Consider the following 56,722-nt stretch of genomic DNA (forward strand, 5'->3'; position numbering starts at 1 on the left):
CCCCCCCCCCCCCCCACCCCCCCCCCCCCCCCCCCCCCCCCCCCCCCCCCCCCCCCCCCCCCCCCCCCCCCCCCCCCCCCCCCCCCCCCCCCCCCGGGGCGTGTTCAGGTGCTTTGCGCGCCTGTCTCCTTGATGAGGCGCCGGTCCAGGGCCAGGGAGAGTTCCGCTTCCACCACGCTGCGGGCCAGGGGGCGCAGGCGGGGGAGGTCCTCCTGCGGGGCGTGGCGGAGGATCAGGTCGGTGAAGAGTTCGGCCAGGGCGTCGGCGTGCTCGCGGACACGGGCGGCGGCCGTGAGTACCTCGCCGAGCGGGATGCCCTCGCGGACCAGCGCGGAGGAGACGTCCAGGAGCCGGCGGCTGATGTGCACGATCTCGTCGCCGTCCGTGCCGAGGTAGCCCAGCTCCAGAGCGGCGGCGAGGTTCTCGGCGGTGACCTCCCCCTCGAAGTAGGCGGCGAGTTCCTCGGGGGTGAGGCGGACCGGCTCCTCCTCGCTCGGGGTGTCGACGCCGAGGAGGTCGGCGACGTTCCGGCCCTGGTCGAGGGCCTCCGCGAGCTCCGCGATGCCGTTCAGTGTGTGGCCGCGCTCCAGCAGGGCCGCGATGGTGCGCAGGCGGGCCAGGTGGTGTTCGTCGTACCAGGCGATACGGCCCTCGCGGCGGGGTGGCCGGATCAGTTTGCGCTCGCGGTAGAAGCGCAGGGTGCGCACGGTGATGCCGGCCAGGCGCGCCAGCTCCTCCATCCGGTACTCGCGCGGTCCGGTGTCGTGCGCGCCGTGGTGCGCGCCGTCCTGTTCCTCGTGCCGGGCGCCCTGATCCGCCTTGCGTTCACCGTCGTCTGCCACGCCCGCAGCCTATGTTGTACCCCCGGTAACTTTCCCTCCGCGCCCCCTACCGCTCGGTACGGAGCTGCTCTACAGTCCCATTGCGCCAGTGTTCACTGGCGGAGTCCAAGGTGATGCGTGGAGGCTTCGGGATGGCCGAGCACGAGCATGTACGGGTGGCGGTGATCGGGTCCGGGTTCGGCGGGCTGGGGGCCGCAGTGCGGCTGCGCCGCGAAGGGATCACCGACTTCGCCGTCCTGGAGCGGGCGGACAGCGTCGGCGGCACCTGGCGGGACAACAGCTACCCCGGGTGCGCCTGTGACGTGCCCTCCCACCTGTACTCCTTCTCCTTCGCGCCCAACCCCGACTGGCCGCGCACCTTCTCCGGGCAGCGGCACATCCGCGCCTACCTGGAGCACGTCAGCGACCTCTTCGGACTGCGCCCGCACATCCGCTTCGACTCCGAAGTCAAGATGATGACCTGGGACGCCCAGAACCTGCGGTGGGAGATCGAGACCGCGCGTGGCACGCTCACCGCCGACGTCGTGGTCTCCGCCACCGGGCCGCTGTCCGACCCGAAGATCCCGGAGATCCCGGGCCTGGCCTCCTTCCCGGGCAAGGTGTTCCACTCCGCCCGCTGGGACCACGACTACGATCTGCGCGGCAAGCGCGTCGCCATGGTCGGCACCGGTGCTTCCGCCATCCAGATCGTGCCGTCCATCCAGCCACAGGTCGGCCGGCTCACCCTCTTCCAGCGCACCCCGCCCTGGATCGTGCCCCGGGTCGACCGGGCCATCAGCGGCGCCGAGCGCCGGCTGCACCGGTCGGTGCCCTTCACCACCCAGCTCAGGCGCGGCCTGCTGTGGGGCATCCGGGAACTGCAGGTCCAGGCGTTCACCAAGCACCCCGACGAACTCGGATTCCTTGAGCGGCTCGCCAAGCGCAACATGGCCCGCGCCATCAAGGACCCGGCCCTGCGCGCCAAGCTCACCCCCGACTACCGCATCGGCTGCAAGCGGATCCTGCTGTCCAGCACCTACTACCCGGCGCTGACCGAGCCGAATGTGGACGTCGTCGCCAGCGGTCTCGCGGAGATCCGCGGCTCGACCGTCGTCGCGGCCGACGGCACCGAGGCCGAGGTCGACGCGATCATCTTCGGTACGGGCTTCCACGTCACGGACATGCCGATCGCCGAGCGGGTGACCGGGGCCGAGGGCATCACGCTCGCGGAGTCCTGGAAGAACGGCATGCAGGCGCTGCGCGGCGCCGCCGCCGCCGGGTTCCCGAACTGGATGACGATCATCGGGCCCAACACCGGCCTCGGGAACTCCTCCATGATCCTCATGATCGAGTCCCAGCTGAACTACATGGCCGACTATCTGCGCCAACTGGACGTCCTCGGCGGCCGTACGGCCCTCGATGCCCGGCCCGCGGCCGTCGAGGACTGGAACCGCAAGGTCCAGGAACGCATGAAGCGCACCGTGTGGAGCACCGGCGGCTGCACCAGCTGGTACCTGGACGCGAGCGGCCGCAACACCACCGTCTGGCCCGGTACGACATCCGAGTTCCGGCGTGCGACCCGGCGGGTGGACCTCTCCGAGTACGAGGTCATCCGCAAGCCGGCAGCAGTGCCCGGGAAGCAGAGCGAGGCCGTTGCATGAGCCGCCACACCTCCGTCACTTCCGGCCCCTACGCCCCGCCTGTCCCCTCCCGTGAGCTCACCGTCGTCTCCGCCGACGGCGCGCGGTTGCACGTCGAGGTGCACGGGCCCGAGCACGCGCCCCCCGTCGTCCTCTCCCACGGCTGGACCTGTTCGACCGCCTTCTGGGCCGCGCAGATACGGGACCTGGCGGCCGACCACCGGGTGATCGCGTACGACCAGAGAGGGCACGGGCGCAGTCCCGCGAGCCCCGCGTGCACGACCCACGCGCTGGCGGACGACCTGGAGGCGGTCCTCGCGCAGACGCTCGCGCGCGGGGAGAAGGCGCTGATCGTCGGCCACTCCATGGGCGGGATGACGGTCATGGCCGCGGCCCCGCGCCCCCGGTTCCGTGAGCACGCCGCCGCCGTCCTGCTGTGCAGCACCGGCAGCTCGCGGCTGGTCGCGCAGGCGCGTGTGGTGCCGTTGCGCGCCGGGCGGGTGCGCACCTGGATCACCGGGCGCGTTCTCGGCTCGCGCGCCCCGCTCGGACCCGTCACGCCGGTTGCGAAGAGGATCCTCAAGTACGCCACCATGGGCGCCGGTTCCGCACCGCACATGGTGGAGGCGTGCGCGCGGATCGTGCACGCCTGCCCGCGCGCCGCGCGCCACGCATGGGCCGGCGTGCTCGAGGCGCTCGACCTCGACCACGGCGTACGGGAGTTGCACGCGCCCACCGCGGTGGTGCACGGCGCGTCCGACCGGCTCACGCCCCCCGTGCACGCCCGTGCCCTGGTCGCGACGCTGCCGCACTGCGTCGGCCTCACCGAACTGGCCGGCGTGGGCCACATGACCCCGATCGAGGCTCCCGGCCTGGTGATCGGCAGGATCCGGGAACTCGTCACCACGTACGTCACCGTCATCGGGGCCGACCCCGGCGACGCGCACGACGAGCACCGTTCCACCCCGGCGCAGACCAAGGAGGGCGCATGAGCAGGGTCAGCCTCGAAGGGCAGGTCGCGGTCGTCACCGGAGCGGCGCGCGGGGTCGGTGAGCTGCTGGCGCGCAAGCTCTCCGCGCGCGGCGCGAAGGTCGCGCTGGTCGGCCTGGAGGAGGAGGCGCTGAAAGAGGTCTCCTCGCGCCTGCACAGCGACAGCGCCTACTGGTACGCCGACGTCACCGACCACGAGACGATGAGCCGGGTCGCGCAGGAGGTGAAGGCGCGGTTCGGGAAGGTCGACATCGTGGTGGCCAACGCCGGTGTGGCGACGGGCGGTCCGTTCGCCGACTCCGATCCGCAGGCATGGCGGCGCGTGATCGAGGTCAACCTGATCGGTTCGGCGGTGACCGCGCGGGCGTTCCTGCCGGTGCTCGTGGAGAGCCGGGGCTACCTGCTCCAGATCGCCTCGCTCGCCGCGATCACCCCGGCGCCGATGATGACGGCGTACTGCGCGTCCAAGTCGGGTGTGGAGGCGTACGCGCACAGTCTGCGTGCCGAGGTCGGCTACCAGGGCGTGCGCGTCGGCGTCGGGTACCTGTCCTGGACCGACACCGACATGGTGCGCGGCGCCGACCAGGACGACGTGATGCGGGAGTTGCGGCAGCGTCTGGTGTGGCCGTCCAACAAGACGTACCCCCTGGGGCCGACGGTGGACCGGCTCGTCGCCGGGATCGAGCGGCGCTCGGCGCATGTGTACGGGCAGTGGTGGCTGCGCGGCATGCAGGGCGTGCGCGGGTATCTGCCGGCGCTCATCGGGGCGGTCGGGCAGCGCGAGATGAAGCGGTTCGCGCCCCGCCTGCAGGGAATGCGCTCCGGACTCGTCGGTGCAGGTGGGGCGGCGGACGAAGAAGCCCGCGCTACGCCCCGTGACTGATCCACATGCACACCGTGGTCGGCCGTGTGAATCTGGGTGAGGCCCCACCAAGGGGCCGATTCCCCCATCTCACCCACTACGGGAGTGAACCCACATGGGTATGAAGGACAAGGCCAACGAGTGGCAGGAACAGGGCAAGCAGAAGCTCGGTGAGGCCCGTGAGCGGGCCGGCCAGCGCGGTCAGCAGCAGCCCCAGCGCGGTCAGCAGCAGCAGCCCCAGCGTGGCCAGCAGCAGCCCGAGCGCGGCCAGCAGCAGTCGCAGCGCGGTCGCGAGAACATGCGTGACATCGAGGACACGGAAGCGGAGATGGAAGACCGCTTCGACCGGGACTACGACGCGTAGTCGCTGCGCTCGGCTTTGGCCGGTTCGGCGCGGGGCGCCCTTCTTCGTGGAGGGTGCCCCGCGTCTGCCTTTCGGGGTGGTGGTCGATCAGTTCCCCGGCGTCCCTCGTGGCGGGAGCTTCGGGCGGGAGCGGTCGGGGGTCTCGCTGTAGTCGGGGGGAACGGCCGCCGGGTTGGACTCCAGGAGTTCCAGGGCCAGCTGGACCGCGTCGTCCAGCTGGGCGTGGCGGCCTTCCGCCCAGTCCAGGGGGGTGCGCATGATCTCCAGGTCGGGGGCGACGCCGTGGTTCTCCACGGACCAGCCGTAGGCGTCGAACCAGGCCGCGTTCATCGGCACCGTGATGACCGTGCCGTCGCCCAGCCGGTGGCGGCCGGTCATGCCGACCACACCGCCCCAGGTGCGCTGCCCGACCACCGGGCCGAGTTTCAGCAGTTTGAAGGCCGCCGTGATCATGTCGCCGTCCGACGACGTCGCCTCGTCGGCGAGGGCCACCACGGGGCCCCGCGGGGCGTTCGAGGTGTACGACACCGGTTGCGCGTCCCTCGTCAGGTCCCAGCCCAGGATCGTCCGGGTCAGCTTCTCGATGACGAGTTCGCTGATGTGCCCGCCCGCGTTGCCGCGCACGTCCACGATCAGGGCCGGCCGGGAGACCTCCATGCGCAGGTCGCGGTTGAACTGGGCCCAGCCGGAGCCGCCCATGTCGGGAATGTGCAGGTAGCCGCACTTGCCGCCGCTCAACTCCCGGACGACGTCGCGGCGTTTCGCGACCCAGTCCTGGTAGCGCAGCGGCCGTTCGTCGACGAGGGGGACGACGGCGACCCGGCGGGCCCGGCCCGGCTGCCCTTGCGCCGGGGTGAACGTCAGCTCCACGGTCGTACCCCCGGAGCCGGCGAGGAGCGGATACGGTCCTGTCACCGGATCCACCGGGCGGCCGTCGACGTGGGTGAGGACGGCGCCCTCGCGGATGCCCGTGCCGGCCAGCGGGGAGCGGGCCTTGGAGTCGGAGGAGTCGCCGGGCAGGATGCGTTTGACGATCCAACCCTCCTCCCGGTGCGCGAAGTTGGCGCCGAGGAGGCCCTGCCAGCGCTGGTAGTGGGGCGGGCCCTCGTTGCGGCGGGCGGCGGTGACGTAGGCGTGCGAGGTGCCCAGTTCACCGAGGACCTCCCGCAGGAGATCGGCGAACTCGTCGGGGGAGGCGATCCGTTCGACGAGGGGACGGTACTGGTCGAGCACCGCGTCCCAGTCGACGCCGCTCATGCCCGGGTCCCAGAAGTAGGCGCGGATGATCCGTCCCGCCTCGTCGTAGGCCTGACGCCACTCGGCGGGCGGGTCGACCGCGTGCAGGAGGCGGCGCAGGTCGATCCAGACGGTCGTGTCGCTGTCGCCCAGCTCCGTGGAGGGGACCGCGCGCAGGTCGCCCTCGTCGACGACGACCAGCCGGGTGCCGTCGCCGCTGACCGCGAACCAGTCCAGGTGGTCGACCAGTTCGGACTTCTTCGCCTTGGTGATGTTGAAGTACTCCAGGGTCGGCCGGCCGCTGATGTCGGCCGGGTTGGCGAAGGTCTCGCCGAGCGCGCCGGAGATCGGCCAGCGCAGCCAGACGAGGCCGCCGCCGGCGACCGGGTGCAGCGCGGAGTACTTGGAGGCGATGACCGGGAACGGCGTGACCCGCATCGCCAGGCCCTCCACCTCCACGGTCACCGTGCCGGCCTCGCCCGTCTCCTCGTCCTCGACCGGGTCGAGCCCGCCGGCCGCCGGACGGCCCTCGGGGTTCAGGGCGAAGGGGGAGGGCGTCGCCGAGTTCAGCGGGACGAGGTACGGGCGGCAGCCGAGCGGGAAGGACAGGTCGCCGGTGTGGACGTCGTAGACCGGGTCGAAGCCGCGCCAGGAGAGGAAGGCGAGGTAGCGGCCGTCGCGGGTGAAGACGGGGTTCTCGTCCTCGAAACGGCCGTTGGTCACGTCCACGATCAGCCGGTCCTTGATGCGGGCCAGCTTGATCTGGCGCAGGGAGCGGCCGATGCCCGGGTGGGACCAGGTGAGCCAGGCGCCGTCCGGCGAGAAGGAGAGGTCGCGGACGGGGCCGTTGACGGAACGGATCAGCTCGGTGACCCGGCCTCCGGCGGCTTCCGCGGGTTCGGTGCCGTGTGCTCCGGTGGCTTCCGCGGGTTCGGTGCCGTGTGCTCCGGTGGCTTCCGCGGGTTCGGTGCCGTGTGCTCCGGTGGCTTCCGCGGGTTCGGTGCCCTGTGCTCCGGCGGCTGCCGCGGGTCCGGTCCCCCGTGCTCCGGCGGCTGCCGCGGTGACGGCGCCCTGTTCGCCGGTGCCGGCTTCGGGCCCGGTGGCCTGCTCATCAGCACTCGCCGCGGCTCCGGCGCCCTCGCCGCCGCTGCTCTCGGCAGCCCGACCGCCACCTTCGCCGCCGCTGCTCTCGGCGACCTGGCCGCCACCCTCGCCCTGCGCAGCGCCCTCGCCGTCCTCTGAACCGCCGCCGTCCTCAACCTCCCCCACCTGCCCGACCTCCTCACCGTCTCCGAACTGCTCACCGCCCCCGCCGTCCTCAGCGGCCCCGCCCTCCTCCCCCACGTCGATCAGCAGCAACCGCCCGTCATGCGAGGCGATCGCCAGCCGTTCGCCCAGCGGGTCCGAGACCATCTCCAGGACCCGGCCCAGTGCGCCGGAGGCGAGACGGCGGGGAGGGCGGTCGCCGGTCGCGCGGGGGAGCTGGGCGGTCTCGACGGCGTCCTCGCCCTCGGCGTCCGTCACATACGCCACCTGGCCGGTCGTGCCCAGCATCTCCGGCAGCCGTACCCGCACCCCGGGCGTGTCGGTGATCGTGCGGGCGGGGCCGTCGCGGTGGGTGAGCCAGTACAGGCTGCCGCGTACGACGACGGCGCTGGCCCGGCCGGTGTCGTCCACGGAGATGCCGTCGACGTTCTGCGCGGCCGGCACCTGGTACCGGCGGCGCCCGGTGGCCGGCCCGCTGAGGCGGATGTCCAGCTTGCGCGGTACGGCGTCCGGGGAGAAGTCGTCCACCAGCCACAGGTCGCCCGCGCACTGGTAGACCACGCGACTGCCGTCGCTGGAGGCGTGCCGGGCGTAGAAGGCGTCGTGGTCGGTGTGGCGGCGCAGGTCGGTGCCGTCGTGGGCGCAGGAGTACAGGTTGCCGACGCCCTCGTGGTCGGAGAGGAAGGCGATCCGGCCGGCGACGAACATGGGGCAGGCCAGATGGCCGCCGATGTCGGGCAGGAGGCGTTGCCCGTGCAGCCACAGGCGGCCCGTGGCGCCGCCGCGGTAGCGCTTCCAGGAGGCCGGTTCGTGCGGTGGGGTGCCGGTGAGCAGCAGGGTCTTGTGCTGGCCGTCGATGTCGGCGACCTGGATGTCGGAGACCGGGCCCCAGGGGAGTTTGCGGCCCGGGTCGCCGTCGGTGGTCACCTTGTAGGCCCAGGTGAAGTAGGAGAAGGGCTCGCCGTGGGAGGCGACGGCCAGGATGTCGGCGTTGCCTTCCTGGTCGGGGGGTGTCCATCCGCAGACCTGCGTGTCGGTGCTGCCCCAGTACGTCAGCTGCCGCGCGGGGCCGCCGTCGACGCTCACGAGGTGGATCTCGGGTACGAGGCTGCGCCAGGTCGTGTACGCGATGTGGCGGCCGTCGGGCGAGAAACGCGGGTGCCCGCCCTTCGTACGGTCCACCGTGAGCCGCCAGGCCCGGCCGGGGGTGTCGAGGGGGGCCAGCCACAGGTCGTCCTCGGCCACGAAGCACAGCAGGTCGCCGCTGAGGTGGGGGAAGCGCAGATAGCTCACCTCCCCATGCTTTTCCGCACACGGGGGCACAGCAACTTATGCGTCCTTCACGTTCGTGATCCAAGGCACGTACGAAACCGTTTCGTTTCGTAGGCTCGGGGGGTATCTTGAGGGTGGACGAACGAAGAAGGCCGCGGAGCGGAAGGTGAGTGGCATGAGCGAGGTCGCGGCACAGGGCGCGGCGTCCGCCGCTCCGGCGGAGCCGGTGCTCGCACCGGGGCGTCGCAGCCGGATCACGCCCGAGCGCGAGGCCGAGTTGTACGAGGCCGTGCTCGACCTCCTCCGGGAGGTCGGCTACGACGCCCTCACCATGGACGCCGTCGCCGCCCGCACCCGGTCCAGCAAGGCCACGCTCTACCGCCAGTGGGGCGGCAAGGCCGAGCTGGTGGCGAAGGCGGTGCGGCACAACAAGCCCGGTGCCGCCGCGGCGGCGGTCGACACCGGGTCGCTCAGAGGCGATCTGCACGCCCTCACGCTGGCTTCGGACGACTGCGAGATGGAGCAGAACGCCGCGCTGATGCGGGGTCTGGCCATGGCCGTCCACAGCAACCCGGACCTCCTGCGGGCGTTCCGGGACCATCTCATCGAGCCCGAGATGGCGGAGTTCCGCCGTGTGCTGCAGCGCGCGATCGACCGGGGCGAGGTCCGTGCGGACAACCCGGCGATCGACTACGTGATGCACATGATGCTCGGCGGGTTCGCCGCCCGCGCGATGCTCGACGAGCTGCCGCCGACGCAGGCCTTCCTCACTTCGTACATCGACGCCGTGGTCCTCCCCGCCCTCGGCGTTCCCACCAGCTGAGCCCTCTCCCCGGCAAGCCCACCACCTGACGTCACCGCTCACGTCGTCGGGCTGATCACCCCTGCCCTGATGAACCCCACGACCTGACCGGAGTACGCCTCAAGTGGCCACGTTCCTCTACAAACTCGGCCGGCTCGCCTTCCGGCGACGCCACTTCGTCGCCCTCATATGGGTCGCGCTGCTCACCCTCGCCGGGGTGGGCGCCGCCTCCGCGCCGGCCGCCGGCAACACGTCCTTCTCCATCCCCGGCACCGAGGCGCAAAAGGCCTTCGACCTGCTGGAACAGCGCTTCCCCGGCATGAGCGCCGACGGCGCCACCGCCCGGGTCGTCTTCAAGGCACCCGGCGGCGAGAAGATGACCGACCACGACAACAGGGCGACCGCCGAGAAGACGGTGAAGGAGCTGCAGCGCGGCTCCGAGGTCGCCTCCGTCGCCGACCCCTACACCGGGCACGCCGTCAGCAGGAACGGCACGATCGCCTACGCCTCGGTGAAGTACAAGGTCTCCGGCATGGAGCTGGAGGACTCCTCGAAGGACGCCCTCAAGGAGGCCGCGCGGCACGCGCGGGACGCCGGGCTGACCGTCGAGATCGGCGGTGACGCGCTGAGCGCGGCCCCCGAGACCGGCTCCAGCGAGGTCATCGGCATCGCGATCGCCGCCGTCGTCCTCGTGATCACCTTCGGTTCCCTGCTCGCGGCCGGATTCCCGTTGCTCACCGCCATCATCGGCGTCGGCATCGGCGTCTCCACGATCACCGCGCTCGCCAGCGCCCTGGATCTCGGCTCGACGACCTCCACCCTGGCGTCCATGATCGGCCTGGCCGTCGGCATCGACTACGCCCTGTTCATCGTCTCCCGCTACCGCGCCGAACTGGCCGAGGGCCGCGAGCGTGAGGAGGCGGCCGGACGGGCCGTCGGCACGGCGGGCTCCGCGGTGGTCTTCGCCGGCCTCACCGTCGTCATCGCCCTGGTCGGCCTGTCGGTCGTCGACATCCCGATGCTGACCAAGATGGGCATCGCGGCGGCGGGCACGGTCGCCGTCGCCGTCCTCATCGCGCTGACGATGATCCCGGCGCTGCTCGGCTACGCCGGCCGCAAGGTCAAGCCGGCGGGTGAGAAGAGCAAGCTGCTCGGCGGCGGCCGCACGCCGAGGAAGCCCGGCCGCCCCAACATGGGCACCCGCTGGGCCGGCTTCGTCGTCCGCCGCCCGGTCGCCGTTCTGCTGCTCGGCGTGATCGGCCTCGGCGCTGCGGCGATCCCGGCCGCATCCCTGGAACTGGGCCTGCCCGACGACGGCTCCCAGCCGGTCTCCACCACCCAGCGCCGCGCCTACGACCTGCTCTCCGAGGGCTTCGGGCCGGGCTTCAACGGCCCCCTGATGGTCGTGGTCGACGCCAAGGACAGCGCCCGTCCCAAGGCCGCCTTCACCGAGGTCGGTGACGAGATCAAGGGCCTGCGGGACGTCGTCACCGTCACCCCGGCCGTGGCCAACAAGGCCGGCGACACCGCGACGATCACCGTCGTACCCAAGTCGAAGCCGTCCTCGCGCACGACCGAGGACCTGGTGCACGCGATCCGCGACAAGGGTGCGGGCATCGCCGCGGAGACCGGCTCCAAGGTGCTGGTCACCGGCTCGACGGCGATGAACATCGACGTCTCGCAGAAGCTGAACGACGCGCTCCTGCCGTACCTCGCCCTGGTCGTCGGCCTGGCCTTCCTGCTGCTGATCGTGGTGTTCCGCTCGGTCCTCGTCCCGCTGAAGGCGGCGCTCGGCTTCCTGCTCAGCGTGCTCGCGGCGCTCGGCGCCGTGGTCGCGGTCTTCCAGTGGGGCTGGCTGTCGGGCCTGATGAACGTCGAGCAGACCGGACCGGTCATGTCGATGATGCCGATCTTCATGGTGGGCGTCGTCTTCGGTCTCGCGATGGACTACGAGGTCTTCCTCGTGACCCGGATGCGGGAGGCGTTCGTCCACGGCGAGACGCCCAGCCAGGCCGTGGTCACCGGGTTCAAGCACGGGGCGCGGGTCGTCACGGCCGCCGCCGTCATCATGATCGCCGTCTTCTCCGGCTTCATCGGCTCCACCGAGTCGATGGTCAAGATGATCGGTTTCGGGCTCGCGATCGCCGTCTTCTTCGACGCGTTCATCGTCCGCATGGCCATCGTCCCGGCGGTGCTCGCGCTGCTCGGCAAGGGCGCCTGGTGGCTGCCGAAGTGGCTCGACCGCGCGCTGCCCAACGTCGACGTCGAGGGCGAGGGCCTGCGCACGGCCGAGGAGCGCAAGGACGCCGACCCCGACGGGGAGAGGGAACTGGTACGCGTCTGACGTACCGCTTCCGGGCGACAGCGACCGGCCGGTGAGGGTTCCGTGGGGACGGGACCGCCCCTCACCGGCCGGTTTTCCTTGGTCGACGGCGATCGACGGCGATCGACGGCTCGTCGGGGCTGTCGCCGTTCAGGCCGGAGGCCGCCGTCGGCCTGCCGGGAGGACTCGGGGCACGGGGCTGCTTCTCCTTCGCTGGAACACGCCCAGACCCGCGCCGGACTCGCGCCGGTCGCCGCACTGTGAGAGTCCTCGATGATCGTCGGGGCCGCGATCGGCGCGGTGTTCTTCAAGGAGCGGTTCGGGGCACCCGGAATCGCGGCGGCCGGTCTGCTGGTGGTGGGCATCGGGTTGATGATGCATGCGGGGTAGCCGGGTAGTCCTGTACCGCGGGTAGCCCTGTACTGAGGAGCAGGGGGCAGCGACAGGAACGACAGGGAGCCGTCCATGACCGACAAGCCGACCGTCAGCGTGCTGGGTACCGGCATCATGGGGGCCGCCATGGCCCGGAACCTGTGCCGTGCGGGGCTGGAGGTGCGTGCGTGGAACCGCACGCGCGAGAAGGCCGAGCCGCTCGCCGCGAACGGCGCACGGATCGCCGGCACCCCCGCCGAGGCCGTCGAGGGCGCCGGCGTCGTCCTGACGATGCTGTACGACGGCCGCACCGTCCTCGACGTCATGCGCGAGGCCGCACCGGCCCTGCGCCCCGGCACGGCGTGGGCGCAGTGCACCACCGTCGGCACCGAGCTGATCACCGACCTGGCCGCCTTCGCCCGCGAGCACGGACTCGTCTTCTACGACGCTCCCGTCCTCGGCACCCGCCAGCCCGCCGAGGCCGGCCGGCTGACCGTGCTGGCCGCCGGGCCCGAGGAGGGACGGGCGGCGGTCGCGCCCGTCTTCGACGCGGTCGGCGCGAAAACCCTGTGGACGGGCGCCGACGGCGGCGCCGGCAGCGCCAGCCGGCTGAAGCTGGTCGCCAACAGCTGGGTGCTCGCCGCCACCGCCGCCACCGGTGAGGTCCTCGCCCTCTCCCACGCCCTCGGCGTGGATCCGCAGGGTTTCTTCGACCTCATCGAGGGCGGCCCGCTCGACATGGGCTACCTGCGGGCCAAGGCCGCACTGGTCCTCGACGGCAAGCTGTCCCCGGCGTCGTTCGCGGTGGCCACCGCCGAGAAGGACGCCCGTCTCATCGTCCAGGCCGGCGAGCGCGGCGGCGTACGGCTGGACGTCGCCGCCGCGACCGCGGAACGGTTCGCCCGTGCCGCCGCCCTGGGCCACGCGGACGAGGACATGGCCGCCGCGTACTTCGCCAGCTTCGACGAGTCCGGGCGGGAAGGTTCGACCGTCCCGCCGAGGTGACGTTCCCCGCACGCGGGAGCACCCTGGAAACAGCTGGAACGAGCTGTTCCCGGAGGTGATCCTCATGATGCGCACAGCTGTCGGATGGCACGTCGAGATGGAGTTCATGGAGGACGACCAGCACACCAAGGCGGTGGCCCTGGTGCGCTTGCCCGACGGTACGGAGGTACGGGCGCACGGCCACGCCACCCGGCACCGAGTCGACTCCAACCAGCCCAGGGTCGGCGAGGAGATAGCAGGCGCACGTGCCCTCAACGAACTCGCCATGCAACTGCTGACCAAGGCCCACGACGAGATCGACGCGGAGTCCGGACGGACCTCGCACACGATCAACGTGTGACACCGCCCTACAGGACACCGTGCGTACGGCGGCCCTGCGCGAGCGCCGTGCGTAGCGCCCGTACCAGTGCCTGCGCCCGCGGGTCCGCCGTCACGCTCTTCCTGAAGCCGTTGGTGACATAGCCGAAGGCGATGCCGGTCTCCGGGTCGGCGAAGGCCAGGGCGCCGCCCCGGCCCGGGTGGCCGAAGGAGCCGGGGGAGAGCAGCGGGGACGCCGCGCCGTGCAGCATGTAGCCGAGGCCGAACCGGGTGCCGACCACCAGGACCCGGTCCGGTCCGGAGGACTGCTCGGCGCGGGCCAGTTCTGCCGTCCGCGGGGTGAACAGCCGGGTGCCGCCGTCCACCTCGCCGATGAGCGCGGCGTAGCAGCGGGCCAGCCCGTCGGCGGTGGCGATGCCGTTGGACGCGGGCAGGGCGGCCGTGCGGTAGGCGGGATCGTTCTCGTCGGGGAGCGGGGTGATCGCGGCGAACGCGCGCCGGGTCAGCGAGTCCGGGTCGGCGTAGGCCTCGGCCACCGCGCGCTTGGGGCGGGTCTTCAGACCGCCCACGGCCTCGGGCGCCTCGACCGGGCCGACGCGCCCCACGCGCGCGTGCTCCGCCTCCGGCAGGCCCAGCCACAGGTCTGCGCCGACGGGCCGGGCGATCTCGTCCGCTATCCACGCGCCGACCGGGCGGCCGGTGATCCGCCGGACCAGTTCGCCGGTGAGCCAGCTGTAGGTCTGGGCGTGGTAACCGTGGTCCGTGCCCGGCTCCCACACCGGTGCCTGCGCGGCGACGGCCGCGGCGCCCACGTCGGGATCGGCGGCCTCGGCGGGGGTCAGCGGGCGGTCCAGCACGGGCACGCCGGCGCGGTGCGCGAGCAGATGCCGGACGAGCGTGCGCTCCTTGCCGGCCGCCTTGTACTCGGGCCAGTACGCGCCCACCGGGGCGTCCAGGTCGAGTTCGCCGCGCTGGTGCAGGAGCAGCAGCGCGGCGGCGACGACGCCCTTGGTGGCGGAGCGCACGACCTGCGCGGTGCCGGGCGCCCAGTCGGCGGTGCCGTCCACGTCCCTGGTGCCGGCCCACAGGTCCACGACCTTGTGCCCGTCGCGGTACACGGTGACGGCTGCGCCGCGTTCCCCGCGCAGCGCGAAGTTCGCTGCGAACGCCTCCCTGACCGGCTCGAAGCCCTCGGCCACTGTGCCGTTCACGTCCACGCCCGCCGTCCTCTCGATCACTGTCCCGTCGCCTGCGGCAGGGGGTGCAACGCGCGCTGTGTGCCTGTGATTCCTCGGTGGGATCAGCCCAGCAGGATCGTTACGTCGATGTTGCCGCGCGTCGCGTTGGAGTACGGGCACACCTCGTGCGCCGCGTCCACCAGCCGGGCCGCCAGGTCCGGGTCCAGGACCGGCAGGGAGACGCTGAGGGCGACCGCGAGGCCGTAGCCGCGGTGCCGGTTCGGGCCGATGCCGACCTTGGCGGCCACCGTGGAGCCGGTCAGGTCGTAGCCCGCGCGGTTGCCGACGAGGATCAGCGCGTTGTGGAAGCAGGAGCTGTAGCCGGCCGCGAAGAGCTGTTCCGGGTTGGTGCCGGTGCCGTCGCCGCCCAGCTCGGGAGGCATCGCGACCTTCAGCTCGAGCTGGCCGTCCTGGCTGGTGACGTAGCCGTCCCGGCCGCCGTGAGCGGTGGCCTCGGCGACGTACATGATCTTCGTCGGACGGGTGTCGACAGCGGTGTCGTCGGTCATGGCCGGCCTCCCCCGGAACAAGTGGCGCACAAATACATCGCGCACAAGGTACTGGCTGGTAGGTCAGCAGGCCGCACTCGGGGGTGGCAACCGCGGGTAACGCGAGACCAGCGCGCGATGCTCTACGGGATCAGCGCCGGCCGGCCGCCGCGTCGGCGCGCTCGGTGAGCTTCCACAACTCCTCGCGCAACCGCGCGATCTCCTGCGGGCCGAGGCCCGTCGTGGTGAGAAGTGCGCCGGGTACGCGCGCCGCGCGCTCCCTGAGTTCCTCTCCGCGCCCCGTGCACGCGACGAGCACCGAGCGCTCGTCGCCGGCCGCGCGCTCCCTGCGCACCAGACCCGCCCCCTCCAGCCGCTTGAGCAACGGCGAGACGGTCCCGTAGTCCAGACGCAGGGCGCGCGCCAGTTCCTTCACGCTGGTCTCGCCGCGCTCCCACAGCGCCAGCAGCACGAGGTATTGCGGATAGGTGAGGCCGAGGTCGTCCAGAAGTGGACGGTACGCGGCGGTCACGGCGCGCTGCGCGGCGTACAGCGCGAAGCACAGCTGGTCGTCGAGCAGCGGCGACCCGGCGGCCCCTTGGTCGTCTCGGTCCTCTTGACGCGTCACGCGCCCATTGTCACGGACCTCGGATCGAAGCCGAACGGCAGCTCCAGGCGGTGCGCTCGCATCAGCTCGTCGTCGGAGAGCAGCCCGGCGGTCGGGCCGTCGGCCGCGATCACGCCGTCGCTGAGGACGAGGGAGCGCGGGCACAGCTCCAGGGCGTAGGGGAGGTCGTGGGTCACCATGAGGACCGTGACGTCCAGGGAGCGCAGGATGTCCGCGAGTTCGCGGCGGGAGGCCGGGTCGAGGTTGGAGGACGGCTCGTCCAGGACGAGGATCTCCGGCTCCATGGCGAGCACGGTGGCCACGGCCACGCGCCGGCGCTGGCCGAAGGACAGGTGGTGCGGCGGACGGTCGGCGAAGTCCTGCATGCCGACCCGCTCCAGGGCCGTGCGCACCCGCTCCTGAAGCGCGGCCCCCTTGATCCCGGCGGCGGCCGGCCCGAACGCCACGTCCTCCCGCACGGTCGGCATGAACAGCTGGTCGTCAGGGTCCTGGAAGACGATGCCGACCTTCTGCCGGACGGCGGCCATGTGCTGCCTGCCGACGGGCAGCCCGGCCACCGTCACCGTGCCGGTGCCGCCGCCCAGGATGCCGTTGAGGTGGAGCACCAGGGTGGTCTTGCCGGCGCCGTTCGGGCCGAGCAGCGCGACCCGCTCCCCGCGCGCGATCGTGAAATCGACACCGAACAGGGCCTGGTGGCCGTCGGGGTAGGCGAAGGCGAGGCCGGAGACCTCCAGGGAAGCAGTGCTCACAGGATCCATCCCAGCAGACAGACGACAACGGCGGTGCAGGGGAGTGCGAGAGCGTGCCGCCACTGCGCGCCGGACGCGGTCACCTCGTCGATGACCGGCATGGAACCGGCGTAGCCGCGGCTCACCATGGCCAGGTGCACGCGCTCCCCGCGCTCGTAGGAGCGGATGAACAGCGCGCCGGCGGACTTGGCGAGCACGCCCCAGTGCCGTACGCCCCTGGCCTCGAAGCCGCGCGACTCACGGGCGATCCGCATCCGGCGCATCTCGTCGGTGATGACGTCGCCGTAGCGGATCATGAAGGAGGCGATCTGGACCAGCAGCGGCGGGAGCCTCAGCCGTTGCAGGCCCAGCAGCAGTTCACGCAGCTCGGTGGTGGCGGCCAGCAGTACGGATGCGGCGACGCCGAGCGTGCCCTTGGCGAGGACGTTCCAGGCGCCCCACAGGCCGTTCACGCTCAGCGAGAGGCCGAGCGCATGCACCCGCCCGCCCTCCGCCACGAACGGCATGAGCACCGCGAACGCCACGAACGGCACCTCGATCAGCAGCCGCTTGAGCAGGAAAACGGCCGGTACGCGCGCGTGGTACGCGACGCAGCCGAGCAGGACGGCGTACACCGCGAACGCCCACATCGCCTCGCGCGGGGTGGACACGACGACCACCACGAACAGGAAGGCGGCGGCGAGCTTGGTGTGCGGCGGCAGACCGTGCACGGGCGAGTGCCCGTGCCGGTACAGCCGGTGCGCGTGTCCGGCTCCCACGTCAGAGCCCGGTGCCGGCGGGGGAGACGTCCTCGGCCCGGCGCCGGCGCAGGGCCCAGAACACCGCGCTGCCCGCCACGACCGTGACACCGACGCCGATCACACCGGCGAGACCGCCGGACAGCCGGGCGTTCGAGACGTTCCTGACGCCGTAGTCGGCGAGCGGGGAGCCGGCGGCGGTGTGCTTCTCCTCCTTCTTGTCGATCCCCTTGTCGTGCGCGACCTTCTCCAGGCCGTCGGGGTTCGCGGAGGCGTAGAAGCTGACGAATCCGGCGAGGACGAGGGAGGTGACCAGGCCCGTCACCCACAGCGTGCGCCGGGAGGTGCGCGCCGCCACGGGCGCCGTGCGCGCCATGACGGGCGCCGGCGCGTCCACGAGCGCGCCGTCCACGCGCAGCTTGAGCCGCTGGCGCAGGCCGCGCGCGCCGTGCACGAGATCCGGGCGCACGGCGATCACCGCGCTCACCGTGAGCGCGGTGATGACGGCCTCGCCGACGCCGATCAGGACATGGACCCCGATCATCGCGGTCGCGACCTTGCCGAGGGAGACGTCGGTCGTCCCGCCGACCGCGTACAGGAGGGTGAAGACGACCGCGGCGGCCGGTACGGACACCAGCGCGGCGACGAAGGAGGCGACGGTCACCGAACGCCGTCTGCGGGGCAGGACGGCGAGCAGCGCGCGGAAGACGGCGTACGACACGACCGTAGTGGTGATCGCCATGTCGGTGATGTTCACGCCGAGCGCGGTGAGCCCGCCGTCCGCGAACAGCACGCCCTGCATGAGCAGCACCACGGACACGCACAGCACACCCGTGTACGGGCCGACCAGGATCGCGGCGAGCGCTCCGCCGAGCAGGTGGCCGCTTGTTCCGGCCGCGACGGGGAAGTTGAGCATCTGTACGGCGAAGATGAACGCCGCCACCAGGCCGGCCAGCGGGGCCGTCCGTTCGTCCAGTTCACGGCGGGCGCCGCGCAGGCTCACCGCGAGGGCGCCTGCGGCGGCCACTGCGGTGACGGCGGAGGTGGGAGCGTCGATGAATCCGTCAGGAACATGCACCGGACGATTTTAGGCCCTTGTTGCGAACCAGTTGCAAGAGCCCATCGCTCCCGCATCGTTCCGTGGGACGGCCCGCGTCGGCGGGCGGAAACCGGAAAATGTGCGACATTGGAGAGAAAGCGGATGCAAAGCTTTCGCATTGGTCACTCAGCGTGAGAGGGCGGTACGATGTCTGTGGTCGAGCAGTACGCGCGCGCCCATATCGTCACCGACGAGGAGGACCCGGGGGCCGTACCGGTGGTGCTGCGGTACGACCCCGACAGCGATCCGCGCTCGGTCCGGGTCGGCCTGCCGGGTCCGCACGAGTGGACCTTCTCCCGCTCACTGCTGGAACGGGGGCTGCGGGTACCGGCCGAGAGCGGCGCGGTGCGGGTGTGGCCGTGCGGGCGTGTCCAGGCCGTCGTCGAGTTCCACTCCGACCACGGTGTCGACGTGGTCCAGTTCGACTCGAAGGCCCTGCTCAGATTCCTGCGCCGCACCTACACCGCGGAGCCCGTACGGACCTGATCAGCCGCCCGCCTTCAGCAGCGCCGCCACGATCGGCCCGGCCGTGTCGCCGCCGTGGCCGCCCGCCTGGACCACGCCCGCGGCGGCGAGGTCGCCCCTGAAGGCGGTGAACCAGCCGTTCGGCTTCTTCTGCCCGTCGACCTCGGCGGAGCCCGTCTTCGCGCCGTAGTCCCCGCTCATGCCCGCCATCGCCTTGGCGGCCGTGCCGTAATCCGCCGTGAACCGCATGACGTCCTTCAGCTGGGACTGCGTGGCCGGCGACATGGTGCGCGCGGCCTTCGCCGTCGTGCGGTGGTCCACCTCGGGGGACACCAGGTACGGCTGACGGAAGACGCCCGACTCGACCGTCGCCGCCACGGACGCCATGTTCAGCGGGTTCATGCGCACGCCGCCCTGCCCGATCAGCGAGGCGCCCATCTGCGCGCCGCTCTGCACCGGCACGGAGCCGTCGAACGACGGGACGCCGATGGCCCAGTTGTTCATACCGAGGCCGTAGACCTGCTGGGCCTCCTTCGTCAGGTCGCTGTCCGACAGCTTCGGCGCGAAGTTGATGAAGGCGTTGTTGCAGGAGGCTCCGAAGCTCTGCTTGAACGTGCCCTTCTTGATCTCGGAGTCGCCGTCGTTGTGGAAGGTCCAGCCGGCCAGCTTGTACGTCTTGGGGCACGGGTGCGATGCGCCCGGGGTGACGAGCTTCTTCTCGAAGAGCATCGTCGACGTCACGATCTTCATCGTGGAGCCGGGCGCGAGAGAGCCCTGGAAGGCGACGTTGAAGCCGTGCTCGCTGTTGGCGACCGCGAGGATCTCCCCCGTCGAGGGCCGTACGACGACCACGGACGCCCGCGCCCGCTTGCCGACCTGCTGCTCGGCCGCCGCCTGCAGGGCCGGGCTCAGCGTCGTCTTCACCGTCCCCGGGGTGCCCTTGCTCAGCTCCGCGAGCGTCTTGTCGGACAGCTCGGCCTTCTGCGACGCCGTGCCGCGCACCACGCGCAGCTCGACGCCCGCCTTGCCGCCCGCCGTCTTGCCGTACTTCTCCCGCAGCCCGTCCAGCACCGTGCCCAGCGACGGGTACGTGGCGGCCGTCAGCTCACCGCCGTCACGGTCCAGCGCCTTGATCGGCGGTGTGCCGGACTCGCCGGTGACGAGGGTGTCGCCGTCCTTCAGGTCCGGGTGGACGACCGCGGAGTGCCAGTCGACCACCGGCTTGCCGTCGCTGGGCCGCCGCACCACGGTGAACGAGCTGTCGTACGCCAGCGGCTTGCTCAGGTTCTTGTACGACACCGTCGCCTTGACGGAGAACGGCACCTCGGCGCCCTTGGCCGCGCCCGGCGTCAGCGTGACGCCCTTCAGATGCGCGTCCTTGGCGTAGCCGGTGAGCAGCTTGGCGGCGGCGGAGGCGTCGTCGGTGGCGGCGGCCGCCTCGGTCGGCCTGCCCTGCTGCCACGCGGTGAGAAAGCGGGTGGAGGCCGCGCGGACCTCGGCGGCGCTGAGCGGGCCGGTCTTGACCGTTTTGTGGTCGGTCGTGGCGGACGTGCGCTCGTCGGCCGCGGCACCGCCGTCGTACAGCGCGTAGGCACCGAACCCGGCGCCGCCGACGACCAGGGCGATCATCCCGCCGAGCACGACGGGACTGGTCGTCTTCCGTCGCTCGGCGACGCGCCTTCTCTTGCCCACAGCCTCAGATCCTCCGTACGTTCCCCAGGCCCCCCGTAGCCCTCACACTCCCCAACGACGGCACTCACCTTAAAGTCCCCACCTCAGAGGGTGATGTCGGCGGCCGATCCGTAGCAGGGTTGCGACAATCCGACCGGACCGCGCCCCGCCGCCACCGCGGCTCACACCCAGGTGTCCAGCCACATCCGCGACCGCCACTGGTCGACCGGGATCGCCGTGCCCGTGTACAGCGGCCAGAAGTAGATGAAGTTCCACGCGATCAGCAGCACCAGGACGCCCGCCGCCGACGCGCCGATCACCCGGCGGGTGTCGGAGGAGCCCGGCGGGCCGACGACCGCGCCGATCAGCATCGCCACCGCCAGGCACAGGAACGGCACGAAGACGACCGCGTAGAACAGGAAGATCGTCCGCTCCTGGTACAGGAACCAGGGCAGATAGCCGGCCGCGATCCCGCACGCGATCGCACCGGCGCGCCAGTCGCGGCGGAACGCCCAGCGCCACAGCACGTACAGGATCGCGAAGCAGGCCACCCACCACAGCAGCGGTGTGCCGATCGCCAGCACCTCACGGGCGCACTTCTGGCCGGCGTCCGCCGGGCAGCCGTCCGCGCCGGGATTCGGCGACTCGTAGAAGTACGACACCGGGCGGCCCAGCACGATCCAGCTCCACGGGTTGGACTGGTAGGTGTGCGGGGACGTCAGGCCGACGTGGAACTCGTACACCTCGTGCTCGTAGTGCCACAGGCTGCGCAGCCAGTCCGGCAGGAACGTCCAGCTGCCGCCCTTGCCGTCGGTGGCCGCCCAGTTGCGGAAGTAGCCGCCGGTGCCGTTTGCCGGGGAGAGGACCCAGCCGGTCCAGGAGGCCAGGTAGACGACGATCGCCACCGGGACCGTCGCCAGGAAGGCGAGACCCGTGTCGTACTTCAGGGCCGCCGCGTACGGGTGCTGCGCGCCGGCGGTCTTGCGGGCGCCGACGTCCCACAGCACCGCCATGACGCAGAACGCGGCCAGGATGTACAGGCCGTTCCACTTCGTGCCGATGGCCAGGCCCAGCATCAGCCCGGCCGCCCAGCGCCAGGGGCGCAGACCGAAGCGGAACGTGTCGGCCACGCGCGCGTGCGGGCGGACCCGGCCGTCCGGGTCGGCCGGCAGCGCGGCGGCCAGCCTCTCCCGCGACCGGTCCCGGTCGAGGACCAGGCAGCCGAACGCGGCCAGCACGAAGAACATCAGCACGCCGTCGAGCAGCGAGGTCCGGCTCATCACGAAGTGCAGGCCGTCCACCGCCATCAGCGCGCCCGCGAGGCAGCCGAGGAACGTCGAGCGGAACATCCGGCGCCCGATCCGGCACAGCAGCAGGACGGAGAGGGTGCCCAGCAGCGCCGTCATGAACCGCCAGCCGAACGGGTCGAACCCGAACACCAGCTCGCCGAGCCCGATGACGTACTTGCCGACCGGGGGATGCACGACGTACGCCGCGTCCGTCGGGATCGCCAGGTGGCCGTGCGTCTGCAGCACCAGGTTGTTGGCGTTCTTGTCCCAGTTGACCTCGTAGCCGCGGTGGACGAGCGCCCAGGCGTCCTTGGCGTAGTACGTCTCGTCGAATATCACCGCGCGCGGACTGCCCAGGTTCCAGAACCGCATCAGGCCCGCCAGCAGCGTCACCAGCAGCGGACCGCCCCAGCCCGACCAGCGCGTGATCCGATCGGCGAGGACCGGCGGCACGCCGAGCACCTGCCACAGCCGGGGGCTCGGCTCGGCGTACGGGGGCACCAGTCGGTCGCGCACGTCGCCCGAGGGCGCGTTTTCCGCCGGTACGTACCCGAATCGGCGCAGCCGCTGCCGCCACGACGGCCGCTGGTCGTGCGGCGCCTGGCCCTGCCGGAGGTCCATGGAGGACGCGGTACTGGTCACCGCGCCATCGTAGGGAACGGTTCTGTGCGAGTCCCGTGCATGTGCGGTACCGGTCGGCTTCCGGGAGGGCTGTCAGTGGTTCCTGGGAGGATGGTCGTGTGACTGGAACCCTTGTCCTCGCAGGTACCCCCATCGGCGACGTCGCGGACGCGCCGCCCCGGCTCGCCGAGGAGCTGGCCGGTGCCGACGTCGTCGCCGCGGAGGACACCCGGCGGCTGCGCCGGCTCACCCAGGCCCTCGGCGTCACGCCCAAGGGCCGCGTGGTGTCGTACTTCGAGGGCAACGAGACCGCCCGTACGCCGGAGCTGGTCGAGGAGCTGCTCGGCGGCGCGCGCGTGCTGCTCGTGACCGACGCCGGGATGCCGTCGGTCTCCGACCCGGGCTACCGGCTGGTCGCGGCCGCCGTGGAGCGGGACATCCGGGTCACCGCCGTGCCGGGGCCGTCCGCCGTGCTCACCGCGCTCGCGCTGTCCGGGCTGCCCGTCGACCGGTTCTGCTTCGAGGGCTTCCTGCCGCGCAAGGCGGGCGAGCGGCTGTCCCGGCTGCGGGAGGTCGCGGGCGAGCGGCGCACCCTCGTCTACTTCGAGGCCCCGCACCGGCTCGACGACACCCTCGCCGCGATGGCCGAGGTCTTCGGCGAGGATCGGCGGGCCGCCGTGTGCCGGGAGCTGACCAAGACGTACGAGGAGGTACGGCGCGGCCCGCTGGCGGAGCTGGCGCGGTGGGCCGCGGACGGCGTCCGCGGGGAGATCACCGTCGTGGTCGAGGGAGCCCCCGAGGCCGGGCCGGAGGAACTCGACGCGCCGGAGCTGGTGCGCCGGGTGCGGGTGCGGGAGGAGGCCGGTGAGCGGCGCAAGGAGGCGATCGCCGCGGTCGCGGTGGAGGCGGGGGTGCCGAAGAGGGTTGTTTTCGATGCGGTGGTTGCCGCCAAGCGTGCCGGTGAGTGAGGGGGTGGCCGGGAAGCGGCTGCCGGGTTTCGGTTTGTTGCCGGGCGCGGCTCGTTGCGCGTCGCTCGCGCAGTTCTCCGCGCCTCTTTCGGGGCGCCGCAGAAACCCCCTCTGAGCAGGGCTGATCTCGGGTGAGCGGGTGCCCCATGGGACGGCAAAAGGCTGTCGTCGAAAGCAAAGCCGAGCGGGGGTGAAGAGGGTGGTTTCTGCAAGGAACTGCCAAATCGCCTCCAACACTCGACAGCCCTGCTGCGTTCGCGGCGGCGGAAGAGTCCACTGGTTGAAGAGGCGCCTCGTCGCGGGGCGCCTGTCCAGCGGACAAGAGGAGCTGGCATGAGTGAGATCGCAGGGCACTCCGGCCTCCGCGGTACGGCCACAGCCGTCGTTCACGAGTCGTATTCCTTCGCCTGCATGCACTGCGGGCACGGCTGGGAGCAGTCGTACGAGATAGAGCACCACACGGACGCCGACGGGCAGGAGTTCGTGCTCTACGTGGCCGACGGCCGGGTCGTGCCGTCGCCGCTGAGCCGGCCCAGCTGCCACAATTGCGACGGTCACGTCGTGCGGATCATGCGCGCGGGGCAGGTCTCGTCGGTCCACGGCGCCGCGGAGCGGCACCACGGCGTGCCGCAGGCGGGCCCGGTCGAGGCGCCGGAGGTGCCCGCGCACGGCAAGGAACCGCACCACTGGCACCTGTCCGATCTCCTGCACCCGTTCCAGCGCAAGGCCGGCTGAGCGGATCGCCGGCCGCCGCGGGCACGCCCCTTTCGTAGGATCGGGGCATGCCTTCGAACGCCGGCCAGAACACCAAGGGCGACAAGAACACCGCGCCGCCGCTTCCGGCGCCGCTGCGGGTCCCGGTCGCCGACTCCCACACCCACCTCGACATGCAGTCCGGCACGGTCGAGGAGGGCCTCGCGAAGGCCGCGTCGGTGGGGGTCACGACGGTCGTCCAGGTCGGCTGCGACATCAAGGGCTCGCGCTGGGCCGCCGAGACCGCGGCCGCGTACGACAGCGTCCACGCCGCCGTCGCCCTGCACCCCAACGAGGCCCCGCGCATCGTCCACGGCGACCCCGACGGCTGGTCGCGGCAGGGCGCGCGGGAGCCGGGCGGTGACGCGGCGCTGGACGAGGCCCTCGCCGAGATCGACCGGCTCGCCGGACTGCCCCAGGTCAAGGGCGTGGGCGAGACCGGGCTCGACCACTTCCGCACCGGCCCGGAGGGCAAGGCGGCCCAGGAGCGGTCCTTCCGCGCCCACATCGAGATCGCCAAGCGGCACGGCAAGGCGCTCGTCATCCACGACCGGGACGCGCACGCCGACGTCCTGCGCATCCTGAAGGAGGAGGGCGCCCCCGAGCGCACCGTCTTCCACTGCTACTCCGGCGATGCCGACATGGCGGAGACCTGCGCCCGCGAGGGCTACTTCATGTCCTTCGCCGGCAACGTCACCTTCAAGAACGCCCAGAACCTCCGGGACGCCCTCGCCGTCGCCCCGCTGGAGCTGGTCCTCGTGGAGACCGACGCGCCCTTCCTGACCCCGGCACCGTACCGGGGCCGGCCCAACGCCCCGTACCTCGTCCCGGTCACGGTCCGCGCGATGGCCGCCGTGCGCGGCATCGACGAGGACGCGCTGGCGACGGCCCTCGCCGCCAACACCGCTCGCGCCTTCGGCTACTGAGCCCCTGTTCGAGCGGCGGGCCGCGCTCCCGTGTTCGGGCGGCGAGCACGCACTCGGCGGGCAACAGTACGTAGTCGCGTCGCTTTGGAGAGTGACGGTCGCTCCGCTAGGTTCTGGGGGCCCGATCGGACCCCTCTGGCACCTCTGGAGCGTGTCGGCGTGAGCAAGTCGCAGTACGAGACGTTCGAGACATGGTGGCCGTACGAGCCGTACGGCCCCGGCGCCTCCGTGTACACCGCGGACACCCAGCCGTACGGGTGGTACGAGGACACCTACCGGCCCGCTTACGAGGCGCAGGCGTACTTCGTCACCGAGCCGGTGCTGCCCCGGCAGGGCGGGCGCGCGCAGCAGACCGGGAGCGTGCCGAAGTCCGGGAACGCGCCGCGGGCGGGCGGCGCGCCGGACGAAGAAGGGTCGGGCGGACCCGAGACGCTCGCCGGCGTCGGCGGCCGGGCCGCGCGCCGACGCAAGGGGCGCTGCGCCGAGCGCCCGGACTCCGCCGTGCGCCGTCTGCTGCCGCAGGCGCTGGTCGTGGCCTTCCTCGCCGGCGGCACCACCGCCTTCGTCGCCAAGGACAAGGCGGTCGAGCTGACCGTCGAGGGCAAGCAGCGCACCCTGCACACCTTCGCCGACGACGTCAGCGAGCTGCTCGCCGAGGAACGCGTGCCCGTGGGAGCGCACGACCTGATCGCGCCCGCCCCCGGCACGCCGCTCGCCAGCGGTGACACGGTCGCCGTGCGCTACGGGCGCCCCGTCCGGCTCACCCTGGACGGCCGGCGGCACGAGGTGTGGACGACGGCGCACACCGTGGAAGGAGCGCTCGACGAGCTGGGGGTGCGCGCGGAGGGCGCGTACCTGTCCACCTCGCGCTCCCGGAGCATCGGACGCGCCGGGCTCACGCTCGACGTGCGCACCGAGCGCGCCGTCACGGTCATGGCCGACGGCCGGACCCGCACCATCCGCACCAACGCGGCCACCGTCCGCGAGGTCATCGGGGAGGCCGGGATCGGCCTGCACGGCGAGGACATCACCTCCGTGCCGCTCGACAGCTTTCCACGCGACGGGCAGACGGTGACCGTGCTGCGGGTCAGCGGCAGCCGGGAGGTCCGCGAGGAGCAGATCCCGTTCGCGGTCGAGCGCACCGAGGACCCCACCCTCTTCAAGGGCACCGAGGTCGTCGTACAGGCGGGGCAGCCCGGCCTTCGGCGCGACACCTACCTGCTGCGCATCGTCAACGGGGTCCGGGAGAAGCCGCGCCGGGAGACCTCCGAGGTGGTGCGCAAGCCGCGCAAGCAGATCGTGAAGGTGGGCACCAAACCGCTGCCGCCCTCCGTGGCCGGCGCCGACCACCTGAACTGGCACGGTCTCGCCACCTGCGAGTCCGGCGGCCGACCGAACGCGGTCGACCCGTCCGGGACGTACGGCGGCCTCTACCAGTTCGACTCGCGCACATGGCACAGCCTCGGCGGCACCGGACGCCCGCAGGACGCGCCGGAGGCCGAACAGACCTTCCGCGCGAAGAAGCTGTACGTGCGCCGGGGGGCGACTCCTTGGCCGCACTGCGGGGCGCGACTGCATGGCTGACCGGGCAGGCCCGGGGCGCGCCGCGGGACTGCGGGCCGTCCGCCGGATGCCGATGCGGATGCGGGTGCCGGTGTGGGTGTAGGTGCGTGCGTGGGGCTGGTGGCGCCCGCGCGGCGCAACCGCAGGCCGATACCGCCCCGCGCCCGTTCGGGGCGCAGCGCGGTACCCGGCGAGCGCCGGCAGGTGGTCCCACCTCCGCGCAGCCGCGGTACCGGGCACCTGGCAACCCGGCCGGGCAGACCCCCGTACCCTTGTCCCGTGAGCAGCCCCAGCCCCGACGCCCTCCTCGGCCCCGCCGACATCCGTGAGCTCGCGGCAGCGCTCGGTGTCCGTCCCACCAAGCAGCGCGGCCAGAACTTCGTGATCGACGCCAACACGGTCCGCCGTATCGTGCGCATCGCCGGGGTCCGCCCCGACGACGTGGTCGTCGAGGTCGGCCCGGGGCTCGGCTCCCTCACGCTCGCGCTGCTGGAGGCCGCCGACCGGGTCACCGCGGTCGAGATCGACGACGTACTCGCCGCGGCCCTGCCCACGACCATCGCCGCCCGCATGCCCGCACGCGCCGACCGGTTCGCGCTGGTCCACTCCGACGCGATGCACGTCACCGAGCTGCCCGGCCCCCCGCCGACGGCGCTGGTGGCGAACCTCCCCTACAACGTCGCCGTCCCCGTGCTGCTGCACATGCTCGACACCTTCCCGGGCATCGAGCGCACCCTCGTCATGGTGCAGTCCGAGGTCGCCGACCGGCTGGCCGCCGCGCCCGGCAACAAGGTGTACGGCGTGCCGTCGGTGAAGGCGAACTGGTACGCCGAGGTGAAGCGGGCTGGGGCGATCGGCCGTAACGTCTTCTGGCCCGCGCCGAACGTCGACAGCGGCCTGGTGTCGCTGGTGCGGCGGGCCGAGCCGGTCAAGACGACCGCGTCCAAGGCCGAGGTCTTCGCCGTCGTCGACGCGGCCTTCGCACAGCGCCGCAAGACCCTGCGGGCGGCACTGGCCGGCTGGGCCGGATCCGCCGCTGCCGCCGAGGCCGCCCTGGTCGCGGCCGGGGTCTCGCCGCAGGCGCGTGGGGAGGCGCTGACGGTGGAGGAGTTCGCGCGGATCGCGGAACACAGGGAGAGCGGTAAGTGAGCGTCACGGTACGGGTACCGGCCAAGGTCAACGTCCAGCTCGCGGTCGGCGCCGCCCGCGCGGACGGGTTCCACGACCTCGCCAACGTCTTCCTCGCGGTCGGCCTGTACGACGAGGTGACGGTGACCCCCGCGGACGAACTCCGGATCACCTGCGAGGGCCCGGACGCCGACCAGGTCCCCCTGGACCGCACCAACCTCGCCGCGCGCGCGGCGATCGCCCTCGCCGGGCGCCGGGGCATCGAGCCTGCCGTCCACATCCACATCGCCAAGGACATCCCGGTCGCCGGCGGCATGGCCGGCGGCAGCGCGGACGGCGCGGGCGCCCTGCTCGCCTGCAACACGCTGTGGGGTGCGGGTGCCTCCCGGGCCGAGCTGCTCGCGATCTGCGCCGAACTGGGCAGCGATGTGCCGTTCAGCCTGGTCGGCGGGGCGGCCCTCGGTGTCGGGCGTGGCGAGCAGCTGACCGCCCTGGAGGTCGGCGGCAGCTTTCACTGGGTGTTCGCGATGGCCGAGCGGGGGCTGTCGACCCCGGCCGTCTTCCGGGAGTTCGACCGGCTGGCGGAGGGGCGGGAGATCCCGGAGCTGGTGGCTTCGGCGGAACTGCTGGAGGCGCTGGCGAAGGGGGACGCGGAGGCGCTGGCGGCGGCTGTGTCCAATGATCTTCAGCCTGCGGCGCTGTCCCTGTTCCCGGAGCTGGCGGAGACGCTGGACGCGGGGCGGGGTGCGGGTGCGCTCGCCGCGCTGGTCTCCGGGTCCGGGCCTACGACGGCGTTCCTCGCCCGTGATGCCGAGTCGGCGGAGAAGGTGGGCCAGGCCCTGCGTGCGTCGGGGACGTGCAGGGCGGTGCGGACGGCGGTGGGGGTGGTGGCGGGGGCGACGGTGGTCTGAGGGCCGTCCCCTCAGAGCTCGTCGACCGCCGTCAGGTCGATGTCGATGGGGTACGGCTTGTCGACCTTGAGGCGATCGCGATGCATGCCCATGTGGACATACGCCTGGGTGAGCGGGTCGATTTCGTAGACGTGGACGACGGGCCTGCCGTCTGTCTCGCTTGCCTCGACACGCCAGAAGTTCGGGATTCCGGCGGCGGCGTATTTCTGCGGCTTGGTCGTGCGGTCGCGGGACTCGGACTCGGGCGAGACCACTTCGATCGCCAAAAGTACGTCCCCGGCTTGGTGGCTCGTCTGGTCCGGCCCGGTGATTGCGTCGGTCCGGATCACGCTCACATCGGGTTCCGGGCCGTTGCGCCTGTCGAGGACCACGGTCATCTCCCGGCTGACCCTGAATTCGGCAGGCAGGCCACTGCTGCGCAGGCCGAAGACGAGCAAGTCAACCACGTTCCCATGGACTCGACGCTGCGGCCTCACGAAAACCAGGCTCCCGTCGATCAGCTCTGTGTGCGGCGGGAGATCCGGCAGCGTGAACAGGTCGTCCACGGTGTATCCGTCCAGCGGCGGCACCGGCCATTGAACGCGGTGCTCTACGGACTCGGCGGTCATCGTCCTCCCATGGACGGGATCCTGCTGCCTGCCCTCCACGGTAGCGGCCGGTTCCCGATCACGTCATCACAGAGAGTGACAACCCCCTCGCGCCCCGCCACTCACCCCGCAGGCCCTACGCTAGAAAGCTGATCCACCCCCGCGCACAGGAGTGAAATGGCCGTCAACCTGGTCAATGTCGAGAACGTCAGCAAGGTGTACGGCACCCGTGCACTGCTCGACGGCGTCTCGCTCGGTGTGTCGGAAGGGGACCGGATCGGGATCGTCGGGCGCAACGGCGACGGCAAGACCACCCTCATCCGGATGCTGGCGAAGGTGGAGGAGGCCGACACCGGCCGCGTCACCCACTCCGGCGGCCTGCGGCTCGGCGTGCTCACCCAGCACGACTCCCTCGACCCGTCCGCCACCGTCCGCCACGAGGTGATCGGCGACATGGCCGACCACGAGTGGGCGGGCAACGCCAAGGTCAGGGACGTCCTGACCGGGCTGTTCGGCGGGCTGGACCTGCCGGGCTTCCCCAAGGGCCTGGACACCGTCATCGGGCCGCTGTCCGGTGGCGAGCGGCGCCGCATCGCGCTCGCCAAGCTGCTCATCGAGGAACAGGACCTGATCGTCCTCGACGAGCCCACCAACCACCTCGACGTCGAGGGCATCGCCTGGCTCGCCAAGCACCTGCAGAACCGGCGCTCGGCCCTGGTGTGCGTGACGCACGACCGGTGGTTCCTGGACCAGGTCTGCACCCGCATGTGGGACGTCCAGCGCGGCGACGTGTACGAGTACGAGGGCGGCTACTCCGACTACGTCTTCGCGCGTGCCGAGCGCGAGCGGATCGCCGCCACCGAGGAGGTCAAGCGGCAGAACCTGATCAGGAAGGAGCTGGCCTGGCTGCGGCGCGGGGCGCCCGCCCGTACGTCCAAGCCGCGCTTCCGCGTCGAGGCCGCCAACGAACTGATCGCGGACGTGCCGCCGCCCCGGGACAGCTCCGAGCTGATGAAGTTCGCCTCCTCGCGGCTCGGCAAGACCGTCTTCGACCTCGAGGACATCACCGTCCAGGCCGGGCCGAAGGTACTGCTCAAGCACGTCACCTGGCAGCTCGGCCCCGGCGACCGGATCGGTCTCGTCGGCGTGAACGGTGCCGGCAAGACCTCCCTGCTGCGTGCGATGGCCGCGGCGGCACGTACGGAGGGCGAGGAGCAGCCGGCCGGTGGCCGTATCGCCGTCGGCAGGACCGTCAAGCTCGCCTACCTCTCCCAGGAGGTCGCCGAACTCGACCCCACCTGGCGGGTCCTGGAGGCCGTGCAGCGGGTCCGTGAGCGTGTCGACCTCGGCAAGGGGCGCGAGATGACCGCCGGGCAGCTGTGCGAGACGTTCGGCTTCAGCAAGGAGAAGCAGTGGACGCCGGTCGGGGACCTGTCGGGTGGTGAGCGCCGCCGGCTGCAACTGCTGCGGCTCCTCATGGACGAGCCCAACGTCCTCTTCCTGGACGAGCCCACCAACGACCTCGACATCGAGACCCTCACCCAGCTGGAGGACGTGCTCGACGGCTGGCCCGGATCGATGATCGTCATCTCCCACGACCGGTTCTTCGTCGAGCGCACCACGGACCGGGTCTTCGCCCTCCTCGGCGACGGCAGCCTGCGGATGCTGCCCCGCGGCATCGACGAGTACCTGGAGCGGCGGCAGCGGATGGAGGAGGCGGTCGCCGCGCAGGCCGCCGCCGCGGCACCCAAGCCGGCCGCGACGGAGAAGAGCGCCGCCGACCAGCGCGCCGCCAAGAAGGAACTCCAGAAGATCGAGCGGCAGTTGGACAAGATCTCCGAGAAGGAGACCAGGCTGCACGGCCAGATCGCCGACAACGCCACCGACTTCGCCAAGGTCGCCGACCTGGACGCCCAGCTGCGCGACCTCGCCGGTGAGCGCGAGGAACTGGAGATGCGCTGGCTGGAGTTGGCGGAGGACGCGTAGCGGGGGGTGCGGGCGCGGGGGCGGGCACCGGCGCGAGCCGTGGGCGTGCGCGTCGCCGAGTACGGCGCTCGGGCCGAGGCTGGTGCGTGGTCAGTGACGGCGCTCAGGCCGGGGGGCGGCGCCACGTACGGGCTTGCGCGCCGTCGGCGGGGGGCGGTCGCAACCGGCGTGCGTTCCTCAACGCGCGGCGCCCGCAACCCACTTCACGCCCGCTCCCGCGTCCGCACCCGCGCCCGCTCCCAAGGCGCGAACCGCCACCGCCCGCCCCGAGGCGTGAACCAGCCACAGCCCGCCCCCGCCCCACACTCCAACCCTCCCGGCGCGCGCCGGGGTTGCGTGCGCCGCGTGAAGGGGGCGTGAAGGCGCATAACGGGGGCATCACGGCCCGGTCGTCCCTTGGGAACAGCGGCGGATCCGAGCCCCTGTGCTGTCGGTGCCGGGTGATAGAAAGGGCCGTCTGAGAACTGTCTGAGTAACGACCCAGGGTCCGTCAAGAACCTCAGGGCGTGGCTAAAAATCAGTGAACGAGGGGGAAGAGCGCTGATGACTCAGCCGCCCAACCAGCCGCCGCAGGGCGGATTCGGAGCACCGCAGCACCAGCCGCCGCAAGGCGGCGGTTTCGGCGCCCCGCAGACGCCACCGGCACCGGGCGGGTTCGGCGCCCCGCAGAGCACCCCGGGCGCTCCCCAGAGCCCCGGCGCCCCCGGCGTGCCTCCCACGCCCCCGCCGCCGGCCCAGCCGCCCGCCGCCCCGCCGCAGCAGCCCCAGCCCGGCTACGGCTATCCCCAGCAGCCGGGGCCGTACGGCACCCCGGGCCCCTACGGCTACCCGCAGCAGCAGCCGGGCCCCTACGGGGCGGCGCCCCAGCCCGGTTTCGGGCATCCGCAGCAGCCGCCGTACCCAGGCGGGCCCGGCGCCGTGCCCGGCGGTACGCCGGCGTCCAGGAAGAAGCCCGCGCTGATCATCGGTGCCGCGGTGGCCGCGCTGCTGGCCGTCGGCGGCACGGTGTACGCGTTCACGAGCGGCGACGACGGCGGCAAGAAGAAGCCCGTCGCCCAGCAGAGCGACGACCCCAAGCACTCCGCCTCCGGCACGCCGAGCCCGTCGAGCGGCGGCGGTGACGACCCGGAGAACTTCAACGCGGGCCGCAAGGCCGGTGAGGCGAAGGTGCTCTGGTACCAGTCGGCACCGGACGCGCCCCGTTCCGGCGCCGACGCGCCCGGCATGTGGGTCACCGACAAGGCCGTGGTGAAGGCGGCGTACAAGCAGGTCTTCGCCTACAACGTGGCCGACGGCAGGACGGCCTGGAGCCCGGTCACCTTCCCGCAGAAGATCTGCGCGATCACCCCGCAGAAGTCGGCCGACGACAAGGTCGTCGTGGCGTACATGAGCGGCACCGGTGACAACGCCGTGTGCAACCAGCTCCAGCAGATCGACCTGGACACCGGCGAGAAGGGCTGGAGCGGCAAGGTCGACCACCGCGGGGCGTTCGACATCCAGGTCGAGATCAGCCTGACCGTCAGCGGCAGGACGCTGATCGTGGGCCGCGTGGGAGCGGGCACGGCGTACGACATCGACAGCGGCAAGAAGCTGTACGAGAAGGGTGACTACGGCGGGTCCTGCTCTCCGTCCGGGTACGCGGGTGGCTCCGGCCGGCTGGTCCAGGCTTCGTCCTGCGCCGCGTACGCGCCCAACGAGCACGACGAGATCCAGGAACTGGACCCGGCCACCGGCAAGGTCAAGTGGAGCCAGCCGGTCAAGAAGGGCTGGGAGGTGACCAAGGTGTACTCCCTGGACCCGCTCGTGGTGTATCTGACCAACCCGGACAAGAAGGCCTGGAACATCTCCACGTTCACCAAGGACGGCAAGTTCCGCTCCGAGGTGAAGGTCGACGAGAAGTTCGCCCCCCGCTGCGGCTTCCTCGACCGGAATCTGCAGGGCTGTCAGGGCGTCACGGCCGACGCCGACACGCTGTACCTGCCGACGGACAGCACGAGCAGCGCCAACGAGATCGTCGCGATCAGCCTCACCACCGGCAAGGCCGAGTGGCGGGCCAAGTCCCCGGCCGACGAGCCGATGTATCCGATGAAGACCGAGGGCGGCAAGCTCGTCGCGTACGTGCAGCCGTCGTACGACACGGGCGGCCAGGTGGTGTCGATCCCGACCGCCGGCTCCTCCCACAAGACCACCAGGCTGCTGCAGAACCCGCAGGGCACGGCCCAGATCGAGGACACCTTCTTCGACTCCGTCGTGGACTGGTCCGACGGGCGGTTCTTCATCTCCTCCGGCCGGCTGTCCGGCAGCGACCAGGCGAAGGAGAAGCTGATCATGGCCTTCGGCAACTGAGCCGCCGCCCCGGCTTTCCCTGTCCCCGCCAAGTCCCCGATGCCGTCCGGCCTTTCGAGCCTCACTGAGGTACCCACCCCATGACCCAGCCGCCCCCTCCGCCGCCGAACCAGCCCCCGCAGCAGCCCGGTTTCGGCCCCGCGAGCCCACCCCCGCAGCAGCAGCCGCAGCAGCCTCCGCAACCCCCTCAGCCGCAGCCCGGCTACGGCTATCCGCAGGCCGCTCCGGCCCCGCAGACGTCCCAGCCGCCCCAGCCCGGTTACGGCTACCCCGGCGCCCAGCAGAACCCGTACGGTCAGCAGCCCCCGGGCTACGGTCAGCAGCCTCCGGCCTACGGTCAGCAGCAGAGCCCGTACGCGCAGCCCGCGCAGCCGGGTTACGGCTATCCGGGCCAGCCGCCGACCGTGCCGGTTCAGCCGCAGCCGGGGCAGAGCGGCGGCGGGCGGAACAACACGGTGCTGTTCATCGTCGTCGCGGCCGTCGTCGCCATCGCGCTGATCGTCGCCGGCGGCATCTGGTACGCCAGCTCCTCCGGGGACGACGGCAAGCAGCACGGGACCGCTTCCTCCGGCGGCGGCAAGGGCGGCAAGGGCGGCGGCGGTACGGGCGGCGGCAAGGAGAAGGTGCCGGCCGACCCCGCGGCCAAGGTGCTGTTCGAGGTTCCGCTGCCCACCACCGACGACACGACCAGCACCGTGGGTTCATGGCTGACCGACAAGGTGTACGCCAAGAGCGGCGTCGCCGAGATCGTCGGTTACGACCCGGTCAAGGGCACCAGGCTGTGGACGGTCAAGCTGCCCGGACCGGTCTGCGCGGCCAGCAAGCAGGTCACGTCCGACGGCCGGACAGCCATCACCTACCAGCCGAAGTGGGACACGAAGAACCACTTCGCCGGATGCACGCAGATCGCCGCGATCGATCTCGATGCCGGTAAGAAGCTGTGGACGAAGTCGGTCAAGTCCGGTGACTACGCGATCAACTACCAGAATGTGACGGTCGGTCAGCGCACTGTCGCGGTCGGCGACAGCGACGGCGGTGCCGCCTTCGACATCGACTCCGGCAAGCCGCTGTGGCTGCCGAAGCAGGGCGACGACTGCTACGACGCGGGGTACGGCGGTGGCGCCAAGCTGGTCGCGGTGCGCAGCTGCGGAGACGTCGACAACCCCCGGCTGCTCATCCAGACCCTCGACCCGAAGACGGGCAAGGTGATCTCCGAGTACAAGATGGACCCGGGCATCGGCGAGGCCTCCGTCGTCTCCTCCGACCCGCTGGTGGTGGCCGCCGCCGTGGGCGACAGCACCGAGGTCTCGGACTACTTCTCCATCGACAACAAGACGGGCAGGCTGCTCGCTCACATCTCCGCGCCGTCCGACAACTACGCGGGCAAGTGCGACGGCATCACCCGCATCGAGGACTGCCACGGAATCGTCGTCGGCAACGGCAAGCTGTACCTGCCGACCGCGGAGCACGACGGCGGCTCCGACGCCCTCAGCCAGACCAACGAGATCGTCTCCTTCGACCTCACCACCGGCAAGCCGACCGGCCAGCGGGCCGAGGCCGGCGACGACACCACGCTCCACCCGCTGCGTATGGACGGGAGCAATCTGCTCGCCTACAAGCCGCCGACGTACAAGACCGGCGGTCAGGTCGTCAGTATCGACGACGGCAGCTTCAAGGTGACCAAGCTGCTGGAGAACCCCGCCGCGAAGAACGTGCGCGAGGCGGAGAGCAACTTGCTGCCCGACAGCGATGAGATCCTCTTCCAGGACGGCCGCCTGTACATGGCGCAGGTCTTCGCCCGCCGGAAGGGCACGTCGTCGATCGGCAAGGAGGACCTGTTGCTGGTCTTCGGCACGGGCGGCTGACGCCGCGCCGTTCGCCGCAGCGGGTCTCGCCCGAATGGGTGACTTACCAAGAAGTGCCCCGGATTTCATCGATCCGGGGCACTTCTCATCAGGAGGGGCAGCGCGACGTCGAACAAGCGTGTAGCTTCCGGGGGCATATGGAGGGCGGAGGTGCCGGGGGGCCCTCTGTCCTTGCGGACCGGTGGGCGTCCATAGTGGGGCATCCATGGGGGGGACTGGGGGGTTGCTCTATGGGAGTGCGGCTCATGGTCGTCGACGACCATCGCCTGCTCGCGGAGGCGCTGGCGTCGGCGCTCAAGCTGCGCGGGCACCGGGTGCTCGCCGCGGCGGCGCCGTCCGCGGGCGCGGCGGACCTGGTGATCGCGCGGGCACCGGAGGTGTGCCTGCTGGGCACGGCGGCGCCCGCCGAACCGGGCGTCTTCGACCCGGTGGTGAAGATCAAGCGGGACCGGCCGCAGGTGGCGGTGCTGGTGCTCGGCCCGGTGCCGTCGCCGCGCGGGATCGCGGCGGCGTTCGCGGCCGGGGCGTCGGGGTACGTGCGGCACGACGAGCGGATCGAGGGGGTCGAGCGGGCGATCATGAAGGCGCGGGCGGGGGAGGCGGCGGTGGCTCCGCAGCTGCTGCAGGGGGCGTTCGGTGAGCTGCTCAACCCTGCCGCGCAGCCCGACGACGAGGCGCAGCGGTTGCTGTCGGTGCTGACGCCGCGGGAGGTGGAGGTGCTGGTGCGGGTGGCCGACGGGGAGGACACGCGGCTGATCGCGGCCGGGATGGGGATCGCCCCCAGTACGGCTCGTACGCATGTGCAGCGCGTGCTGATGAAACTGGGGGTGGGGTCGCGGCTGGAGGCGGCGGCGCTGGCCGCGCGCACGGGGCTGCTGGACCGGGCGGGACCGTTGGGCTCCGGCCCCGGGTAGGCGCCCTGCGCCGGGGCGGCGGTACGGCGGAGCGAGGGCATTGCGGCGCCCCGAAGGGGCGCGGGGAACTGCGCGGCCAGCCCCCACGCACCCGCGGACGGGAACGGCGGGTTACTCCCCCTGCCTCTCCTCCGCCGACCCCTCCGGAGGAAGCGGCGGCGGAGTGGGCCGCAGCTTCAGCCAGGCCAGGAAGAACAGGCCCAGCAGGAGCATGCCGATCCCGGTCCAGAGGTTGATGTTGACGCCCTGGGCCTTGTCGATGGCGGACGGGGAGTCGGTGATCCCGGTGATCGTGACGATGACGCCGTACACCACGAACAGGCCGCCGATGATGCGGCGCAGGTCGAAGATGCGGGCCGCCGTCGCCGACTTGCCCTCCAGCTCGGTGACTTCCCGCTGGACGTCCTCCTCGCTGTAGTGGAAGCCCTCGTGCGGGCGGTCGGAGTGCGCGTTGTCGCTCATGGTTTCCTCGATCCTCCCGCGTCAGAACGAGAACGGGATGTAGCAGGCGGCGGCCAGCACGACCGCGCCCCAGCCCAGCAGGGCCGGCTTGCGGTACCAGGCGTCGTCGCCGGCGGCGGGCGGCTCGGCCATGCCGGGGGAGCGGGTGCCGTAGACCAGCCCCTCCAGCTCCTGGGCCGGCTTCGGCTCGGTGAACAGGGACACCGCGACCATGACGACCGCGCCGGTGACGAAGCCTGCGATCGCGGAGACGAAGTTGGCGCCCTGGTCGGAGGGGAGGGAGATGATGCCCTTCTTGTAGAAGACGAAGTAGTTGATCATCGCCGCCGTGGTGCCGGCGAGCAGGCCCCAGAAGCCGGACTTGACGGACGCGCGCTTCCAGAACATGCCGACGATGAAGACGACGAACATCGGCACGTTGAAGAAGGAGAACAGCGTCTGCAGGTAGCTCATGATGTTCGAGAACGAGGACGCCAGGAACGCCGTACCGATCGACGCGAAGACGCCGATCGCGGTGATCAGACGGCCGAAGCGGACGTAGTACGCGTCCTCGCGGCCGCGCACCACGTACTTCGCCCAGATGTCGTTGGTGAACACCGTGTTGAAGGACGACACGTTCGCCGCCATGCCCGCCATGAAGGCCGCCAGCAGACCGGTGACGGCGATGCCGAGCACGCCGTTGGGCAGCAGCTCCTGCATCAGGTACGGGATGGCGTCGTTGTACTGGTAGCCGGAGCCGGCGGTGCCGAACTTCGGGACGATCGCGGCGGCGACCAGGCCCGGGATCATCACCAGGAAGACGATGAAGATCTTCGGGTAGGCGGCGATCAGCGGGGTGCGCTGGCCGGCGGAGAGGTTCTTCGCGGACAGGGCGCGCTGCACCTCGGCGAAGTTGGTCGTCCAGTAGCCGAAGGAGAGGACGAAGCCCAGGCCGAGGACGATCGTCAGCCAGTTGGCGCCGAGCGGGTTGGCGGTGCCGATGCCGGTGCCGCCCCAGGCGGTGGTGAAGTTCGCGCCGTGGGTGGCGGTGAGCTTGTCGGTCAGGCCGTTCCAGCCGCCGACCTTCTTCAGGCCGAGGACGGTGATCGGGATGAGGGCGGCCAGGATCACGAAGAACTGCAGCACCTCGTTGTAGATCGCCGAGGACAGACCGCCGAGGGTGATGTACGCCAGCACGAACGCGCCGGCCACCACGATCGCGACCCACTGCGGCCAGCCCAGCAGCGCCTCGACGACGATCGCGAGGGCGTAGAGGTTGACGCCCGCGATCAGGATGGCGGCGAACGCGAACAGGATCGAACTGAGCAGGTGGGCGGCGCGGTCGAAGCGCAGCAGCAGGAACTCGGGGACCGAGCGGACCTTGCTGCCGTAGTAGAAGGGCATCATCACCAGGCCCAGGAAGACCATGGCCGGGATGGCGCCGATCCAGTACCAGTGCACCGTGTAGGCGCCGTACTGGGCGCTGTTCGCGGCCATGCCCAGGATCTCGGTGGCCGCCAGGTTCGCCGAGATGAAGGCGAGGCCGGTGATCCAGGCGGGCAGCGAGCGTCCGGAGAGGAAGAAGTCGAGGCTGGTCTTCACCGAGCGGCGGGCCGCGAAGCCGATGCCGAGGACGACGACGAAGTAGATCACCAGGATCGTGTAGTCCAGCCAGTTGGTGGGGAGCCGTAGCTGCGCCGCCAGATACAGGGGGCTGTCTGTGGGGGTTTGCATGCGTACTCGCTTCGTTGCGCGAACTGATCCAGGGGGGAACCTACGCCTCCATGTTCGTTAATTGAACACTTCTGATGGTGTTCTTTGTTGGATTGTGATGGTCAATGACGTTGTCGAGTTGTGGTCTGTTATGTTTGATTGTGTTGAGTGATTGGGTGCGGGGCGTAGAGGAGTCCGGCGTTGAAGAAGACCTCGACACGGCTGGCCGACGGTCGTGAGCTGATCTACTACGACCTGCGGGACGACACCGTGCGCGACGCCGTGGACCGCCGTCCCCTGGACCGCACGGTCACCACCTCCGAGATCCGCCGCGATGTGCTGCTCGGCGACTCGGTCGCCGTCGCCTCCCACCGGCAGGGGCGCACGTACCATCCACCGGCCGACGAGTGCCCCCTGTGCCCGAGCCGGGGCGAGCGGCTCAGCGAGATCCCGGACGCGTCGTACGACGTCGTCGTCTTCGAGAACCGGTTCCCCTCGCTCGCCGGCGACTCGGGCCGCTGCGAGGTCGTCTGCTTCACGTCCGACCACGACGCCTCCTTCGCGGACCTGACCGCCGAGCAGGCGCGCCTGGTGCTCGACGCGTGGACGGACCGCACGTCGGAGCTGTCGCACCTGCCCGCCGTCGAGCAGGTCTTCTGTTTCGAGAACCGGGGTGCCGAGATCGGCGTGACCCTGGGCCACCCGCACGGGCAGATCTACGCCTACCCCTTCACCACCCCGCGCACCGCGCTGATGCTCCGCTCGCTCGCCGCGCACAAGGAGGCCACCGGTGGCGAGAACCTCTTCGACGCCGTTCTGGAGCGGGAACTCGCCGAGGGGCGGGTCGTCCTTGAGGGTGAACACTGGGTCGCGTTCGTGCCGTACGCGGCGCACTGGCCGTACGAGGTCCACCTGTACCCCCGCCGCCGCGTCCCCGACCTGCTCGCCCTGGACGAGGCGGCACGCACAGAATTCCCCCAGGTCTATCTGGAACTCTTGAGGCGCTTCGACCGGATCTTCGGCGGGACAGGTGGAGGGGAGAACTCCGCGGGTGAGTCCCCCACGCCCTACATCGCGGCCTGGCACCAGGCCCCGTTCGGCGCGCTGGAGGAGTTCGACGGTGTGACGCGGGACGACTTCGCGCTGCACCTCGAGCTTTTCACCATCCGCCGCACTTCCGGCAAGCTGAAGTTTCTCGCGGGTTCCGAGTCCGGCATGAGCGTGTTCATCAACGACGTGCCGCCGGAACGCGCGGCCGAGCGACTGCGAGAGGTAGCGAGTTCATGAAGTACCTGGTGACGGGTGGCGCGGGTTACGTCGGCAGTGTCGTGGCCCAGCACCTGCTGGAGGCCGGCCACGAGGTGACCGTCCTCGACAACCTCTCCACCGGCTTCAGCGAGGGTGTCCCGGCCGGTGCCGCGTTCATCGAGGGCGACATCCGCGACGCCGCCAAGTGGCTCGACCCCTCCTACGCCGGCGTGCTGCACTTCGCCGCGTCCTCGCAGGTCGGCGAGTCGGTGGTGAAGCCGGAGAAGTACTGGGACAACAACGTCGCCGGCTCCATGGCGCTGCTCGGCGCGATGCGCGAGGCGAACGTCCGCAAGCTGGTCTTCTCCTCCACGGCGGCCACGTACGGCGAGCCGGAGCAGGTCCCCATCGTGGAGAGCGCCCCCACCAAGCCGACGAGCCCCTACGGCGCCTCCAAGCTCGCCGTCGACCACATGATCACCAGCGAGGCGAACGCCCACGGCCTGGCGGCCGTCTCCCTGCGCTACTTCAACGTGGCCGGCGCCTACGGCGCGTACGGCGAGCGCCACGACCCCGAGTCGCACCTCATCCCGCTGGTCCTCCAGGTCGCCCAGGGCCGCCGCGACGCGATCTCGGTCTACGGCGACGACTACGCGACCCCCGACGGCACCTGCGTCCGCGACTACATCCACGTCGCCGACCTCGCCGAGGCCCACCTGCTGGCCCTGACGGCCGCCCGGCCGGGCGAGCACCTGATCTGCAACCTCGGCAACGGCGAGGGTTTCTCCGTCCGCCAGGTCATCGAGACCGCCCGTCAGGTCACCGGCCACCCGATCCCCGAGATCGCGGCCCCGCGCCGGGGCGGCGACCCCGCGGTGCTGGTCGCCGCGGCGGACACCGCCCGCGAGAAACTGGGCTGGAACCCGACCCGCGCGGATCTCGCGGGGATCGTCGCGGACGCGTGGCAGTTCGCGCAGAGCATCACAAGGGAGCACTAGTGGGGGCACAGCAGGTCGCGGAGCGCTTTACCGAGCTGTACGGCACGGAGCCCGACGGCGTCTGGGCGGCGCCGGGCCGGGTCAACCTGATCGGCGAGCACACCGACTACAACGACGGCTTCGTCATGCCGTTCGCGCTGCCGCACCGGGCGGTCGCGGCGGTCTCCCGCCGCACCGACGGCGTGCTGCGCCTGCACTCGGCCGACATCGGGGGCGGCATCGTGCAGCTGTCGCTGGACGCGCTGACCCCGCAGGGCGACGACGGCTGGACGGCGTACCCGGCGGGCGTGGTCTGGGCGCTGCGCGAGGCGGGCCACGAGGTCACCGGCGCGGACGTCCACCTGTCCTCGACGGTCCCGGCCGGCGCCGGTCTGTCCTCCTCGGCGGCCCTGGAGGTCGTGATCGCCCTGGCCCTCAACGACCTGTTCGCACTGGGCCTGCAGCGCTGGCGGCTGGCCCGGCTGTGCCAGCGCGCCGAGAACGTCTACGTCGGCGCGCCGACCGGCATCATGGACCAGACGGCGTCGGCCTGCTGCGAGCAGGGCCACGCGCTCTTCCTGGACACCCGTGACCTGTCCCAGCAGCAGATCCCCTTCGACCTCGCGGCCGAGGGCCTGCGCCTGCTCGTCGTGGACACCCGGGTCAAGCACGCCCACAGCGGCGGCGAGTACGGCAAGCGACGGGCCGGCTGCGAGAAGGGCGCGGCCCTGCTCGGCGTCGACGCGCTGCGGGACGTCCCGTACGCCGGGCTGGACGCGGCGCTGGCCCGCCTCGGCGGCGAGGAGGAGATCATCCGCCTGGTCCGGCACGTCGTGACGGAGGACCAGCGGGTCGAACGCACGGTGGCCCTGCTGCGCGCCGGGGACACCCGCGCCATCGGCCCCGTCCTCACCGAGGGCCATGCCTCGCTGCGCGACGACTTCCGCATCTCCTGCCCGGAGCTGGACCTGGTCGTCGACACCGCCCTGGCGAACGGCGCCCTCGGCGCCCGGATGACCGGCGGCGGCTTCGGCGGCTCGGCGATCGTCCTGGCGGAGGCCACGGACGTCGATGCCCTCACGAAGGCGACCGAAGAGGCCTTCGCCGCAGCGCACTTCACCGCCCCGCGGGTCTTCGAGGCGGTGCCGTCGGCGGGGGCGCGTCGGCTGAGCTGACGCCCGTCGTCCAGACCGGCCCGCACGCGGTCACCGTGCACGGGGCCGGTGTCGTCGTCGCCGGACAGCAGGGCTGGAAGGACGCCGGCCACTACCTGAACCGTTGCGTTCGAAGGCGTGACGGAGCGCCGGCTTCCCCGATCGGCGGGCCCGCCGCCGGGCCGAGCGGAGCGTCGAGCGGCATGCACCGGCCCCGTGCACGCGCGGCGTGTACGGGGCCGGTGACGTTCGGGATCAGTAGTTGGGGTTGCCGTCCCAGCTGGACTCGTCGCAGCCCAGCGCCTTGTCGCCCTCGAAGACGCAGACCTGGACGCGCAGCGCCCAGATACCGCGGTTGTCCTGCAGGGAGGTCGGCCACGTCTGCTCGGTGCCGGCGCCGGTGTAGACCTTGTGCCAGCTGTAGCTGGTCACCTTGCGGTCCGGCGTCAGGGACTGCACACGGATTCCGACGGAGTGCCCGTCCTTGCCCGTGTCGGCCACCGTCACGTAGATCTGCGGGGCGATGTAGTGGCCGTCGTAGCGGAAGGTTCCGGAGCCCTCGGCCCCGAAGACGCTCGCGCCGACACTGCCGGCGAAGGCGGGGCCCGTGGCGAGGGCGACGGCGCCGACGGCGGCGGCACCCACGGTGAGCATGCGGCTGAGCTTGTTCTTCAAAGGGTTTCACTCCTGTGTCAAGATCGAAAACACGCCACCGTACATCGTATGTGAGTCATGTCCATGCTGATTGCGGGCTGCTGATCATGCGAGGGGTGCACCACGTGATCACGTCGGCGTCTGTCGATTTCCGTCCCAGTACGAAACACGCGACACACGACACGCACATCGGACGGTCAGTTCTGCAAATCCGCTTCCGCTGCGTGCTCCCATCCGTACTCTGTGGAACAGCACCGGTGGGGGCCGGTGCTGATCAGGGGGCGAGGCAGGCGGGTACGGCACCCGCGGTGGGGTAGCAGTTTCCGCGTCGGCGGCGGCCGCGCGGCACGCGTTCCTTCCGTGGGTGTCGTATCCGCGCGGGTCGTCGTTCTCCGGGCCGTTCCGGTCCTTGCGGACCGGCTGAATGGCGGCCGGGCCCTTTCCGGACCTTGGTTGTCCCCTGCTCCGCGCGGAGCCTGGGGAAGGGGGTTTCGTGGTTCGTATCCGAGTCCTGGTCGTGGACGACCACCGCATCTTCGCCGAGTCGCTCGCCGCCGCCCTGGCCGCCGAGCCCGACGTCGACGTCTTCGCCGCCGGCAGCGGCCCCGCCGCGCTGCGCTGCCTGGAGCGGGCGGCCGGTGAGGGCCGCCGCTACGACGTCCTCCTCGTCGACGCCGACCTGGGCGGCAACGTGCCCGGCACCCGTCCGGCCGTGCCCGTGCAGGAGGGCGACGAGGAGGGGCTGGTCGACGGCATCTCGCTGGTCGCGGGCGTCCGCGCCGCCCAGCCCGCCGTGCGCATCGTGGTGCTCGCCGAGAAGGACGACCCCCGGCGGGCGGCGCTCGCGCTGCAGGCCGGGGCCTCGGGCTGGGTCGCCAAGGACTGCTCGCTGTCCCGGCTGCTGACGGTGATCCGGGGCGTGCTGCGCGACGAGACCCATCTGCCGCCCGCCCTGCTCACGGGCGTCCTGCGCGAACTCACCGCCGCCCGCCGGCACCGCACCGAGAGCGAGCGGCTCGTGGAGTCCCTCACCCCGCGCGAGCGGGAGGTGCTGCGCTGCATGGTCGCGGGGCTGGGCAGGAAGGCCGTCGCCGAGCGGCTGTTCCTCTCCCCGCACACCGTGCGCACCCATATGCAGAACGTCCTCGGCAAACTCGGCGTCCACTCCACGCTGGCCGCCGTCGCACTCGCCCGCCGCGCCGGTGTCGGACCGGCCGACCTAGCCGGGGATGTTGTCGAACGGGGCGGTCAGCTGGCGTAGCAGACCGGCCAGCTCCGCGCGCTGGGCACGGGACAGCTCGGCGAGGATCGCCCGCTCCTGCTCCAGCAGGCCCGCGAGCGCCTGGTCGGCGCGGTCCCGGCCGGTGTCGGTCAGCCGGACCAGCACCCCCCGGCGGTCACTCGGGTCGGGCAGCCGCTCCACCAGGCCCTTCTTGGCCAGCCGGTCGATGCGGTTGGTCATCGTGCCCGACGTGACCAGGGTCTGGGTCAGCAGCTGGCCGGGGGAGAGCTGGTACGGCGTGCCCGCGCGCCTCAGCGCGGTCAGCACGTCGAACTCCCAGGGCTCCAGCTGATGCTCGGCGAAGGCGAGCCGGCGCGCGCGGTCCAGATGCCGGGCGAGCCGGCTCACCCGGCTGAGCACTTCCAGCGGCTCCACGTCGAGGTCCGGACGTTCCCGGCGCCACGCTGCGACCAGCCGATCGACCTCGTCCTCCATGGAGATCAGTGTAGTGGTTGTGTCGACGTGAAGTCTCTTGAGGTCGAGTCTCTTGACATCGAGATAGATGGACGGGGAAAGTGACCGGCATGACGACTCCCAGCTGGGACCCCGGCCAGTACCTGCGGCACGCCGGTCACCGGGCCCGTCCCTTCACCGACCTCCTCGCCCGGATCCCGGACCCGCCCGGCGAGCGGCCCCGCATCGCCGACCTCGGCTGCGGCCCCGGCAATGCCACCGCCCTGCTCACCCGGCGCTGGCCCACCGCCCACGTCACCGGCTACGACAACTCGCCCGCGATGCTCGACGCGGCCCACACCGGCCACGAGGGCCCCACCGCGGGAGGCGGCCGGCTGGACTTCGCCCACGCCGACGTCCGCACCTGGACGCCCGAGGAGCCGTACGACCTGATCGTCTCCAACGCCACCCTCCACTGGGTGCCGGGCCACGCCGAGCGCTTCGCCGACTGGATCGCCGGCCTGCGCCGCGGCGGCACCTTCGCCTTCCAGGTGCCCGACAACATCGACGCCCCGCTGCACGCCCTGATGCGCGAACTCGCCGGCAGCCCCCGCTGGAAGTCCCGCCTCGCCGACGTCCTGCGCCACACCGACTCCGTGCACGCCCCAGGCGTCTATCTGGACCGCCTCGCCCGCCACGGCTGCGCGACCGACGTGTGGCAGACGACGTACTTCCACGTCCTCGCCGGTACGGACCCCGTCCTGGACTGGGTGAAGGGGACCGGACTGCGGCCCGCCCTGACCGCGCTCGCCGACGATCCCGAGGCGCGGGACGCGTTCGTGGCCGAGTACCGCGACCTGCTGCGGCAGGCCTACCCCAGCGCGCCGTACGGCACGGTCCTGCCCTTCCGCCGCCTGTTCGCCGTCGCCGTGAAGGGGGCCTGACCGTGCTCGTCGCCGTAGATCATGTGCAGCTGGCGGCCCCGCCCGGGTCGGAGGACGCGCTGCGGGCGTACTACGCCGGCGTTCTCGGGATGAGCGAGATACCGAAGCCACCGGCGCTGGCGGCCCGCGGGGGCTGCTGGTTCGAGGCGGGCTCCGTCCAGCTCCACCTGGGCATCGAGAACGGCTTCCGCCCCGCGAAGAAGGCACATCCAGGGCTGCGCGTGACCGGGATCGAGGCGTACGCGGCCCGGCTGGAGTCCCTGGGCGCCACGGTGACCTGGGACGACAACCTCCCCGGCCATCTGCGCTTCTACTCGGAGGACCCCGTCGGCAACCGCCTGGAGTTCCTCCAGCCCCGGTAGCCGATCAGCGTCCACCTGGCGAACGTCACCGCGATCGCGAGAGGGATCAGCGGTGAGAGCGCGCGGCCCGCCTGGTTCCAGCCGCCCTGGTCCACCGGGACCCAGGTCCCCCAGGGCTCCTGGGCCACCGGTACGGGCATGGACACCGGGTAGGAGGTGAAGCCGGTCGCCGTGATCCGGTGCGCCCTGCCGCCGGAGGTCGCCAGGCCCGTGCAGTCCCAGTCGCTGCCGGTGGAGCCGCCGCGCGACGTGGTGGAGGGCCCGGTCGTCCAGCAGTGCGTCGTCCGCAGGGCCAGTGGGTGCCCCAGCAGCCCCAGGTGCCCCACGGCCGAGCCGGCCAGGTAGCCGGTGAGGGCGAACAGGCCCGCGGCGACGGCACCGCACACGACCGCCCCCCACGCCTGCTGCCGTCTCGTACGGACCCTGCGCTGCCAAGCCACCGCGTGATCGTACGCCGGGGCCCCGAACGTCTATGACTTGCGGTGCCCGATCAGCCGCGGCTTCTGCTCCAGCCCGTCCAGGCCGTGCCACGCCAGGTTCACCAGATGCGCCGCGACCTCCGCCTTCTTCGGGCGGCGCACGTCCAGCCACCACTGCCCGGTCAGGGCGACCATGCCGACCAGCGCCTGCGCGTACAGCGGGGCCAGCTTCGGGTCGAAGCCGCGGGACTTGAACTCGCGGCCCAGGATGTCCTCCACCTGCGTGGCGATGTCGGAGATCAGCGAGGCGAAGGAACCGGTCGACTGGGGGATGGGGGAGTCACGGACCAGGATGCGGAAGCCGTCCGTGTACTCCTCGATGTAGTCCAGCAGCGCGAACGCCGCCTGCTCGCACAGCTCGCGGGGATGCCCGGCCGTCAGCGAGCTGGTCACCATGTCCAGCAGGCGCCGCATCTCGCGGTCCACCACCACCGCGTACAGGCCCTCCTTGCCGCCGAAGTGCTCGTACACCACCGGCTTGGACACCCCGGCCTTCGCCGCGATCTCCTCCACCGAGGTGCCCTCGAAGCCCTTCGCCGCGAAGAGGGTCCGACCGATCTCCAGCAGCTGCTGGCGGCGCTCGGCGCCGGTCATACGGGTCCGGCGGGTCCGCCGGGGTTTGTCGTTGCTGGAGGTGCTGGAGTCGGTCGCCACGGCGTCAATCATGCCGCCTTCGCGGTCTCCCTCCGGCGCCGGGAGCCGTCCTGGCCGGTGTTCCGGCGTGAATCGATACGCGAGCGTGACGGCCAGCGCACGTCGTACGCCCAGCCCAACAGCTCGAAGATCCGGATGATCCGGGCCGAGGAGTCGATCTGGCCGCGCATCACACCGTGCCGCGCCGATGTCGGGTCGGCGTGGTGCAGGTTGTGCCAGGACTCACCGCACGACAGCACCGCCAGCCACCACACGTTGCCCGAGCGGTCCCGCGACTTGAACGGCCGCTTGCCCACCGCGTGACAGATCGAGTTGATCGACCACGTCACATGGTGCAGCAGAGCCACTCGCACGAGTGAACCCCAGAAGAACGCGGTGAACGCGCCCCACCAGGACATCGTCACCAGACCGCCGATCAGCGGCGGTGCCGCCAGCGACAGCGCCGTCCAGAGCACGAACGTACGGGAGACCGCCCGGATCGCCGGGTCCTTGATCAGATCCGGCGCGTACTTGTCCTGCGGAGTCTGCTCCTCGTCGAACATCCAGCCGATGTGCGCCCACCACAGGCCCTTCATCAGCGCCGGAACAGTCTCCCCGAACCGCCACGGAGAGTGCGGATCACCCTCCGCGTCGGAGAACTTGTGGTGCCTGCGGTGATCGGCCACCCAGCGCACCAGCGGGCCCTCGACCGCCAGCGACCCCATGATCGCGAGCGCGATCCGCAGGGGCCGCTTCGCCTTGAACGAACCGTGGGTGAAGTACCGGTGGAAACCGATCGTGATGCCGTGGCACCCCAGGTAGTAGAAGAAGACCAGCAGGCCCAGATCGAGCCAGCTCACCCCCCAGCCCCAGGCCAGCGGCACAGCCGCCACGAGTGCCAGGAACGGCACGGTGATGAACAAAAGCAGCGTGATCTGCTCGATCGAACGCTTCTGCTCGCCACCCAGCGTGGCGGACGGGGGAGAAGTGTCGTCGGCCGTACGGGCTTCTTCGATCACATCGGAACTTGAGGTCATGCGCGTCCCCTGTGGGGTCGAGGGTCAGACAGATGCCGGGCTGCCGGGACCGGACGGGACTCGACGGTACTTCCCTACGGTTCCGTAACCTACGGCTTCGTAAGTATGGCAGCGTGTCGTGCGGCGGCAAGAGCCCCACGGCCTGCGCGTCCGCGGGGACACCTATCCTTGGAACCGGTCGGACAGCGCGGTCCGCTGACGTTTCCTTCCCGGACGCTCCGGCCCGTATGCGGCGCACGCCGCCCGGCAGCCGACCGGGTTCCCTCCCAGACGAGCTTCAACACTGCAAGGAGCCGCACCTGTGAGCAGTGCCGACGACCAGACCACCACGACCAGCAGCGAGCTGCGCGCCGACATCCGCCGGCTGGGTGATCTCCTGGGCGAGACCCTCGTCCGGCAGGAAGGCCCCGAGCTCCTCGACCTGGTCGAGAAGGTCCGCCGCCTCACCCGCGAGGACGGCGAGGCCGCCGCCGAGCTGCTGCGCGGCACCGAACTGGAGACCGCGGCCAAGCTGGTGCGCGCCTTCTCCACCTACTTCCACCTCGCCAACGTCACCGAGCAGGTGCACCGCGGCCGGGAACTGCGCGCCCGGCGCGCCGCCGAGGGCGGCCTGCTGGCCCGCACCGCCGACCGGCTCAAGGACGCCGACCCCGAACACCTCAGGCAGACCGTCCACCACCTCAACGTCCGCCCGGTCTTCACGGCGCACCCCACCGAGGCCGCGCGCCGCTCGGTCCTCAACAAGCTCCGGCGCATCGCCGCGCTCCTGGACACCCCCGTCCAGGGCTCCGACCGCCGCCGCCACGACGTCCGCCTCGCCGAGAACATCGACCTCGTCTGGCAGACCGACGAGCTGCGCGTCGTCCGCCCCGAGCCCGCCGACGAGGCCCGCAACGCCATCTACTACCTCGACGAACTCCACGCGAACGCCGTCGGCGACGTCCTGGAGGACCTCACCGCCGAACTGGAGCGGGTCGGCGTCAGGCTCCCCGACGACACCCGGCCGCTGACCTTCGGCACCTGGATCGGCGGCGACCGCGACGGCAACCCCAACGTCACCCCCCAGGTCACCTGGGACGTCCTCATCCTCCAGCACGAACACGGCATCAACGACGCCCTGGAGATGATCGACGAACTGCGCGGACTGCTCTCCAACTCCATCCGCTACACGGGCGCCACCGAAGAGCTCCTCCAGTCCCTGAAGACCGACCTCGACCTGCTGCCCGAGATCAGCCCCCGCTACAAGCGCCTCAACGCCGAGGAGCCCTACCGGCTCAAGGCCACCTGCATCCGGCAGAAGCTGGAGAACACCAAGCAGCGCCTCGCCAAGGGCACCCCGCACGAAGCGGGCCGCGACTACCTCGGCACCGGCGAGCTGCTCAGCGACCTGCGGATCATCCAGGCCTCCCTGCGCGAACACCGCGGCGGCCTCCTCGCCGACGGCCGCCTGGCCCGCACCATCCGCACCCTCGCCGCCTTCGGCCTCCAGCTCGCCACCCTGGACGTGCGCGAACACGCCGACGCCCACCACCACGCCCTCGGCCAGCTCTTCGACCGCCTCGGCGAGGAGTCCTGGCGCTACGCCGACATGCCCCGCGAGTACCGCGCCAAGCTCCTCGCCAAGGAACTCCGCTCCCGCAGGCCGCTCGCCTCCGCCCCGGCACCCGTCGACGCGGCGGGCGCCAAGACCCTCGGCGTCTTCGAGACGGTCAAGAAGGCCCTGCAGGTCTTCGGCCCCGAGGTCGTCGAGTCCTACATCATCTCCATGTGCCAGGGCGCCGACGACGTCTTCGCCGCCGCCGTCCTCGCCCGCGAGGCAGGCCTCGTCGACCTGCACGCCGGCTGGGCCCGGATCGGCATCGTCCCCCTCCTGGAGACCACGGACGAGCTCAGGGCCGCCGACACGATCCTGGAGGACATGCTCTCCGACCCGTCCTACCGGCGCCTGGTGGCGCTGCGCGGCGACGTCCAGGAGGTCATGCTCGGCTACTCCGACTCCTCCAAGTTCGGCGGCATCACCACCAGCCAGTGGGAGATCCACCGCGCCCAGCGCCGCCTGCGCGACGTCGCCCACCGCTACGGCGTACGCCTGCGCCTCTTCCACGGCCGCGGCGGCACCGTCGGCCGCGGCGGCGGCCCCTCCCACGACGCCATCCTCGCCCAGCCCTGGGGCACCCTGGAAGGCGAGATCAAGGTCACCGAACAGGGCGAGGTCATCTCCGACAAGTACCTCATCCCGTCGCTGGCCAGGGAGAACCTCGAACTGACCGTCGCGGCCACCCTGCAGGCCTCCGCCCTGCACACCGCGCCCCGCCAGTCCGACGAGGCCCTGGCCCGCTGGGACGCGGCGATGGACGTCGTGTCGGACGCCGCCCACGCCGCCTACCGGCGCCTGGTCGAGGACCCCGACCTCCCGGCGTACTTCTTCGCCTCCACCCCGGTCGACCAGCTCGCCGAACTCCACCTCGGCTCCCGGCCCTCCCGCCGCCCCGACTCCGGCGCCGGCCTCGACGGCCTGCGCGCCATCCCGTGGGTGTTCGGCTGGACGCAGTCCCGGCAGATCGTCCCCGGCTGGTTCGGGGTCGGCTCCGGCCTGAAGGCGCTGCGCGAGGCGGGCCTGCGGGAAGAAGGCGACACCGTCCTCGACGAGATGCACCAGCAGTGGCACTTCTTCCGCAACTTCATCTCCAACGTCGAGATGACCCTCGCCAAGACCGACCTCAGGATCGCCCAGCACTACGTCGACACCCTCGTCCCCGACGAGCTCAAGCACGTCTTCGACACCATCAGGGCCGAACACGAGCTGACCGTCCGCGAGGTGCTGCGCATCACGGGTGAGCAGGAACTGCTGGACGCCCAGCCCGTCCTGAAGCAGACCTTCGCCATCCGCGACGCCTACCTGGACCCCATCTCCTACCTCCAGGTCACCCTGCTCAAGCGCCAGCGTGACGCGGCGGCCGCGGGCACCGACCCCGACCCGCTGCTCTCCCGCGCCCTGCTCCTCACCGTCAACGGCGTCGCAGCCGGCCTGCGCAACACCGGCTGACGGCCACGCCGCACGCAAGGGTGCCCCCGCGGTCGTACGACCCCGGGGGCACCCTTGCGTGTACGGTGCGGCCTCAGCCCTGCTGGGCCTTCCGGCGCCGGGCCACCAGATAGCCGCCCACGCCGACCAGCGCCGCGGCACCGGCCGACAGCGGACCCACCGGAGCGCCGTTGCCGGTCTCGGCGAGGTCACCGCCGGCGCTGCGGGCGGACGGCGAGGAGGACGGGGCCGCGGCGGCGGGCGAACCGGACGCGGACGCACCCGGGGCCGCACCGGACGACGAAGACGACGAGGAAGACGACGAGGAAGACGACGACGGCGACGCCGAGCCGGACGGCTTCCCGCCACCCGCCGCGGAGCCCTCGCAGTCCGTCCAGAACACCTTGTGCTTGGCCGCGCCCTTCTCGCCCTCGAAGTTCCAGAACAACTTGTAGTGCCCGTCCGGCAGCGACAGGTCGGCCGTACGGCCGTGGCCGTCCGCGCCCAGGGTGATCGCGCCGGACTTCACGGTCTGGCCCTTCGCGGCGGCCGTCGGCGCCCAGGCCTCGATGTGCCAGTCGACCCGCTGACCGCCGTCGAAGCCGAAAGCGTCCAGATAGAACGTGCACACGTGCGGCTCGTTGCGGCGCAGCTCCGCGCCGGTGCGAGCATCGTGGATCTTGACGGTGCCGTTGTCACCGGGGGCACCTGCGTGGGCGGCGGGGGCGCACACGAGCGCCGCCGCGACACCGGCGCTCAGCGCGCCGGCGCGAATGAGGGTACGCATGGGATTGATCCATCTTCGAGTGGTGAACGGGGAAGATGTGGAGGGGGCGGTACAGCTTCCGGTCACGCCTGACAGCCGGTCAAGCACGAACAGGCAACGAACAGACCCCCCACAGACGTGAAGAACGCCCCAACCCCTCAGAGAGTCACGAACGCGGCCGTCAGCAGCGCGATCCCCGACCCCGCCAGCACCCACGCGGCCCGCGTCAGCCGCATCCCGCCCGCCACCACCACCGAGGCCAGCAGCAACGCCCCGCCGAACGGCACCCACGCGTACAGGATCCCCGCCGGACCCGAGCGCACCCCGTCCGCCGTACCCGGCTTCAGGACCACGTCGTACGTCCGCCCCTTGCGCACCGCCACCGACTGCCCGAGCTCCACCCGCGCACGTGCCCGCGCCCCCTGCGACACCGGCGTGAACGGCCCCGTGCAGACACCCCCCGCACACCGCGTCACCCGCACCGTGCCGGCCTCACGCCCCTTGGTCAGCATCACGTGCTGCGCGGTCCCCCAGGAACCCCACACCCCGCAGAAAAGGATCAGCGCGGCGAGCGTACCCATCGCCGCGACCCGCCCGAACCGCAACGCGGTCACGGAGGCCTGGCGAGCGGTGGTGGCAGTGGCGGGCATGGCCGGGATCATTGGCCATCCCCCCGCGACCGGTCAACTCACCCGGGAGGCAAAGCCGTACAAGTCACGAGTTGTACGCGCCGCACGTCAGGAGTTGTACGCGCTCTGCGCCCGCTCCAGCCCCTCCGCCACCAGACACTCCACCGCATCCGCCGCACGGTCCACGAAGTAGTCCAGCTCCTTGCGCTCCGCCGACGCGAAGTCCTTCAGCACGAAGTCCGCCACCTGCATACGACCCGGCGGACGCCCGATCCCGAACCGCACCCGGTGATAGTCCGGCCCCATCGCCTTCGTCATCGACTTCAGACCGTTGTGCCCGTTGTCACCGCCGCCCAGCTTCAGCCGCAGCACCCCGTAGTCGATGTCCAGCTCGTCGTGCACCGCCACGACGTTCGCCACCGGCACCTTGTAGAAGTCCTTCAACGCGTTCACCGGACCGCCGGACAGGTTCATGTACGACGTCGGCTTCGCCAGGATCACCCGACGGCTCGCCGGACCCGCCGGACCGATCCGCCCCTCCAGCACCTGCGCCTGCGCCTTGCCCGCCCGCTTGAACTTCCCCCCGATCCGCTCCGCGAGCAGGTCCACCACCATGAACCCGACGTTGTGCCGGTTCATGGCGTACTCCGGCCCGGGATTCCCGAGCCCGACGATCAGCCAGGGATCAGTACTGGCGGGGGTGGTCACTTCCATGTCTCCTTGATACGCGCCAGCCGCTGCTCCCGGCGAGGGAAGCAGCGGCTGAACAGTTGACGACGTCGGCGAGGATCAGGCCTCGGCCGCCTCCTCGCCGCCGGCGGCCTCACCCTCGGTCTCCTCGGCCTGCGCGGCCAGGACCTGCAGGACGACCGTGTCCTCCTCGACGGCCAGCGTGGTGCCGGACGGGAGCGGGATGTCCTTGGCGAGGACGGAGGCGCCGGCCTCCAGGCCCTCGACGGAGACGGTGACCGACTCGGGGATGTGCGTGGCCTCGGTCTCGACCGGCAGCGCGTTCAGAACGTGCTCGAGCAGGTTGCCACCCGGCGCCAGCTCGCCCTCGGTGTGCACGAAGACCTCGACCGTGACCTTCTCGCCACGCTTGACCAGCAGCAGGTCGACGTGCTCCAGGAAGCCCTTCAGCGGGTCACGCTGCACGGCCTTCGGGATCGCCAGCTCGTTGGTCTTGCCGTCGATGTCCAGGGAGATCAGGACGTTGGGCGTACGCAGCGCCAGCAGCAGGTCGTGACCCGGCAGGGTCAGGTGCACCGGGTCGGTGCCGTGGCCGTACAGAACAACCGGAACCTTGTTGTCACGGCGGATGCGACGGGCGGCACCCTTGCCGAACTCGGTACGGGTCTCGGCGGTGAGCTTCACCTCGGACATGTGGATCACTCCTCGTAGGAACTCGGAACGGACGTGGTCACCCGGCCACGAACGGCCTGCTACGAAGAGCGCGTCGATAACGGACCGCCGGCCCCGTCCCGAAGAACGAGTACGGCCTCCCTCGCCGAGCAACTGCAGCAGTCTACTCGGAGGGGGAGGCCGCACCCAAAAGGATCAACGGCTAGCGCCGGCGACGGCCGTGCAGAAACCTCACTGCTCGTCGAAGAGGCTGGTCACCGACCCGTCCTCGAACACCTCACGCACCGCACTCGCGATCGTCGGAGCGATCGACAGCACCGTGATCTTGTCCAGATCCCGGCCCAGCTCAGCCGGCGTCGGCAGCGTGTTCGTGAACACGAACTCACTCACCCGCGAGTTCTTCAGCCGGTCCGCGGCCGGACCCGACAGCACACCGTGCGTCGCCGTCACGATCACGTCCTCGGCACCGTGCGCGAACAGCGCGTCGGCAGCCGCGCAGATCGTGCCACCCGTGTCGATCATGTCGTCGACCAGGACACACACCCGGCCCTTGACCTCACCCACGACCTCGTGGACCGTCACCTGGTTCGCCACGTCCTTGTCACGCCGCTTGTGCACGATCGCCAGCGGCGCACCGAGCCGGTCGCACCACCGGTCCGCCACCCGCACCCGGCCCGCGTCCGGCGACACGACCGTCAGCTTGTTCCGGTCCACCTTGTCGCCCACGTAGTCGGCGAGCAGCGGCAGCGCGAACAGGTGATCCACCGGTCCGTCGAAGAAACCCTGGATCTGGTCGGTGTGCAGATCCACCGTCAGGATGCGGTCCGCACCCGCCGTCTTCATCAGATCCGCGATCAGACGCGCCGAAATCGGTTCACGACCCCGGTGCTTCTTGTCCTGCCGCGCGTAACCGTAGAACGGCACGATCACCGTGACGGAACGAGCCGACGCACGCTTCAGCGCGTCGATCATGATCAGCTGCTCCATGATCCACTGGTTGATCGGAGCCGTGTGGCTCTGGATCACAAAGCAGTCCGCACCACGCGCCGACTCCTGGTAACGGACGTAGATCTCACCGTTCGCGAAGTCGAAGGCCTTCGTCGGGACGACCCCGACACCCAGCTGCTGGGCGACCTCCTCCGCAAGCTCGGGGTGGGCGCGGCCGGAGAAGAACATCAACTTCTTCTCGCCGGTCGTCTTGATCCCGGTCACAGCACTGTCTCCTCAGAGGTTGTCTCAGCCAGCCGGCTGTTCGCCGACCTCTCGGCTGGGCATGAGAGGCCGTATCAGCTGGTAAGGGTGCGGATGCACGCGTGCGGATGTGCACTTATCACGGTACGCCGACTTTGCCGCACCCGTTTCCCGTCAGCCCTCGCCCTCACCCGCCCGGGACGCCGCCTCGGCCGCCTTCGCCGCCGCACTGCCCGGACGCTTCCGCGCCACCCAACCCTCGATATTCCGCTGCTGACCACGGGCCACGGCCAGCGAACCGGGCGGCACATCCTTCGTGATCACAGACCCGGCAGCGGTGTAAGCACCGTCCCCGACCGTGACGGGAGCCACAAACATGTTGTCCGAACCCGTCTTGCAGTGCGATCCGACGGTCGTGTGGTGCTTGCTCTCACCGTCGTAGTTCACGAACACACTCGCCGCGCCGATGTTCGTGTACTCCCCGATCGTCGCGTCCCCCACGTACGACAGATGAGGCACCTTGGTGCCCTCACCGATCCTGGCGTTCTTCGTCTCGACGTAGGTCCCGATCTTGCCCTTGGTACCGAGGCGCGTGCCCGGCCGCAGATAGGCGTACGGCCCCACACTCGCCTGCGGCCCCACGACCGCCCCCTCGGACACCGTGTTGTCCACCCGCGCCCCCGCACCGACCTTCGTGTCCCTCAGCCGGCTGTTCGGCCCCACCTCGGCCCCCTCGGCGAGATGCGTGGACCCGGTGAGCAGCGTGTTGGGATGGACCACGGCGTCCCGCTCGAAGGTCACGGTCACATCCACCCAGGTGGAGGCAGGATCGACGACGGTGACCCCGTCCAGCATCGCGGCGGTCAGCAACCGGTCGTTGAGGATCCGGCGCGCCTCGGCCAGCTGCACCCGGTTGTTGATCCCGGCGATCTCCCGGTGATCGGCCGCCACCGAGGCGCCGACGCGGTGACCGGCCTCACGGAGGATGCCGAGAACGTCGGTCAGGTACTCCTCCCCCTGACTGTTGTCCTTGCGGACCTTCTTCAGCGCGTCCGCCAGCAACTGCCCGTCGAACGCGAACACCCCGCTGTTGATCTCCCGGATCGACCGCTGGGCGTCGGTGGCGTCCTTGTGCTCCACGATGGCCGTCACGGCACCGGTCGCGTCGTCCCGGACGATCCGGCCGTACCCGGTGGCGTCCGGTACCTCCGCCGTCAGCACGGTCACCGCGTTGCCGTCGGCGTGGTGGGTGACGGCGAGCCGCTTGAGGGTGTCGGCGGTGAGGAGGGGCGTGTCCCCGCAGACGACCACGACGGTCCCGTCGACGGCCCCGCCCAGCTCCTCCAGGCCCATGCGCACGGCGTGCCCGGTCCCGTTCTGCTCGGCCTGTACGGCGGTCCGGGTGGCCGGGTCGATCCCGCCGAGGTGCGCGGCGACCTGCTCCCGGGCGTGCCCCACGACGACGACCAGGTTCTGCGGGTCCAACTCACGGGCGGCGGCCAGCACATGGCCCACGAGGGAACGACCGCAGATCTCGTGCAGGACCTTCGGTGTGGCCGACTTCATACGGGTGCCCTCACCCGCTGCGAGAACGACGACGGCTGCCGGGCGGATGGCGCTCACGGGGTTGCCCTTCGGCTGTGGTGAGTGGGGATGACAGCCGCAGGATACCGGGGCGTTTCTCGGCGGACATGAGAGCGGGCCCTGACGGGGCTTTCGCCGGTCAGGGCCCGAACCTGGGTTTTGTGTGCCATGGCTCCCCCGCAAGGATTCGAACCTTGTCCTGCTAGATCCAAAATCTAGTGTGCTGCCGGTTACACCACGGGGGACAGCGCCTCAGACCTTACCCGAGACGTGCCTCGGCCTGGGCCACGATTCCGGCCCACCAGCCTTCGATGCGGTTGTACAAGTGAGCGCTTCTGGCTACGCCGATGACCAGGCAGCCGTGGTAGTCGCCTCCCGTGTTCTTGCGAACGGTCTTCGGGTTGTGCTTCTTCAGCGTCGGCTTCGCGAAGACCGACGTGTCGATGTCGGCCACGGAAGCCCAGAAGCGATGCGCCGCGTCGACGTCTGCCGACTCGTGGATGAGCAGTCGAAAGGTCAGGCGCTCGCGGTCCACCTCGAGCAGGTCCAACCAGGCCAGGTAGGTCTTGATCACGCCGGGGTCGCTGTTGACGAAGATCGCGCGCTCGCGGCGGTCGTACGGGTTGCTCTTGGACCCTTCTGCCC

General features: G+C 71.2%; 51 protein-coding genes, 1 tRNA gene and 1 pseudogene (1 of these 53 cut by a window edge). 27 read left to right on the top strand and 26 right to left on the bottom strand.

Annotated features, from left to right (window positions below; translation table 11 throughout):
• Positions 1-104: 104 nt before the first annotated feature.
• The gene (locus ACZ7GZ_RS17225; protein WP_471025095.1) at positions 105-740 is read right to left on the bottom strand and encodes a MerR family transcriptional regulator; all 636 of its coding nucleotides are present in this window, start codon (positions 738-740) and stop codon (positions 105-107) included.
• 233 nt (positions 741-973) lie between these two features.
• Here ACZ7GZ_RS17225 and ACZ7GZ_RS17230 point away from each other — a divergent pair, with 233 nt between their 5' ends.
• From ACZ7GZ_RS17230 to ACZ7GZ_RS17245, 4 genes are all read left to right on the top strand, one after another.
• Entirely contained in the window at positions 974-2,482 is a 1,509-nt protein-coding gene (locus tag ACZ7GZ_RS17230) for a flavin-containing monooxygenase (RefSeq protein WP_471024880.1), read from the top strand.
• Positions 2,479-3,453: an alpha/beta fold hydrolase gene (locus tag ACZ7GZ_RS17235; RefSeq protein WP_471024881.1), complete on the top strand. Its 975-nt coding sequence runs from the start codon at positions 2,479-2,481 to the stop codon at positions 3,451-3,453. Before ACZ7GZ_RS17230 ends, ACZ7GZ_RS17235 begins: the two co-directional genes overlap by 4 nt.
• A complete protein-coding gene (locus tag ACZ7GZ_RS17240; protein ID WP_471024882.1) occupies positions 3,450-4,334 on the top strand; it encodes an SDR family oxidoreductase in 885 nt (294 codons plus the stop codon). The genes ACZ7GZ_RS17235 and ACZ7GZ_RS17240 overlap by 4 nt, the downstream gene beginning before the upstream one ends.
• Positions 4,335-4,428: 94 nt before the next feature.
• Positions 4,429-4,677 carry a hypothetical protein gene (locus ACZ7GZ_RS17245; protein ID WP_471024884.1) on the top strand — a complete coding sequence of 83 codons (249 nt, stop codon included), beginning with the start codon at positions 4,429-4,431 and terminating at the stop codon, positions 4,675-4,677.
• An 87-nt stretch (positions 4,678-4,764) separates the two neighbouring features.
• Here the strand turns inward: ACZ7GZ_RS17245 and ACZ7GZ_RS17250 are convergent, their stop codons facing one another.
• The gene (locus tag ACZ7GZ_RS17250) at positions 4,765-8,472 is read right to left on the bottom strand and encodes a S41 family peptidase (RefSeq protein WP_471024886.1); all 3,708 of its coding nucleotides are present in this window, start codon (positions 8,470-8,472) and stop codon (positions 4,765-4,767) included.
• A gap of 154 nt (positions 8,473-8,626) precedes the next feature.
• On the opposite strand from ACZ7GZ_RS17250, the gene ACZ7GZ_RS17255 reads away from it, so the two are divergent.
• The 5 genes and pseudogenes from ACZ7GZ_RS17255 (at position 8,627) to ACZ7GZ_RS17275 (ending at position 13,293) form a co-directional block, all read left to right on the top strand.
• Complete coding sequence (locus tag ACZ7GZ_RS17255; RefSeq protein WP_471024888.1) at positions 8,627-9,274, top strand: TetR/AcrR family transcriptional regulator; 648 nt, start codon at positions 8,627-8,629, stop codon at positions 9,272-9,274.
• A 103-nt stretch (positions 9,275-9,377) separates the two neighbouring features.
• Positions 9,378-11,597: an MMPL family transporter gene (locus tag ACZ7GZ_RS17260; RefSeq protein ID WP_471024890.1), complete on the top strand. Its 2,220-nt coding sequence runs from the start codon at positions 9,378-9,380 to the stop codon at positions 11,595-11,597.
• A gap of 201 nt (positions 11,598-11,798) precedes the next feature.
• A pseudogene (locus ACZ7GZ_RS17265) lies at positions 11,799-11,966 on the top strand (EamA family transporter); the annotation flags it as partial.
• 75 nt (positions 11,967-12,041) lie between these two features.
• Complete coding sequence (locus tag ACZ7GZ_RS17270) at positions 12,042-12,953, top strand: NAD(P)-dependent oxidoreductase (RefSeq protein WP_471024891.1); 912 nt, start codon at positions 12,042-12,044, stop codon at positions 12,951-12,953.
• A gap of 64 nt (positions 12,954-13,017) precedes the next feature.
• Positions 13,018-13,293 (top strand): DUF1876 domain-containing protein, encoded by a 276-nt coding sequence (locus ACZ7GZ_RS17275; protein WP_471024892.1) that lies wholly within the window; start codon positions 13,018-13,020, stop codon positions 13,291-13,293.
• A 7-nt stretch (positions 13,294-13,300) separates the two neighbouring features.
• Here the strand turns inward: ACZ7GZ_RS17275 and ACZ7GZ_RS17280 are convergent, their stop codons facing one another.
• The 6 genes from ACZ7GZ_RS17280 to ACZ7GZ_RS17305 form a co-directional block, all read right to left on the bottom strand.
• Positions 13,301-14,488 (bottom strand): serine hydrolase domain-containing protein, encoded by a 1,188-nt coding sequence (locus tag ACZ7GZ_RS17280; protein ID WP_471025097.1) that lies wholly within the window; start codon positions 14,486-14,488, stop codon positions 13,301-13,303.
• 83 nt (positions 14,489-14,571) lie between these two features.
• Complete coding sequence (locus tag ACZ7GZ_RS17285) at positions 14,572-15,018, bottom strand: organic hydroperoxide resistance protein (RefSeq protein ID WP_471024894.1); 447 nt, start codon at positions 15,016-15,018, stop codon at positions 14,572-14,574.
• A gap of 130 nt (positions 15,019-15,148) precedes the next feature.
• On the bottom strand, positions 15,149-15,625 hold the full coding sequence (locus tag ACZ7GZ_RS17290; protein WP_471024895.1) for a MarR family winged helix-turn-helix transcriptional regulator: 477 nt from the start codon (positions 15,623-15,625) through the stop codon (positions 15,149-15,151).
• On the bottom strand, positions 15,622-16,383 hold the full coding sequence (locus tag ACZ7GZ_RS17295; protein WP_471024896.1) for an energy-coupling factor ABC transporter ATP-binding protein: 762 nt from the start codon (positions 16,381-16,383) through the stop codon (positions 15,622-15,624). Before ACZ7GZ_RS17295 ends, ACZ7GZ_RS17290 begins: the two co-directional genes overlap by 4 nt.
• Positions 16,371-17,132 carry a cobalt ECF transporter T component CbiQ gene (cbiQ, locus tag ACZ7GZ_RS17300; RefSeq protein WP_471024897.1) on the bottom strand — a complete coding sequence of 254 codons (762 nt, stop codon included), beginning with the start codon at positions 17,130-17,132 and terminating at the stop codon, positions 16,371-16,373. The genes ACZ7GZ_RS17295 and cbiQ overlap by 13 nt, the downstream gene beginning before the upstream one ends.
• Before the next feature lies 1 nt (position 17,133).
• The gene (locus ACZ7GZ_RS17305; RefSeq protein ID WP_471024899.1) at positions 17,134-18,189 is read right to left on the bottom strand and encodes an energy-coupling factor ABC transporter permease; all 1,056 of its coding nucleotides are present in this window, start codon (positions 18,187-18,189) and stop codon (positions 17,134-17,136) included.
• A gap of 168 nt (positions 18,190-18,357) precedes the next feature.
• On the opposite strand from ACZ7GZ_RS17305, the gene ACZ7GZ_RS17310 reads away from it, so the two are divergent.
• A complete protein-coding gene (locus ACZ7GZ_RS17310; protein ID WP_471024901.1) occupies positions 18,358-18,696 on the top strand; it encodes an SsgA family sporulation/cell division regulator in 339 nt (112 codons plus the stop codon).
• Here the strand turns inward: ACZ7GZ_RS17310 and ACZ7GZ_RS17315 are convergent, their stop codons facing one another.
• A complete protein-coding gene (locus tag ACZ7GZ_RS17315) occupies positions 18,697-20,367 on the bottom strand; it encodes a penicillin-binding transpeptidase domain-containing protein (RefSeq protein ID WP_471024902.1) in 1,671 nt (556 codons plus the stop codon). It abuts the gene before it with no gap.
• Between the two features lie 161 nt (positions 20,368-20,528).
• Complete coding sequence (locus ACZ7GZ_RS17320) at positions 20,529-22,277, bottom strand: dolichyl-phosphate-mannose--protein mannosyltransferase (protein ID WP_471024904.1); 1,749 nt, start codon at positions 22,275-22,277, stop codon at positions 20,529-20,531.
• Between the two features lie 98 nt (positions 22,278-22,375).
• On the opposite strand from ACZ7GZ_RS17320, the gene rsmI reads away from it, so the two are divergent.
• From rsmI to ACZ7GZ_RS17350, 6 genes are all read left to right on the top strand, one after another.
• Positions 22,376-23,224: a 16S rRNA (cytidine(1402)-2'-O)-methyltransferase gene (gene rsmI, locus ACZ7GZ_RS17325; protein ID WP_471024905.1), complete on the top strand. Its 849-nt coding sequence runs from the start codon at positions 22,376-22,378 to the stop codon at positions 23,222-23,224.
• A gap of 333 nt (positions 23,225-23,557) precedes the next feature.
• The gene (locus ACZ7GZ_RS17330; protein WP_471024906.1) at positions 23,558-23,959 is read left to right on the top strand and encodes a hypothetical protein; all 402 of its coding nucleotides are present in this window, start codon (positions 23,558-23,560) and stop codon (positions 23,957-23,959) included.
• Between the two features lie 47 nt (positions 23,960-24,006).
• Complete coding sequence (locus tag ACZ7GZ_RS17335) at positions 24,007-24,903, top strand: TatD family hydrolase (RefSeq protein WP_471024908.1); 897 nt, start codon at positions 24,007-24,009, stop codon at positions 24,901-24,903.
• 159 nt (positions 24,904-25,062) lie between these two features.
• Entirely contained in the window at positions 25,063-26,487 is a 1,425-nt protein-coding gene (locus ACZ7GZ_RS17340; RefSeq protein ID WP_471024909.1) for a ubiquitin-like domain-containing protein, read from the top strand.
• 258 nt (positions 26,488-26,745) lie between these two features.
• A complete protein-coding gene (gene rsmA, locus ACZ7GZ_RS17345) occupies positions 26,746-27,615 on the top strand; it encodes a 16S rRNA (adenine(1518)-N(6)/adenine(1519)-N(6))-dimethyltransferase RsmA (RefSeq protein ID WP_471024910.1) in 870 nt (289 codons plus the stop codon).
• Entirely contained in the window at positions 27,612-28,505 is an 894-nt protein-coding gene (locus tag ACZ7GZ_RS17350) for a 4-(cytidine 5'-diphospho)-2-C-methyl-D-erythritol kinase (protein ID WP_471024912.1), read from the top strand. The genes rsmA and ACZ7GZ_RS17350 overlap by 4 nt, the downstream gene beginning before the upstream one ends.
• Positions 28,506-28,516: 11 nt before the next feature.
• On the opposite strand, the gene ACZ7GZ_RS17355 is transcribed toward ACZ7GZ_RS17350, so the two are convergent.
• Positions 28,517-29,113, bottom strand: a complete 597-nt coding sequence (locus tag ACZ7GZ_RS17355; RefSeq protein WP_471024913.1) for a Uma2 family endonuclease — start codon at positions 29,111-29,113, stop codon at positions 28,517-28,519.
• A 156-nt stretch (positions 29,114-29,269) separates the two neighbouring features.
• Between ACZ7GZ_RS17355 and ACZ7GZ_RS17360 the strand changes: the two genes are divergently transcribed.
• From ACZ7GZ_RS17360 to ACZ7GZ_RS17375, 4 genes are all read left to right on the top strand, one after another.
• Positions 29,270-31,078 (top strand): ABC-F family ATP-binding cassette domain-containing protein, encoded by a 1,809-nt coding sequence (locus ACZ7GZ_RS17360; protein ID WP_471024914.1) that lies wholly within the window; start codon positions 29,270-29,272, stop codon positions 31,076-31,078.
• A 543-nt stretch (positions 31,079-31,621) separates the two neighbouring features.
• Complete coding sequence (locus tag ACZ7GZ_RS17365) at positions 31,622-33,424, top strand: outer membrane protein assembly factor BamB family protein (RefSeq protein ID WP_471024916.1); 1,803 nt, start codon at positions 31,622-31,624, stop codon at positions 33,422-33,424.
• An 80-nt stretch (positions 33,425-33,504) separates the two neighbouring features.
• Positions 33,505-35,289 (top strand): outer membrane protein assembly factor BamB family protein, encoded by a 1,785-nt coding sequence (locus ACZ7GZ_RS17370; protein ID WP_471024917.1) that lies wholly within the window; start codon positions 33,505-33,507, stop codon positions 35,287-35,289.
• A gap of 230 nt (positions 35,290-35,519) precedes the next feature.
• Complete coding sequence (locus tag ACZ7GZ_RS17375) at positions 35,520-36,203, top strand: helix-turn-helix transcriptional regulator (RefSeq protein WP_471024919.1); 684 nt, start codon at positions 35,520-35,522, stop codon at positions 36,201-36,203.
• Positions 36,204-36,314: 111 nt separating this feature from the next.
• Here the strand turns inward: ACZ7GZ_RS17375 and ACZ7GZ_RS17380 are convergent, their stop codons facing one another.
• Together ACZ7GZ_RS17380 and ACZ7GZ_RS17385 are read right to left on the bottom strand one after the other, a co-directional pair.
• The gene (locus tag ACZ7GZ_RS17380) at positions 36,315-36,665 is read right to left on the bottom strand and encodes a hypothetical protein (protein ID WP_471024920.1); all 351 of its coding nucleotides are present in this window, start codon (positions 36,663-36,665) and stop codon (positions 36,315-36,317) included.
• Between the two features lie 21 nt (positions 36,666-36,686).
• The gene (locus tag ACZ7GZ_RS17385) at positions 36,687-38,378 is read right to left on the bottom strand and encodes a sodium:solute symporter family protein (RefSeq protein ID WP_471024921.1); all 1,692 of its coding nucleotides are present in this window, start codon (positions 38,376-38,378) and stop codon (positions 36,687-36,689) included.
• 180 nt (positions 38,379-38,558) lie between these two features.
• On the opposite strand from ACZ7GZ_RS17385, the gene galT reads away from it, so the two are divergent.
• Genes galT through galK form a run of 3 tightly spaced genes read left to right on the top strand, consistent with a single transcriptional unit; the run spans position 38,559 to position 41,757 of the window.
• Positions 38,559-39,644: a galactose-1-phosphate uridylyltransferase gene (galT, locus tag ACZ7GZ_RS17390; protein WP_471024922.1), complete on the top strand. Its 1,086-nt coding sequence runs from the start codon at positions 38,559-38,561 to the stop codon at positions 39,642-39,644.
• Positions 39,641-40,603, top strand: a complete 963-nt coding sequence (galE, locus tag ACZ7GZ_RS17395; protein WP_471024923.1) for a UDP-glucose 4-epimerase GalE — start codon at positions 39,641-39,643, stop codon at positions 40,601-40,603. The genes galT and galE overlap by 4 nt, the downstream gene beginning before the upstream one ends.
• Entirely contained in the window at positions 40,603-41,757 is a 1,155-nt protein-coding gene (galK, locus tag ACZ7GZ_RS17400; RefSeq protein ID WP_471024924.1) for a galactokinase, read from the top strand. Before galE ends, galK begins: the two co-directional genes overlap by 1 nt.
• Positions 41,758-41,991: 234 nt before the next feature.
• Here galK and ACZ7GZ_RS17405 read toward each other — a convergent pair whose 3' ends face one another.
• On the bottom strand, positions 41,992-42,411 hold the full coding sequence (locus ACZ7GZ_RS17405; protein WP_471024925.1) for a hypothetical protein: 420 nt from the start codon (positions 42,409-42,411) through the stop codon (positions 41,992-41,994).
• A 472-nt stretch (positions 42,412-42,883) separates the two neighbouring features.
• Here ACZ7GZ_RS17405 and ACZ7GZ_RS17410 point away from each other — a divergent pair, with 472 nt between their 5' ends.
• Positions 42,884-43,651: a LuxR C-terminal-related transcriptional regulator gene (locus tag ACZ7GZ_RS17410; RefSeq protein WP_450794461.1), complete on the top strand. Its 768-nt coding sequence runs from the start codon at positions 42,884-42,886 to the stop codon at positions 43,649-43,651.
• Here ACZ7GZ_RS17410 and tamR read toward each other — a convergent pair.
• Positions 43,610-44,107: a MarR family transcriptional regulator TamR gene (tamR, locus tag ACZ7GZ_RS17415; RefSeq protein ID WP_069780386.1), complete on the bottom strand. Its 498-nt coding sequence runs from the start codon at positions 44,105-44,107 to the stop codon at positions 43,610-43,612. The two genes, ACZ7GZ_RS17410 and tamR, sit on opposite strands and share 42 nt — an antisense overlap.
• 89 nt (positions 44,108-44,196) lie before the next feature.
• On the opposite strand from tamR, the gene ACZ7GZ_RS17420 reads away from it, so the two are divergent.
• Together ACZ7GZ_RS17420 and ACZ7GZ_RS17425 are read left to right on the top strand one after the other, a co-directional pair.
• The gene (locus ACZ7GZ_RS17420) at positions 44,197-45,009 is read left to right on the top strand and encodes a trans-aconitate 2-methyltransferase (protein ID WP_471024926.1); all 813 of its coding nucleotides are present in this window, start codon (positions 44,197-44,199) and stop codon (positions 45,007-45,009) included.
• Between the two features lie 2 nt (positions 45,010-45,011).
• Positions 45,012-45,371, top strand: a complete 360-nt coding sequence (locus tag ACZ7GZ_RS17425) for a VOC family protein (protein WP_471024927.1) — start codon at positions 45,012-45,014, stop codon at positions 45,369-45,371.
• Here the strand turns inward: ACZ7GZ_RS17425 and ACZ7GZ_RS17430 are convergent.
• From ACZ7GZ_RS17430 to ACZ7GZ_RS17440, 3 genes are read right to left on the bottom strand one after another with little or no spacing between them, the layout of a single operon-like run.
• Positions 45,320-45,811: a hypothetical protein gene (locus tag ACZ7GZ_RS17430; RefSeq protein ID WP_471024928.1), complete on the bottom strand. Its 492-nt coding sequence runs from the start codon at positions 45,809-45,811 to the stop codon at positions 45,320-45,322. The two genes, ACZ7GZ_RS17425 and ACZ7GZ_RS17430, sit on opposite strands and share 52 nt — an antisense overlap.
• A gap of 30 nt (positions 45,812-45,841) precedes the next feature.
• A complete protein-coding gene (locus tag ACZ7GZ_RS17435) occupies positions 45,842-46,516 on the bottom strand; it encodes a TetR family transcriptional regulator (RefSeq protein WP_471024929.1) in 675 nt (224 codons plus the stop codon).
• Positions 46,513-47,520 carry an acyl-CoA desaturase gene (locus ACZ7GZ_RS17440; protein ID WP_471024931.1) on the bottom strand — a complete coding sequence of 336 codons (1,008 nt, stop codon included), beginning with the start codon at positions 47,518-47,520 and terminating at the stop codon, positions 46,513-46,515. The genes ACZ7GZ_RS17435 and ACZ7GZ_RS17440 overlap by 4 nt, the downstream gene beginning before the upstream one ends.
• A 301-nt stretch (positions 47,521-47,821) precedes the next feature.
• Here ACZ7GZ_RS17440 and ppc point away from each other — a divergent pair, with 301 nt between their 5' ends.
• On the top strand, positions 47,822-50,566 hold the full coding sequence (gene ppc / locus ACZ7GZ_RS17445) for a phosphoenolpyruvate carboxylase (RefSeq protein ID WP_471024933.1): 2,745 nt from the start codon (positions 47,822-47,824) through the stop codon (positions 50,564-50,566).
• 73 nt (positions 50,567-50,639) lie between these two features.
• Here ppc and ACZ7GZ_RS17450 read toward each other — a convergent pair whose 3' ends face one another.
• The 8 genes from ACZ7GZ_RS17450 to ACZ7GZ_RS17485 form a co-directional block, all read right to left on the bottom strand.
• Entirely contained in the window at positions 50,640-51,332 is a 693-nt protein-coding gene (locus ACZ7GZ_RS17450; protein WP_471024934.1) for an LPXTG cell wall anchor domain-containing protein, read from the bottom strand.
• A gap of 137 nt (positions 51,333-51,469) precedes the next feature.
• Positions 51,470-51,973: a hypothetical protein gene (locus ACZ7GZ_RS17455; protein WP_471024936.1), complete on the bottom strand. Its 504-nt coding sequence runs from the start codon at positions 51,971-51,973 to the stop codon at positions 51,470-51,472.
• Positions 51,974-52,048: 75 nt separating this feature from the next.
• The gene (gene pth / locus ACZ7GZ_RS17460; protein WP_471024937.1) at positions 52,049-52,654 is read right to left on the bottom strand and encodes an aminoacyl-tRNA hydrolase; all 606 of its coding nucleotides are present in this window, start codon (positions 52,652-52,654) and stop codon (positions 52,049-52,051) included.
• A 75-nt stretch (positions 52,655-52,729) separates the two neighbouring features.
• Positions 52,730-53,323, bottom strand: a complete 594-nt coding sequence (locus tag ACZ7GZ_RS17465; protein WP_471024939.1) for a 50S ribosomal protein L25/general stress protein Ctc — start codon at positions 53,321-53,323, stop codon at positions 52,730-52,732.
• Between the two features lie 210 nt (positions 53,324-53,533).
• The gene (locus ACZ7GZ_RS17470) at positions 53,534-54,514 is read right to left on the bottom strand and encodes a ribose-phosphate diphosphokinase (RefSeq protein ID WP_471024941.1); all 981 of its coding nucleotides are present in this window, start codon (positions 54,512-54,514) and stop codon (positions 53,534-53,536) included.
• A 153-nt stretch (positions 54,515-54,667) separates the two neighbouring features.
• On the bottom strand, positions 54,668-56,116 hold the full coding sequence (gene glmU / locus ACZ7GZ_RS17475) for a bifunctional UDP-N-acetylglucosamine diphosphorylase/glucosamine-1-phosphate N-acetyltransferase GlmU (RefSeq protein ID WP_471024942.1): 1,449 nt from the start codon (positions 56,114-56,116) through the stop codon (positions 54,668-54,670).
• Positions 56,117-56,246: 130 nt separating this feature from the next.
• Positions 56,247-56,322 (bottom strand) — tRNA-Gln (locus tag ACZ7GZ_RS17480).
• A gap of 14 nt (positions 56,323-56,336) precedes the next feature.
• Positions 56,337-56,722, bottom strand: the final stretch of a protein-coding gene (locus ACZ7GZ_RS17485; RefSeq protein ID WP_471024943.1) for a hypothetical protein. The gene runs 475 nt beyond the window's last position; the window shows 386 of its 861 coding nt (coding positions 476-861); its start codon lies off the right edge, out of view — the gene reads right to left on this strand; its stop codon occupies positions 56,337-56,339.

The organism is Streptomyces sp. NPDC037288, from assembly GCF_055603265.1.

What these genes read in the sequence shown, in the direction of transcription:
- ACZ7GZ_RS17225 (WP_471025095.1), bottom strand. Translation starts at nt 740, where the DNA reads ATGGAGGAGCTGGCGCGCCTGGCCGGCATCACCGTGCGCACCCTGCGC.
- ACZ7GZ_RS17230 (WP_471024880.1), top strand. Translation starts at nt 974, where the DNA reads ATGGCCGAGCACGAGCATGTACGGGTGGCGGTGATCGGGTCCGGGTTC.
- ACZ7GZ_RS17235 (WP_471024881.1), top strand. Translation starts at nt 2,479, where the DNA reads ATGAGCCGCCACACCTCCGTCACTTCCGGCCCCTACGCCCCGCCTGTC.
- ACZ7GZ_RS17240 (WP_471024882.1), top strand. Translation starts at nt 3,450, where the DNA reads ATGAGCAGGGTCAGCCTCGAAGGGCAGGTCGCGGTCGTCACCGGAGCG.
- ACZ7GZ_RS17245 (WP_471024884.1), top strand. Translation starts at nt 4,429, where the DNA reads ATGGGTATGAAGGACAAGGCCAACGAGTGGCAGGAACAGGGCAAGCAG.
- ACZ7GZ_RS17255 (WP_471024888.1), top strand. Translation starts at nt 8,627, where the DNA reads ATGAGCGAGGTCGCGGCACAGGGCGCGGCGTCCGCCGCTCCGGCGGAG.
- ACZ7GZ_RS17270 (WP_471024891.1), top strand. Translation starts at nt 12,042, where the DNA reads ATGACCGACAAGCCGACCGTCAGCGTGCTGGGTACCGGCATCATGGGG.
- ACZ7GZ_RS17275 (WP_471024892.1), top strand. Translation starts at nt 13,018, where the DNA reads ATGATGCGCACAGCTGTCGGATGGCACGTCGAGATGGAGTTCATGGAG.
- ACZ7GZ_RS17285 (WP_471024894.1), bottom strand. Translation starts at nt 15,018, where the DNA reads ATGACCGACGACACCGCTGTCGACACCCGTCCGACGAAGATCATGTAC.
- ACZ7GZ_RS17295 (WP_471024896.1), bottom strand. Translation starts at nt 16,383, where the DNA reads ATGGATCCTGTGAGCACTGCTTCCCTGGAGGTCTCCGGCCTCGCCTTC.
- ACZ7GZ_RS17310 (WP_471024901.1), top strand. Translation starts at nt 18,358, where the DNA reads ATGTCTGTGGTCGAGCAGTACGCGCGCGCCCATATCGTCACCGACGAG.
- ACZ7GZ_RS17330 (WP_471024906.1), top strand. Translation starts at nt 23,558, where the DNA reads ATGAGTGAGATCGCAGGGCACTCCGGCCTCCGCGGTACGGCCACAGCC.
- ACZ7GZ_RS17335 (WP_471024908.1), top strand. Translation starts at nt 24,007, where the DNA reads ATGCCTTCGAACGCCGGCCAGAACACCAAGGGCGACAAGAACACCGCG.
- ACZ7GZ_RS17355 (WP_471024913.1), bottom strand. Translation starts at nt 29,113, where the DNA reads ATGACCGCCGAGTCCGTAGAGCACCGCGTTCAATGGCCGGTGCCGCCG.
- ACZ7GZ_RS17360 (WP_471024914.1), top strand. Translation starts at nt 29,270, where the DNA reads ATGGCCGTCAACCTGGTCAATGTCGAGAACGTCAGCAAGGTGTACGGC.
- ACZ7GZ_RS17365 (WP_471024916.1), top strand. Translation starts at nt 31,622, where the DNA reads ATGACTCAGCCGCCCAACCAGCCGCCGCAGGGCGGATTCGGAGCACCG.
- ACZ7GZ_RS17370 (WP_471024917.1), top strand. Translation starts at nt 33,505, where the DNA reads ATGACCCAGCCGCCCCCTCCGCCGCCGAACCAGCCCCCGCAGCAGCCC.
- ACZ7GZ_RS17375 (WP_471024919.1), top strand. Translation starts at nt 35,520, where the DNA reads ATGGGAGTGCGGCTCATGGTCGTCGACGACCATCGCCTGCTCGCGGAG.
- ACZ7GZ_RS17380 (WP_471024920.1), bottom strand. Translation starts at nt 36,665, where the DNA reads ATGAGCGACAACGCGCACTCCGACCGCCCGCACGAGGGCTTCCACTAC.
- ACZ7GZ_RS17385 (WP_471024921.1), bottom strand. Translation starts at nt 38,378, where the DNA reads ATGCAAACCCCCACAGACAGCCCCCTGTATCTGGCGGCGCAGCTACGG.
- galE (WP_471024923.1), top strand. Translation starts at nt 39,641, where the DNA reads ATGAAGTACCTGGTGACGGGTGGCGCGGGTTACGTCGGCAGTGTCGTG.
- tamR (WP_069780386.1), bottom strand. Translation starts at nt 44,107, where the DNA reads ATGGAGGACGAGGTCGATCGGCTGGTCGCAGCGTGGCGCCGGGAACGT.
- ACZ7GZ_RS17420 (WP_471024926.1), top strand. Translation starts at nt 44,197, where the DNA reads ATGACGACTCCCAGCTGGGACCCCGGCCAGTACCTGCGGCACGCCGGT.
- ACZ7GZ_RS17435 (WP_471024929.1), bottom strand. Translation starts at nt 46,516, where the DNA reads ATGATTGACGCCGTGGCGACCGACTCCAGCACCTCCAGCAACGACAAA.
- ACZ7GZ_RS17440 (WP_471024931.1), bottom strand. Translation starts at nt 47,520, where the DNA reads ATGACCTCAAGTTCCGATGTGATCGAAGAAGCCCGTACGGCCGACGAC.
- ACZ7GZ_RS17450 (WP_471024934.1), bottom strand. Translation starts at nt 51,332, where the DNA reads ATGCGTACCCTCATTCGCGCCGGCGCGCTGAGCGCCGGTGTCGCGGCG.
- ACZ7GZ_RS17455 (WP_471024936.1), bottom strand. Translation starts at nt 51,973, where the DNA reads ATGATCCCGGCCATGCCCGCCACTGCCACCACCGCTCGCCAGGCCTCC.
- pth (WP_471024937.1), bottom strand. Translation starts at nt 52,654, where the DNA reads ATGGAAGTGACCACCCCCGCCAGTACTGATCCCTGGCTGATCGTCGGG.
- ACZ7GZ_RS17465 (WP_471024939.1), bottom strand. Translation starts at nt 53,323, where the DNA reads ATGTCCGAGGTGAAGCTCACCGCCGAGACCCGTACCGAGTTCGGCAAG.